General features: G+C 66.0%; 53 protein-coding genes (2 of these 53 running past the window's edge). 26 read left to right on the plus strand and 27 right to left on the minus strand.

The features are described from left to right. From NATOC_RS14060 to NATOC_RS14075, 4 genes are all read right to left on the minus strand, one after another. Window positions 1–27 carry the start of a hypothetical protein gene (locus tag NATOC_RS14060; RefSeq protein WP_015322121.1) on the minus strand. The gene continues 1,293 nt to the left of window position 1, outside the view, so 27 of the gene's 1,320 nt are visible here — the first part of the coding sequence; it begins with the start codon at window positions 25–27; its stop codon lies beyond the left edge, outside the window. Then, window positions 24–1,064 carry a 4-hydroxythreonine-4-phosphate dehydrogenase PdxA gene (pdxA, locus tag NATOC_RS14065; RefSeq protein ID WP_015322122.1) on the minus strand — a complete coding sequence of 347 codons (1,041 nt, stop codon included), beginning with the start codon at window positions 1,062–1,064 and terminating at the stop codon, window positions 24–26. Before pdxA ends, NATOC_RS14060 begins: the two co-directional genes overlap by 4 nt. Next, window positions 1,051–2,304: a four-carbon acid sugar kinase family protein gene (locus NATOC_RS14070; protein WP_015322123.1), complete on the minus strand. Its 1,254-nt coding sequence runs from the start codon at window positions 2,302–2,304 to the stop codon at window positions 1,051–1,053. The genes pdxA and NATOC_RS14070 overlap by 14 nt, the downstream gene beginning before the upstream one ends. Window positions 2,305–2,786: 482 nt before the next feature. Then, window positions 2,787–4,502 carry an aldehyde ferredoxin oxidoreductase C-terminal domain-containing protein gene (locus NATOC_RS14075; RefSeq protein ID WP_015322124.1) on the minus strand — a complete coding sequence of 572 codons (1,716 nt, stop codon included), beginning with the start codon at window positions 4,500–4,502 and terminating at the stop codon, window positions 2,787–2,789. 113 nt (window positions 4,503–4,615) lie between these two features. On the opposite strand from NATOC_RS14075, the gene NATOC_RS14080 reads away from it, so the two are divergent. From NATOC_RS14080 to NATOC_RS21950, 3 genes are all read left to right on the plus strand, one after another. Continuing rightward, a complete protein-coding gene (locus NATOC_RS14080) occupies window positions 4,616–5,848 on the plus strand; it encodes an outer membrane protein assembly factor BamB family protein (RefSeq protein ID WP_049888935.1) in 1,233 nt (410 codons plus the stop codon). Window positions 5,849–6,034: 186 nt separating this feature from the next. Beyond that, window positions 6,035–7,372: a polysaccharide deacetylase family protein gene (locus tag NATOC_RS14085; RefSeq protein ID WP_049888779.1), complete on the plus strand. Its 1,338-nt coding sequence runs from the start codon at window positions 6,035–6,037 to the stop codon at window positions 7,370–7,372. A 204-nt stretch (window positions 7,373–7,576) separates the two neighbouring features. After that, window positions 7,577–7,726, plus strand: a complete 150-nt coding sequence (locus tag NATOC_RS21950) for a hypothetical protein (RefSeq protein ID WP_015322127.1) — start codon at window positions 7,577–7,579, stop codon at window positions 7,724–7,726. A 120-nt stretch (window positions 7,727–7,846) separates the two neighbouring features. On the opposite strand, the gene NATOC_RS14090 is transcribed toward NATOC_RS21950, so the two are convergent. After that, the gene (locus tag NATOC_RS14090) at window positions 7,847–9,220 is read right to left on the minus strand and encodes an LVIVD repeat-containing protein (protein WP_015322128.1); all 1,374 of its coding nucleotides are present in this window, start codon (window positions 9,218–9,220) and stop codon (window positions 7,847–7,849) included. 221 nt (window positions 9,221–9,441) lie between these two features. Here NATOC_RS14090 and NATOC_RS14095 point away from each other — a divergent pair, with 221 nt between their 5' ends. The 3 genes from NATOC_RS14095 to NATOC_RS14105 all read left to right on the plus strand — a co-directional run bounded on the left by NATOC_RS14095 (window position 9,442) and on the right by NATOC_RS14105 (window position 12,896). Beyond that, on the plus strand, window positions 9,442–10,914 hold the full coding sequence (locus tag NATOC_RS14095; protein WP_015322129.1) for a hypothetical protein: 1,473 nt from the start codon (window positions 9,442–9,444) through the stop codon (window positions 10,912–10,914). Between the two features lie 212 nt (window positions 10,915–11,126). Further along, window positions 11,127–12,470: a ribonuclease J gene (locus tag NATOC_RS14100; protein ID WP_015322130.1), complete on the plus strand. Its 1,344-nt coding sequence runs from the start codon at window positions 11,127–11,129 to the stop codon at window positions 12,468–12,470. 87 nt (window positions 12,471–12,557) lie between these two features. Continuing rightward, window positions 12,558–12,896, plus strand: coding sequence for a hypothetical protein (locus NATOC_RS14105; protein ID WP_245549644.1), 339 nt, complete (start codon window positions 12,558–12,560; stop codon window positions 12,894–12,896). Window positions 12,897–12,900: 4 nt separating this feature from the next. On the opposite strand, the gene NATOC_RS14110 is transcribed toward NATOC_RS14105, so the two are convergent. The 4 genes from NATOC_RS14110 to NATOC_RS14125 form a co-directional block, all read right to left on the minus strand. Further along, complete coding sequence (locus tag NATOC_RS14110) at window positions 12,901–14,145, minus strand: hypothetical protein (RefSeq protein WP_015322132.1); 1,245 nt, start codon at window positions 14,143–14,145, stop codon at window positions 12,901–12,903. A 62-nt stretch (window positions 14,146–14,207) separates the two neighbouring features. Further along, entirely contained in the window at window positions 14,208–14,762 is a 555-nt protein-coding gene (locus NATOC_RS21160; RefSeq protein ID WP_083866643.1) for a rhodanese-like domain-containing protein, read from the minus strand. A 124-nt stretch (window positions 14,763–14,886) separates the two neighbouring features. Next, window positions 14,887–16,659 (minus strand): gamma-glutamyltransferase, encoded by a 1,773-nt coding sequence (gene ggt / locus NATOC_RS14120; protein ID WP_015322133.1) that lies wholly within the window; start codon window positions 16,657–16,659, stop codon window positions 14,887–14,889. 198 nt (window positions 16,660–16,857) lie between these two features. Then, window positions 16,858–17,163 carry a DUF7577 domain-containing protein gene (locus NATOC_RS14125; RefSeq protein ID WP_015322134.1) on the minus strand — a complete coding sequence of 102 codons (306 nt, stop codon included), beginning with the start codon at window positions 17,161–17,163 and terminating at the stop codon, window positions 16,858–16,860. 145 nt (window positions 17,164–17,308) lie between these two features. Between NATOC_RS14125 and NATOC_RS14130 the strand changes: the two genes are divergently transcribed. Next, a complete protein-coding gene (locus tag NATOC_RS14130) occupies window positions 17,309–17,743 on the plus strand; it encodes a universal stress protein (protein WP_015322135.1) in 435 nt (144 codons plus the stop codon). Window positions 17,744–17,846: 103 nt separating this feature from the next. After that, complete coding sequence (locus tag NATOC_RS14135) at window positions 17,847–19,385, plus strand: outer membrane protein assembly factor BamB family protein (RefSeq protein ID WP_015322136.1); 1,539 nt, start codon at window positions 17,847–17,849, stop codon at window positions 19,383–19,385. 817 nt (window positions 19,386–20,202) lie between these two features. Here NATOC_RS14135 and NATOC_RS14140 read toward each other — a convergent pair. The 7 genes from NATOC_RS14140 to NATOC_RS14165 all read right to left on the minus strand — a co-directional run bounded on the left by NATOC_RS14140 (window position 20,203) and on the right by NATOC_RS14165 (window position 29,132). Next, a complete protein-coding gene (locus tag NATOC_RS14140) occupies window positions 20,203–21,201 on the minus strand; it encodes a hypothetical protein (protein WP_015322137.1) in 999 nt (332 codons plus the stop codon). A gap of 176 nt (window positions 21,202–21,377) precedes the next feature. After that, window positions 21,378–23,003, minus strand: coding sequence for an outer membrane protein assembly factor BamB family protein (locus tag NATOC_RS14145; RefSeq protein WP_015322138.1), 1,626 nt, complete (start codon window positions 23,001–23,003; stop codon window positions 21,378–21,380). Between the two features lie 141 nt (window positions 23,004–23,144). Continuing rightward, complete coding sequence (locus NATOC_RS14150; RefSeq protein WP_015322139.1) at window positions 23,145–24,368, minus strand: outer membrane protein assembly factor BamB family protein; 1,224 nt, start codon at window positions 24,366–24,368, stop codon at window positions 23,145–23,147. A gap of 181 nt (window positions 24,369–24,549) precedes the next feature. After that, on the minus strand, window positions 24,550–26,346 hold the full coding sequence (locus NATOC_RS14155; protein ID WP_015322140.1) for an outer membrane protein assembly factor BamB family protein: 1,797 nt from the start codon (window positions 26,344–26,346) through the stop codon (window positions 24,550–24,552). Window positions 26,347–26,517: 171 nt separating this feature from the next. After that, window positions 26,518–27,069 carry a hypothetical protein gene (locus tag NATOC_RS22875; protein ID WP_015322141.1) on the minus strand — a complete coding sequence of 184 codons (552 nt, stop codon included), beginning with the start codon at window positions 27,067–27,069 and terminating at the stop codon, window positions 26,518–26,520. 33 nt (window positions 27,070–27,102) lie between these two features. After that, on the minus strand, window positions 27,103–28,017 hold the full coding sequence (locus NATOC_RS22880) for an outer membrane protein assembly factor BamB family protein (protein ID WP_015322142.1): 915 nt from the start codon (window positions 28,015–28,017) through the stop codon (window positions 27,103–27,105). 353 nt (window positions 28,018–28,370) lie between these two features. Further along, window positions 28,371–29,132, minus strand: a complete 762-nt coding sequence (locus NATOC_RS14165) for a CPBP family intramembrane glutamic endopeptidase (protein ID WP_015322143.1) — start codon at window positions 29,130–29,132, stop codon at window positions 28,371–28,373. Between the two features lie 110 nt (window positions 29,133–29,242). Here NATOC_RS14165 and NATOC_RS14170 point away from each other — a divergent pair, with 110 nt between their 5' ends. After that, complete coding sequence (locus NATOC_RS14170) at window positions 29,243–29,611, plus strand: MarR family transcriptional regulator (RefSeq protein WP_015322144.1); 369 nt, start codon at window positions 29,243–29,245, stop codon at window positions 29,609–29,611. Next, window positions 29,608–29,949: an mRNA interferase PemK gene (locus NATOC_RS14175; RefSeq protein WP_015322145.1), complete on the plus strand. Its 342-nt coding sequence runs from the start codon at window positions 29,608–29,610 to the stop codon at window positions 29,947–29,949. Before NATOC_RS14170 ends, NATOC_RS14175 begins: the two co-directional genes overlap by 4 nt. Before the next feature lie 43 nt (window positions 29,950–29,992). Here the strand turns inward: NATOC_RS14175 and NATOC_RS14180 are convergent, their stop codons facing one another. After that, entirely contained in the window at window positions 29,993–30,925 is a 933-nt protein-coding gene (locus NATOC_RS14180; protein ID WP_015322146.1) for an alpha/beta hydrolase, read from the minus strand. Between the two features lie 234 nt (window positions 30,926–31,159). Between NATOC_RS14180 and NATOC_RS14185 the strand changes: the two genes are divergently transcribed. Continuing rightward, window positions 31,160–31,777 carry a cupredoxin domain-containing protein gene (locus NATOC_RS14185; RefSeq protein WP_015322147.1) on the plus strand — a complete coding sequence of 206 codons (618 nt, stop codon included), beginning with the start codon at window positions 31,160–31,162 and terminating at the stop codon, window positions 31,775–31,777. Here NATOC_RS14185 and NATOC_RS14190 read toward each other — a convergent pair. Next, on the minus strand, window positions 31,774–32,682 hold the full coding sequence (locus NATOC_RS14190) for a winged helix-turn-helix domain-containing protein (protein WP_015322148.1): 909 nt from the start codon (window positions 32,680–32,682) through the stop codon (window positions 31,774–31,776). The genes NATOC_RS14185 and NATOC_RS14190 overlap by 4 nt on opposite strands. Before the next feature lie 183 nt (window positions 32,683–32,865). Here NATOC_RS14190 and NATOC_RS14195 point away from each other — a divergent pair, with 183 nt between their 5' ends. Next, entirely contained in the window at window positions 32,866–34,641 is a 1,776-nt protein-coding gene (locus NATOC_RS14195) for a PAS domain-containing protein (protein WP_015322149.1), read from the plus strand. 134 nt (window positions 34,642–34,775) lie between these two features. Here the strand turns inward: NATOC_RS14195 and NATOC_RS14200 are convergent, their stop codons facing one another. Continuing rightward, window positions 34,776–36,101 (minus strand): CitMHS family transporter, encoded by a 1,326-nt coding sequence (locus NATOC_RS14200; protein WP_157224628.1) that lies wholly within the window; start codon window positions 36,099–36,101, stop codon window positions 34,776–34,778. 476 nt (window positions 36,102–36,577) lie between these two features. Here NATOC_RS14200 and NATOC_RS14205 point away from each other — a divergent pair, with 476 nt between their 5' ends. From NATOC_RS14205 to NATOC_RS14215, 3 genes are all read left to right on the plus strand, one after another. Continuing rightward, complete coding sequence (locus NATOC_RS14205) at window positions 36,578–37,264, plus strand: class I SAM-dependent methyltransferase (protein WP_015322151.1); 687 nt, start codon at window positions 36,578–36,580, stop codon at window positions 37,262–37,264. Next, window positions 37,261–37,911 (plus strand): hypothetical protein, encoded by a 651-nt coding sequence (locus NATOC_RS14210; RefSeq protein ID WP_015322152.1) that lies wholly within the window; start codon window positions 37,261–37,263, stop codon window positions 37,909–37,911. Before NATOC_RS14205 ends, NATOC_RS14210 begins: the two co-directional genes overlap by 4 nt. A 353-nt stretch (window positions 37,912–38,264) precedes the next feature. Then, window positions 38,265–38,789, plus strand: coding sequence for a hypothetical protein (locus NATOC_RS14215; protein ID WP_015322153.1), 525 nt, complete (start codon window positions 38,265–38,267; stop codon window positions 38,787–38,789). A 153-nt stretch (window positions 38,790–38,942) separates the two neighbouring features. Here NATOC_RS14215 and NATOC_RS14220 read toward each other — a convergent pair whose 3' ends face one another. Further along, window positions 38,943–39,380 (minus strand): DUF7575 domain-containing protein, encoded by a 438-nt coding sequence (locus NATOC_RS14220; protein WP_015322154.1) that lies wholly within the window; start codon window positions 39,378–39,380, stop codon window positions 38,943–38,945. 282 nt (window positions 39,381–39,662) lie between these two features. Here NATOC_RS14220 and NATOC_RS14225 point away from each other — a divergent pair, with 282 nt between their 5' ends. Beyond that, window positions 39,663–40,148, plus strand: a complete 486-nt coding sequence (locus tag NATOC_RS14225; protein WP_015322155.1) for a polymer-forming cytoskeletal protein — start codon at window positions 39,663–39,665, stop codon at window positions 40,146–40,148. Between the two features lie 119 nt (window positions 40,149–40,267). Here the strand turns inward: NATOC_RS14225 and NATOC_RS14230 are convergent, their stop codons facing one another. Further along, on the minus strand, window positions 40,268–40,741 hold the full coding sequence (locus NATOC_RS14230) for a hypothetical protein (protein ID WP_015322156.1): 474 nt from the start codon (window positions 40,739–40,741) through the stop codon (window positions 40,268–40,270). Window positions 40,742–40,842: 101 nt separating this feature from the next. Between NATOC_RS14230 and NATOC_RS14235 the strand changes: the two genes are divergently transcribed. Then, the gene (locus tag NATOC_RS14235; protein ID WP_015322157.1) at window positions 40,843–41,589 is read left to right on the plus strand and encodes a hypothetical protein; all 747 of its coding nucleotides are present in this window, start codon (window positions 40,843–40,845) and stop codon (window positions 41,587–41,589) included. 89 nt (window positions 41,590–41,678) lie between these two features. Here NATOC_RS14235 and NATOC_RS14240 read toward each other — a convergent pair whose 3' ends face one another. Then, window positions 41,679–44,552, minus strand: a complete 2,874-nt coding sequence (locus NATOC_RS14240) for a M14 family zinc carboxypeptidase (protein ID WP_015322158.1) — start codon at window positions 44,550–44,552, stop codon at window positions 41,679–41,681. Between the two features lie 298 nt (window positions 44,553–44,850). On the opposite strand from NATOC_RS14240, the gene NATOC_RS14245 reads away from it, so the two are divergent. Further along, window positions 44,851–45,687: a succinylglutamate desuccinylase/aspartoacylase family protein gene (locus NATOC_RS14245; RefSeq protein ID WP_015322159.1), complete on the plus strand. Its 837-nt coding sequence runs from the start codon at window positions 44,851–44,853 to the stop codon at window positions 45,685–45,687. Window positions 45,688–45,803: 116 nt separating this feature from the next. Then, on the plus strand, window positions 45,804–46,952 hold the full coding sequence (locus tag NATOC_RS14250; RefSeq protein ID WP_015322160.1) for a DUF7344 domain-containing protein: 1,149 nt from the start codon (window positions 45,804–45,806) through the stop codon (window positions 46,950–46,952). Window positions 46,953–47,129: 177 nt separating this feature from the next. Here NATOC_RS14250 and NATOC_RS14255 read toward each other — a convergent pair whose 3' ends face one another. Beyond that, a complete protein-coding gene (locus tag NATOC_RS14255) occupies window positions 47,130–47,525 on the minus strand; it encodes a hypothetical protein (protein WP_015322161.1) in 396 nt (131 codons plus the stop codon). A 66-nt stretch (window positions 47,526–47,591) separates the two neighbouring features. After that, entirely contained in the window at window positions 47,592–47,768 is a 177-nt protein-coding gene (locus NATOC_RS22415) for a hypothetical protein (RefSeq protein ID WP_015322162.1), read from the minus strand. Window positions 47,769–47,919: 151 nt separating this feature from the next. Here NATOC_RS22415 and NATOC_RS14260 point away from each other — a divergent pair, with 151 nt between their 5' ends. The 7 genes from NATOC_RS14260 (at window position 47,920) to NATOC_RS14285 (ending at window position 54,401) form a co-directional block, all read left to right on the plus strand. Continuing rightward, window positions 47,920–48,153 (plus strand): hypothetical protein, encoded by a 234-nt coding sequence (locus NATOC_RS14260; RefSeq protein WP_015322163.1) that lies wholly within the window; start codon window positions 47,920–47,922, stop codon window positions 48,151–48,153. Window positions 48,154–48,709: 556 nt separating this feature from the next. Next, the gene (locus tag NATOC_RS14265) at window positions 48,710–49,816 is read left to right on the plus strand and encodes a glycosyltransferase family protein (protein WP_015322164.1); all 1,107 of its coding nucleotides are present in this window, start codon (window positions 48,710–48,712) and stop codon (window positions 49,814–49,816) included. A gap of 313 nt (window positions 49,817–50,129) precedes the next feature. Continuing rightward, window positions 50,130–51,440 (plus strand): nucleotide sugar dehydrogenase, encoded by a 1,311-nt coding sequence (locus tag NATOC_RS14270; protein ID WP_015322165.1) that lies wholly within the window; start codon window positions 50,130–50,132, stop codon window positions 51,438–51,440. Window position 51,441: 1 nt separating this feature from the next. Further along, window positions 51,442–52,518: a glycosyltransferase family 2 protein gene (locus tag NATOC_RS14275; RefSeq protein WP_015322166.1), complete on the plus strand. Its 1,077-nt coding sequence runs from the start codon at window positions 51,442–51,444 to the stop codon at window positions 52,516–52,518. 212 nt (window positions 52,519–52,730) lie between these two features. Continuing rightward, entirely contained in the window at window positions 52,731–52,868 is a 138-nt protein-coding gene (locus NATOC_RS22420; protein ID WP_015322167.1) for a hypothetical protein, read from the plus strand. A 350-nt stretch (window positions 52,869–53,218) separates the two neighbouring features. Beyond that, entirely contained in the window at window positions 53,219–53,584 is a 366-nt protein-coding gene (locus tag NATOC_RS14280; protein ID WP_049888782.1) for a DUF7344 domain-containing protein, read from the plus strand. Window positions 53,585–53,843: 259 nt separating this feature from the next. Next, on the plus strand, window positions 53,844–54,401 hold the full coding sequence (locus tag NATOC_RS14285) for a nuclear transport factor 2 family protein (protein ID WP_015322169.1): 558 nt from the start codon (window positions 53,844–53,846) through the stop codon (window positions 54,399–54,401). A gap of 201 nt (window positions 54,402–54,602) precedes the next feature. Here the strand turns inward: NATOC_RS14285 and NATOC_RS14290 are convergent, their stop codons facing one another. The 3 genes from NATOC_RS14290 to NATOC_RS14300 form a co-directional block, all read right to left on the minus strand. After that, window positions 54,603–55,223 (minus strand): MaoC family dehydratase, encoded by a 621-nt coding sequence (locus tag NATOC_RS14290; protein ID WP_449289547.1) that lies wholly within the window; start codon window positions 55,221–55,223, stop codon window positions 54,603–54,605. After that, window positions 55,223–55,402 (minus strand): DUF7563 family protein, encoded by a 180-nt coding sequence (locus NATOC_RS14295; RefSeq protein WP_015322171.1) that lies wholly within the window; start codon window positions 55,400–55,402, stop codon window positions 55,223–55,225. Before NATOC_RS14295 ends, NATOC_RS14290 begins: the two co-directional genes overlap by 1 nt. 223 nt (window positions 55,403–55,625) lie before the next feature. Further along, window positions 55,626–56,043 carry the 3' portion of a hypothetical protein gene (locus tag NATOC_RS14300; protein ID WP_015322172.1) on the minus strand. 128 nt of this gene lie beyond the right edge of the window, so the window shows 418 of its 546 coding nt (coding positions 129–546); its start codon lies beyond the right edge, outside the window; its stop codon occupies window positions 55,626–55,628.

The following is a 56,043-nucleotide window of genomic DNA, read 5'->3' on the forward strand; positions in this document are numbered from 1 at the left end:
GTCGGCGTCGGGGAACTCGAGGTTCATCCCGCATCCCCCGACGGAGCTCCGGCTCGCTCGCGCCGTCGCTCGGCCATCTCGGCGGCGACCTCGACCGCGTCGATCAGGCTCGCCTCGCTGGCGATCCCCTCGCCCGCGATGTCGAAGGCGGTGCCGTGGTCGACGCTCGTGCGGACGATCGGCAGCCCGATCGTGACGTTGACCCCGGAGACGGCGTCGCTGCTCGAGAACCCCAGCGTCTTGATGGGGATGTGGCCCTGGTCGTGGTACATCGAGACGACGCAGTCGTACTCCCCGCGGGCCGCCTGGACGTAGACGGTGTCGGGCGATTCGGGACCGTGAACGTCGATCCCCTCCTCGGCGGCGTGCTCGACGGCGGGGCGGATCTCGGCGTCGTCCTCTTCGCCCAGCAGGCCGCCGTCGCTGGCGTGGGGGTTGAGCCCGGCGACGGCGATCGTCGGCTCTGCGATCCCCAGGTCGCGCAGTCCCTCGTCGGTAACCCGGATCGTCTCGAGGACGTTCTCGGTCGTCACCAGCTCGCAGGCCTCCCGCAGCGGAACGTGCGTGCTGACGTGGGTGACGACGAGGTCGTCCTCGACGAGCATCATCGAGTAGTTCTCGGTATCGGTGTAGTCGGCGAGCATCCCGGTGTGGCCGGCGTACTCGCTGCCGGCCAGGCGCGTGGCCTGCTTGTTGATCGGCGCGGTCGCGATCGCGTCGATCGTGCCCTCGACGGCGAGCTCGATCGCGCGCTCGACGTACGCCAGGCTCGCCGCGCCGTACTCCTCGCGGACGACGCCGTACTCGAGCTCGTCGACGGCGTCGAGATCGAGGACGGGGATCGCGTCCGCGGCGAACGTCGCGTCCGCGACGGTGTCGACGGGTTCGATCTCCAGGTCGGCGCCCGAGACGTCGACGCCGGCGCGCATCACGCTGGCGTCGCCGACGACGATCGGGTCCGCGCGCTCGCACAGCGCCGGGTAGGCGGCAGCGACGATCTCGCTCCCGATACCGGCGGGGTCGCCCATCGTTACAGCGACGACTGGTCGCTCACTCTGGCTCATTGTTCGGAGCAAGGAAGCTCAGACAGTTAACGATACTCCTCCGGTCGCCGAACCCGCCCGCCTTCGTCACGATCGGCGTTCCCGCCGCCTGACCGTCCGCGAGGACGCCCTCGGGGATCCCGTCGACGACCGACTCGCCCGTGAGCTCGATCGTGCTCGCGGAGAGTTCCTCGAGGACGGCCCGCGCGATCGCACCGCCCGTCAGGAGCAGGCCCGCGGGCGGGGCGTCCTCGGTCGCCGCCGCGGCCGCGACGCCCAGCGCCCGCGCGACCCGCGGGCCGGGATCGACGCCCCGATCGGCCGCGGCCGTCCTCGCGCGCTCGACGTCCGCTCGCGACGTCGCACCCGTGAGGACGACCCGATCGCGGGTTCGACGCGCCTCCGCGAGCGCCGTCGCCGCCTCCCGTCCCGCGGCGTCGGGGTCGGCGACGGCCGCGGCGGGATCGAGTTCGACGAGGCGATCGTCGGGAACGGCCGCGAGCTGCTCGAGCGTGCGCTCGTTGACGCTGCCGACGATCCCGAGCGCGTCCGACCCCTCGTGGGTCGCTTTCGGGGGAGACCGCGACGAGTTCGGCACCGACACCGCGCTCGCCAGCCCGCCGCTGCCGACGTAGAGGACGTCGCGCTCGCAACGCCGAGCCCCGGCCGCGATCGCGTCCAGGTGGCGGTCGTGGATCGCGTCGCAGACGACGATCCCCGGGTCGTGGTCCGCGAGCGCCGACGCGACCGCGTCGGCCCCCTCGAGGACGGTCTCCAAAGACAGAGTGGCAACGGCGTGCTCGGACGCGTCGAACAGCCCGCGGAGATCGGAGTCGGTTCCGTAGTCGGCGTCCTCGAGTGGCTGCCCGTCGACGAGGTGGCGGCCACCGACCGTCACGCGACCGGTTCCGGGGAAGGCGGGTGCGACGACCGCCAGCTCCCGTCCGGTTGCCGCGAGCGCGGCGTCGACCTCCGCAGCGACGTTCCCTCGCAGCGTCGAATCGATCTTGTTGTAGACGATCTCGGGAACGGGATCGCGCTCGAGAACCGAGGAGACGGCCGCGGACGCGGCAGCGGGGTCGAGATCGCGACTGTCGAGATCGACCGCGAGGACGTCAGTGTCGGTCGCTGCGGATCGGTCGGCGGGCTCGGCGTCGGGATCTTCGACGACGACCCGGACCGCGTTTCCGCGGGCGGCGAACCCGTGGCCGGTATCCATCGCACCCGTAAAGTCGTCGGCGAGGACGAGTACGCTGCTCATGGCGACGTCTCTCGACTGCGTGTACAAAACGGTTCACCTCGTGTGCCACGGGAGTTCGGCGGACCGGAAGTGATATGAAGGTTTCTATACTATTTCCAGGTGGCTATTCCTAATAATGGAGTTATAGAACAATATTATCAAAACAAATCTGTTCTCGCCCGATGACGGCATTTCCGTCCTCTGACCGGAGCAGGACGCTGCAGATCGTCAGTAGAGAACAGGACGGGCAAGGAAATATAGTCGGTCTCGATGACCCACAACTCACCCATCCCGAACTCTCGAAACGACAGATACCGCCGCAACTGCCTAGAGCCGATCGGGCGGCGAGTGACTCGGTCACCCCCTTTACTGGGACAGACGAGATAGTGTTCTTACTAATCCACAATAGAAACCGATAGAAAAGTTCAACTTATATTATATCACCGCGGGCCGAACCTGGACCGTCACGCCGGTGAGACCACGAGGCGTCACGACAGACGCTCTCAGTCGTCCGCCGTCGCCAGCGGCTCGATCGCCGAGGACGGGACCGTTCCGTCGTCGTTCCACCCGCGAGCCTCGTAGTACTCCGAAACGGCCGCCTCGATGTCGGGGAGATCGTAGGGCAGCCGGTCGTCGCCCCGGTCGAAGCCCCGGCTGTTGTTGAAGTGGCGCTCGAGTTCGACCGTTCGCGCGCCGATCTCGAGCAGCTCCTCGTGGTCGGCGTCGAACAGCGCCTCGAGGCGGTCGTCGGTGACGTAGTCGCTACCGAACGCACAGACGATCCCCGTATCCCGGAACGCGGCTTCGTTCTCGCCCTCGACGAGCGCCTCGGCCTTGCCGAGCGTCCCCTCGGGATCGATGCGGCCGCCGTACTCTGCGGACATTACACGGGACTCGTACATGTGGTCGCCGCCGCGGTTCGCGACGGCATACGAGAGCCCCTGCCCGTTGAGAACGCGTCCGTCGTGTGCGGCTAGTTCCATCCCTTTGACGGCGTAGCTGTCGACGCCCAGCTCGTCGTGACAGCGCTCGACGCCCTCGGCGAGCAGGTCGCCGATCCCCTCCCGGTAGGCGATCCGCTCGGTCACGTCGTGAGCGAGCTCGGCGTTGCCGAACTCGTCCTCGCTCGCGAGGTAGGCCGCGACGGTGACGCCCGCGGAGATGGTGTCCATCCCGAGGGTGTCACAGAGATCGTTGCTCTTCATGACGTCGACGATGTCGCCGACGCCCTGCAGGGAGCCAAACGAGTAGACCGTCTCGAACTCCGGCCCCTCCGTCTCGAGGCCGGTTTCCTCGTCTCGGGTCGGCAGCTTGCAGGCGTACGCGCAGGCCGAACAGGCTCCTTTCTCGTACTTTTTCTCCTCGACGGCGTCGCCGCCGATCGCGTCGGCGTGTTCGAACTCGTACTCCTCGAAGTACCGCGTCGGCAGCGAGAAGACCTCGTTGATCATCTCGGTGTTGCCGGTCGTCCCCTGTCGGCGCATCAGGTCCTCGGACTCGGCCGCCTCGCGGTGGATATCCATCTCCGGCGGGTTCGGAATTTCGATCGACGGGGCCGCGTCACCGTCGAACGTAATGCACTTGACGTTCTTCGCGCCCAGCACCGCGCCTAGCCCGCCGCGGCCGAACGCCCGGTGATCGTACGTCATCACCGAGGCGAACCGAACCTGATTCTCACCGGCGGGTCCGATGGCGACGCAGTGTTCGGGACCGAGGCCGTGGCGCTCTTCGACGTAGTCGGAGGTCTCCGGGACCGTCGCGTCCTCGAGTTCCGGAACCGCCTCGAACTCGACGCGCAGGCGAGACGCCGTCTCGCTACCCGACGGGTCACACTCGTCGCCCCCGTCGGTCACGTGGACGGCCAGCAGCTCGTCGCTCTCGCCGACGAGTTCGAGGACGCTGATCCCCGTGTCGACGAAGTTCCGGGAGAGGTAGCCGCCAGCGTTCGTCGAGACGAGGCCGTCGGTAAGCGGCGACAGCCCCGTCATGTTCATCCGACCGGTGAACGACATCCGTGACTGCTGTAAGGGCCCGGTCGAGAGGTAGAGCCGGTTCTCCGGTCCGAACGGATCCGCTTCGAACGGAATGCGGTCGTGAGCCAGCGCCGTCGCGACGGCCCGACCGCCGACGAGGTCCTCGAGATGGTCGTCGATACTCGTCTCGGTCGCGGTTCGCTCGCCGACGTCGATGGTCAGCAGTGGCCCTTTCGCACGAAGCATAGGTGAGTAATCACGAATGAGGGGCTTAAGGATTCGCCGGCGTTCCATGCTGGAACGGTCTTCCTTATATACGTCCTCAGAAGACTTTCATGGTGGTGGAGGGCTCTGAGAGTATGGAGTCGCTCAGCAGACGACAACTGCTCGGCGTGCTGGGCGCCAGCGCCGCGGGACTCGCCGGGGGTGGCTACTGGTACGTCCGTGGCTCCGACGCAGTGGACTGTCCGGAGTTCCTCGAGCCGGACCGGGAGTTCCGGGAATCGACGTCCGAGGCCTGGTCGGAGCCGATCGTCGACGACGGGACGGTCTTCGTCGGCGGCGGAGCGGGGATCGTACGGATGAGCTCCGGATCTCGAATGTTCCGGCTGCTCGCGCTCGAGCCCAGCGGGGAGCCGAAGTGGGTCGCCAGGCGCGAACTCGCGGGCGGGATCGGACGTCCTCGACCGACCGACGACCGCGTGTTCGTATCGACCGGCGCGAACACGCTGCTCGCGTTCGATCGCGAGACCGGAGGACTCGAGTGGGAGTTCGACGCGGGCGGCAACGTCGAGGGACACATGGGTGTCGTGACGCTCGTCCACGACGACACCGTCGTCGCTTCGGTCAACGATCCGAATCACGACGAGCTCGAGGGATCGAACGCCGTCGTCGGCGTCTCGACGAACGAGGGCGAACTCCAGTGGACGACCGAACTCGACGCGTCGGTCTCGAACGGACTCGCGTTGTTCGAAGGAACGGTCGTCGTTGCCACGCGGGCGGGAACGCTGGTGGGTGTCGACCCTGAGACGGGTGATCGACGGTGGGAGGGAGACCTCGAGGGTGGCGTCGACTGGACCGGCAGCCCGGTCTCGTTCGCCGGGAGCGGGTGGATCCCCCGGGAGGACGGAACGGTAGTCGGGTTCGATCCGGAGTCGGGAACGATCCGCGATCGCCTCGCCAGCGACCGGGGTGACGACGAACGCGAGAACGAGACCGACGGGTTCGTCCGGGCGATGCAGGGCTCCGACGACGCGTTGTACGTCGGCAACCTGGACGGCCGCGTGACCGCGTACGACGCCGACGGATCCGAACGCTGGCTGTACGAGGGTCTCGAGCGTATCGCCGCAATGAAAACGGACGGCGACGCCGTCAGCGTACTCGACCAGCGCGGCGTCTACACTGAACTCGAGCCGGAAACTGGGGACGTGTCTCGAGCGTTCTTGCTCGTCGATGTCCGAGACGACGACCGGTGTGGCCACTTCCCCTCGGAGAGACGTTTCGGCGGGTTCGCAACGATACGGCACACGCTCGTGGTCACGGGCCGGGTTGCGTTCGGAGCGAAGACGTATCGACTCCCACCACCCGGATGACCCCCTGGGACGCTGATATAGAAAGAGTTGAAATAGCTTATCTAAAGACAGTTAACTCAGGCTTACTTTCCGAACATTAGCTCTAGAGACATCAGAGGGCTGTTTTCGGACGGGGTGATAGTGCATGTCGATCGTCGGCTAATTACTATATAATAACAGTACTGTCTTCCATACTGACTGGTATCGATGACCGAGAGATCCAACGGCCGACGACGGTTTCTCGCTGCCTCCAGTGCAACGGCGCTTGCGGCCATCGCTGGGTGTATGGACCAGATGAACGCCGCGCTTCCGAACCGCGGAGACGGCAACGGTGACGACGGCAACGGCGACGACCCGACCGGTACCGGAACGGACACCGAGGACGGCGTCGAACCGCCCGAGCTCGCGGTCGAGACGGAGTACGACAGCCGCGAGGAGTACGGACAGCCCGGCGAGGGGCTCGAGGACTTCGAGGATATCGACGACTGGGATGTCGTCGACGGGTCGGCCGAACCCGACGAGGACGTGTACTTCGACGGCTCCCAGAGCCTCCGGCTAACGGCCGAGGACGGAGGAAACGCCGTCGTCGAAACGGAGCTCGAGACGACGGATATGAGCGAGCTCGATCTCTCGATGGCCGTCCGGACGTCGACGCCCGGCAACGTCGCGATCGAGATCCAGCTCCAGGACATCTACGGCGGGTACGCCAGCCACCAGCTCCGGTCGGTCACGTACCGGACGTCCGACGTCGGGTGGTTCCGGACCTGCCCCGGCTTCTTCGAGCAGAGCTCGACGCCGCTCGAGCGCGACGCTATCGACACCGTCCAGATCATCGTCCACAACACCGGGGACGCGGAGGTCTGGGTCGACGACCTTCGCACCCACGAGAAACCCGATTCGGGATACGTGTTGCTCTGTTGGGACGACGGGTTCGACGATTTCTACGACGTTGCGAGCCCACTGCACGACGAGTACGGCGTCAACGCGGTTCAGGCCGCCGTTCGACAGTGGACCAGAGACCAGCGAGAGGGGATCATGACGATCGACCAGCTCAAGGAGCGTCAGGAGGCGGGCGACCAGATCGTCGCCCACGGAACCCACACCGAGTTCACGGATCTCAGCGACGAGGACCTCGAGGACGCCCTGACTACGGACAAAAACTGGGCCGTCCAGGAGGGACTCGAGGGCGGGCACTACCTCGTCTTCCCGCACAACGATTTCGACGATCGAGTGCTCGATATCGTTTCGGACTACTACTACGCGGGTGGATTCAACCAGGCCGGCGACGCCAACCTCACCGGCGTCACCGGCTTCGATCCGCTGGCGATGCCCCGGACGATCGGCCACGATCTCGACATTGCAAAGCGGTGTGTCGACCTCGCCGCGGCCCACCGCCAGTGTACGATCCTGAACTTCCACGCCTTCGACCAGGACAACACGGTGTCCGAAGCGGAGTACGAGAAACTCCTCGAGCACATCGACGACTCCGACGTGGAAGTAATCGATTTCGACGATCTCTGGACGATGCGCCGAGAGGGACACTGAGTGGCCGGCTCTCGGTGAGTGGCCGGCTCGATTCCCGCTGCCCGCTTTGCCGTCTGGCTCCCTCGTGGTCGGTGTGCAAACCGTTTCAGTTGTTACTATAGCTGCCGGGGGTGTGTTGATAGTTCTCAAAACACGGCTTCGCAAATGACTATTGGTGACGCAACTCAAAACAACACTTTATGCCTGCACCACCTTTATCTATCTATGAGGACAGGTCCATATCTTCCTGGCACTCCCGACGTAGAGTCGTACGAACCGCTGTTGCGGCGCCAGACCGCGCTGCTCGCTTTCGTCATCGCGTTTACCCTTCTCGTCTCGACGGGTCTCGCGCTCGATGTCTACTTCGGCTACTAACGTTTGCGATCGACGACGCCGTCGCCCTGACGGCGGCGGACAACTCTCTCCCGCCCTTCTCTTTTGCCGAATTCGGCCTCGCTCTCCGGACCGACTGTCGCTCCCGTAGCGACGCCGTCGTCACTCCTCGTCGTCGAGGATCGCCCCGAGATCGAAGTGGCCGTCGGGGCCGCCACAGTCCTCGCCGCGGGCCGGCTTCGCGGAGACGTCAAACGTGTACGCGCCCGTCCCGGAGTCGGCCGCGAAGGCGAACCCGCGGGCCTCGTTGTAGTAGGCCGACCAGCAGTATGGATCGACGTCCTCGACCCCGTCGTTCGTGGCGTAGCGCTCGGTCGGGGTTGGGTTACAGGGATCGGTGATGTTGGCGACCCATGTCCCCTGGGTGTAGCCGCCGTCGACCAGCAGGACCTCGCCGCGGTCGTAGATCACGTCGTGGAAGTGGGTCGTCCAGACGCCCTGACCCTCACCCTGTTCGCGGGCGTCCGGTGAGCCCATGAACGCGATCGGCTTCGGGTCCTCGAGGCTTCCCTCGCCCCAGCCGATGTCGAAGACGTGTTTCCCGCCCGGGATCGTGTCGAACACCTCGTCGCCCATGATCGCGAGGTCGCGTTTCGGTTCGGGATGGATCTGGTGTGCCAGCTCGAATCCGGGCTCGCCGACGGCCTCGTAGTCGGGCTGGTCGTCGTAGTCGAAAAAGCCCAGCTGGGTCGGGTTCAGCGGATCCGAGATGTCGAACGTGGCGTAGCCGACGTTGTCTCCGAAGATGTACGCGGCGTGGAGGGCGTCGCGAGCGGTGTCGACCTCCATGTCGTGACAGTAGCCGTCCGGGCCGAACTGGGCCTCGACGGTCGGATTCCGGTGATCGCTGAAATCGACCCCGATGATCCCCGGGCCGTCCGGTCGTTTGTCGACCAGGTACAGCACCGTCTCCTCGGGATGGTCGGTGAGCTTGTGGACGCCCGTGTACGGCGTCTCGAGGGTGGCGACGACCTCGGGTTCGGTCGGCGTCCCCTCCTCGCAGCCGAAGTCGACGACCTCGATCCCCTCGAGCCCGTCCGTGTCGGCGACGGGATCCTCGAGTGGCCCCTCGTCGTCGGCCTCGAGCGACCGGACATAAATCCCCTCACGGTGGGGATCGAACTTCACGTCGTTCGAGCGGGTCAGGTCGTTCGGCGGGCCGAGTTCGTGGACGAGCTCCGGGTTCTCGAGGTTGGAGAGATCGTACAGCGAACTCATCACCTCCCCGTCCTCGGGGAAGCTACTGATCGCGCCCCACTTCCCGTCCGGACTGACGTGGCCGAACGTGTAGGTGACATGGTCCGGATTCCCTCCCGGCGGGAGCGCCTGTCCGAGCTTCTCGAGTCGGCCGCGCGTTCGATCGCCGTCCCGGTTCTCCGTCCGATCGTCTGCCGACGCGCCCTGGGCGAACGCCGTCGTTGCGATGCCGGCGGCACCGAGACGGCGTACGAACGTTCGTCGTGGTGTGTCAACCATTGGTCCGGTTCGTTGAACCGGACGGGAAGCTAGTAAATCGCGGCGTCTGATTTCATCTTGTGAAGGAAGCCAGAACAGTGATTGGGTAGTTGTAGTTAACTCATAGCGAACCGGGAACTATTGAAACGGCAGCTCTCGTCGAACGGATCCGGTCGCTCGTCAGCGGCGTATGACACGGACGGAGTGGATTCATATGTTAACACAACCCATATAGAGAGGGGATGAATCCCGGAGAGTTCGTCCGCGCAACGCAGCAGGACCGCACCCACGCCGAGTTCGCCCGCCGGGTGAACGAGCAGGCCAACGCGCTTCGCGAGGCGTTCGCTGCGGGCGCGTTCGAAGGCGAGTTCCGTCTCGGCCTCGAGCTCGAGGGGTACGCCGTCGATTCCGAAGGGCGGCTCGCAGCCGTTCCCGAGCCGGTGTTCGACGACGTTTGCGAGCGCGAGCTCGGCCGACACAACGCGGAGGTGAACACGCCCGCTTCGCGGTTCGATTCGACGGGACTCGACGCACAGGCGCAGGAACTCGCCGACCGCGTCGACGCGGTGGAGCGAGCGTGCAAACGCGAGGACGTGCGGTTCGTCGCCGACGGGATGTGGACGATCCCGCCGTCGGAGGGCACTCGAGCCTACCTGGCCGCGGTCGATCGCGACGAGGACGGAGGCCGCGTTCCGACCAACCTCGCACCCAAGCCGCGCTACTACGCGCTCGACGCCGACATTACCGCCCACGGCCCGATCGAACTCGACGTCGCGGGCTGTCGACGGTCGTTCCCGACGATCCTCGTCGAGTCGCTCGCCACGTCGATGCAGGTCCACCTCCAGGTTCCGACGCCGCGCTTTCCGGACTGCTTTAACGTCGCGTTGCGCACGGCCGGCCCCGTCCTCGCCCTGGCGGCGAACGCACCGTTCCTGCCGCCGGGGCTGTACGACGACTCCGAAGTCGCCCTCGAGGGACCGGTCGAGCTCCGCGTCCCGGTGTTCGAGACGATGAACGTCAACGATCCGGGCAAGGTCCGTTTCCCCCGTGACCTCGAAACGCCCGCCGACGCGATCGATCGGATCGTCGCGGACCGCCAGTGTATCCCCGTCCTGCGGGAGTGGGGCCACGAGGAGCCCCGCGAGGGGTTCGCCGACGACTACTGGGAGCTGTTGCACAAGCAGGGCACCTGCTGGCGCTGGATTCGTCCGATCCTCGGTCCCGACGGCCTCCGGCTCGAGTACCGCCCGCTCGCGGCCCAGCCTACTGTCGCGGACGTGGTCGGCTTCCAGGCGCTGGTCGTCGGGCTCGTCCACGGCGCCGTCGCGACCGACCACCCCCTGGCGACGCTGCCCTGGCGGGCCGCCCGCGAGTCGTTCTACGCCGCCGTCGAGGACGGCCTTGAGGCCGACCTCGAGTGGGTTACCCGCGACGGCGCCCGGACCGACCACTCGGCCGAGATCTACGCGGATCTGTTCGAACTGGCTCGACGCGGACTCGCCGATCGCGGCTTCGATCCCGCTCGCAGTGCCGCGTTGCTCGAGCCGATCGAAGCGCGCTGGGAGGCTCGAACGTCCCCGAGCACGTGGAAACGCCGCGAGGTTCGACGACGGCTCGAAGACGGGGCGGCCTTCGAGAGCGCAGTAGCGGGGATGCAGCGGGCGTACATCGGGCGGGTGACGGCCGACGAACCGTTTGCCGACTGGCTCGAGTGAGCGATCGTCCGCGGTTTCGCGACGGGAACCCGGAGTACTTACGTCTGGGGCGTTACTGTCCGGGTAACCGAAAGAGGCGCTGTCCTTGGCACAGTCGGGACCAGTGTAACGCCAAGGACGTGAATTTTCACGTCACCGGCCGTTTCGCTCCCCAACCGCAGCCGTCCGGGCTTCGGGACTGTTCGACGGGACTGCTATGATCGGGTCTACCAATGGAAATCGAAATTGCAACGATTGGCGGATACGAGGAAGTCGGCCGACAGATGACCGCCGTTCGCGCCGGCGACGATATCGTGATCTTCGACATGGGACTGAACCTGTCGAAGGTCCTTATTCACGACAACCTCCGGACCGAGGGGATGCACAGTCTGGATCTGATCGACATGGGTGCGATCCCGGACGATCGGGTCATGAGCGACCTCGAGGGCGACGTTCAGGCGATCGTCCCGAGCCACGGCCACCTGGACCACATCGGCGCCATCTCGAAGCTGGCCCACCGGTACGACGCGCCGGTCGTCGCCACGCCGTTTACGTGTGAGCTGGTCCGGGAGGAGATCGAGGACGAACAGAAGTTCGGCTTCGACAACGATATCGTCGAGATGGAGGCCGGCGGGACGATGTCGATCGGCGATCACGGCTGCGAGCTCGAGTTCGTCAACGTCACCCACTCGATCGTCCAGGCGATCAACCCCGTGCTTCACACGCCCGAGGGGGCGATCGTCTACGGGCTGGACAAGCGCATGGACCACACGCCGGTCATCGGCGATCCGATCGACATGGAGCGGTTCCGCGAGATCGGTCGCGAGGGCAACGGCGTACTCTGTTACATCGAAGACTGCACCAACGCGAACAAGAAGGGCCGCACTCCTAGCGAAAGCGTCGCCCGCGAACACCTCCGGGACGTCCTCTACAGCATGGAGGAGTACGACGGCGGGATCATCGCCTCGACGTTCTCGAGTCACATCGCGCGGGTCAAATCCATCATCGAGTTCGCGCGGGAGATCGGCCGACAGCCGATCCTGCTCGGGCGCTCGATGGAACAGTACTCCGGGACCGCAAAGCAGGTTGGCATCGACTTCCCGTCGGACGTCGAGATGGTCGGCTATCGGCAGTCGATCGACCAGACGCTGGAGCGGATCATGAACGACGGGAAGGGGAACTTCCTGCCGGTCGTCACCGGCCACCAGGGCGAGCCCCGCGCGCTGCTTACCCGGATGGCTCGCGGCGAGACCCCCTACGACCTCGAGGACGGTGACAAGGTCGTCTTCTCGGCCCGGATCATCCCGGAGCCGACCAACGAGGGCCAGCGTTACCAGGCCGAGAAGCTACTGGGCATGCAGGGCGCCCGCGTCTACGACGACGTTCACGTCTCGGGACACCTCCGCCAGGAGGGTCACTACGAGATGCTCGATGCTCTCCAGCCCCAGCACATCATCCCGGCCCACCAGGATCTGAGCGGGTTCTCGGGCTACGTCGACCTCTGTGAGAGCGAGGGCTACCAGATGGGGCGGGACCTGCACGTGACCCGCAACGGGAACATCATCCAACTGGTGTAAATCGCTCCATTGCGTCGTGCAACTGCGGCCACCGGTTCGATCGGCGAACGCGATACCGGGTTCCTAACGGATCCTGGCGCCTGAACCGTGCGCTCGCCGGAGGGCGACGTCCTCGAGGACGATAACAAACGAGAAGTGCGTCCGACCGAGTCGGTGGGTATGGATCGCTCCGATCGCCGGGAGTCGTTCGAGAACCAGCCGCTGCTCGAGTCGAGACGCGAGCGGCTGGCTGCGTACCTCCGATTCAACCGCGATTCGATTCTCGTCGACGTCCTGCTGATAAGCGCCTGGATCCTGCTTGCATCGGGCGTCGCCCAGTGGTTCGGGCTGCCGCGGTGGTTCTTCTACACCGTCGTCTTCGTCGGAATCGTCGTCTACACTCAGACGACGTCGCCGTGGTCGCGGCCGTACCGAAGCCCGGACTGAGTAGTCAGACGAACTGGAGCAGGGGGAGCAACAGGACGACGACCCAGAGAACGACGCCGGTTCTGACGTAGCCGTGTCTTGCCGAATCGAACCGCTCGGCGTGAGAGGCACCGACGGCAAGGAACCCGAGCGCAACCGCCGCCGAGAACCGGTGGACGAGGACGTCGACCGGCAGTCGCGTCACGCCGAGCAGCGTGTAATCGAGCAGGATCGCGACCGCAAACCCGATCGAGGCGGCCGAGAACGCCGTCGGGCGGTCGAGCCGCCGCGCGAAGAGGTACGTACAGACCGGGAGCCCGACGAGCAGCAGCGGGTAGAAGCCGGCCGCGACGATCCGCGGGTCGAACGACGAGAACACGCCCTCGAGAGCGATCGCGCCGAACCTGACGAAGAGATAGACCGCGATCAGCGAGACGGGCAGGGCGATCCCGTTGCGGACGCGCGGGGCCTGCCAGTACCGGACGACGCTCGCATGGTCGACCCGTCGCAACACCGACGCTCCCAGCAGGCCGACGATCGAGGCGGTGATCACCGCCGGATGGTCGGCGAGTTCGACGGCGGTAACCCAGCCGTCTGCGTCGGAGCTGCGGTCGTTGCCCATGTGAACGCGGGTGACGTCGTCGACGAACCAGCGGTCCATGAACTCCGCCTCGACGTACTGCTGGGACTGCTCGATGCTGTCGACGGTGTGTCTGAGGTGGAACCAGTCCCAGTGTTCCTGGTGGGCCTGGATCGCTGTCCAGTCCTCGCCGGCCGGCGACTCGTAGGCGCGGATGTGGTGGCGCGTGCCGAGGTAGGTACCGTCGTGGAGCTCGTAGCTCTCGTCGAGCCAGACGCCGTCGTCGGGGCTGGGTGTCGGCGAGACGTAGGTGTACCGAGTCGAGCCGTCAGCGTCACCCCAGGCGGTTACGGTTCCGAAGACGGCTTCGTCGTCCTCGGCGACGCCGACGTCTTCCTCCTCGTCGTCGGTTTCGTTCCAGTCACCCTCGCTTTGTTCGGTCAGGTGGAGCCGCGTCGCCTCGGTGTCGCCGTAGACGATCAGGTTGAGCGCGAGCGTCCGCTCCTCGAAGGCCGTCGCGCGGCTGGTGTAGGGCCACAGCGTTGCGGACTCGCCGTCGAGGGAAACGAAGGCTTCGGTCGGCTCGGGGTCGTCGCTCGCGGAGTCGAAGGCGACCGAACCGAGCCCCAGCGTCGCGAGAACGAGGACGAGAACGACAAGCGCCATCAACGGGCGACTGATCGCGGACATTCGTTTTCGTACCAACCCGAGCGGGTACCTATCGGTATTTCGGTTCGTGGCGTGGACGCCGATCAGTCGGCGAACGTGTCGATCACCGTTCCCGAGTCCGCACAGGCGCTGTCGTAGTAGCCGTCGTCCTCCGAGAGCGTTCCCCAGTCGAGCCAGCTGCCCTCGTAGTTCCGACACTCCCCCCAGCCGAGCTGTTCAATGACGAACCAGCCGACCGACCCCCGGACGGCGGTCGTACAGTAGCTGATCGTCTCCTCGCTGGGGTCGAGACCGGCGTCCTCGAGCCACAGGCGCTCGAGCTCCGCGGGCGAGCGCAGCCGCGCGCCGTCGTCGACGAGGTTCTGCGTGAAGTCGACGTTGATCGCACCGGTGATGTGACCGTGGCGAGTGACACGATCGTCGTCGTCGTCCTTCCCGCGGTACTCCTCGGGAGTTCTGTTGTCGACGAGCTGGACGTCGGCGTCGTCCTCGTGGACTCGCTCCGCGACCCGTGCGCGCGTCGCGAGGACGTCCGTGTAACGAAGAAGAGTAGGGAAGAATCTGCGCGGTCGTGCGCGAACCGTCCCTAACCGAGAAACTGTTATTACAGAGATACAGGAGAAAGCCCACGACTTCAGTCGTGGGAGTAGTCACTATTCGATCATTAACTGGTCTGCTCGAGAGCCCAACGGGAGTAAAGGGGGCACTCACGAGTCCCTCGAAAGAGGGGTGCCACGACACCGGTTCGCCGGGCGCCCGCTGTCAGAACCCGATTGCCTGCCCGTCTCGACGGGGTTCGGAGCCGCCGATCAGAACGCCGTCGTCAGTACGATAGATCAGCTGGGCGCCGCCGTAGTGGTTCGCGTCGGGTTCGAAGTACTCGTCCTCGGTGATCACGTCGTGGCCCCGCTCGCGCAGGTCATCGACGGTCGCCTGGGGGAGCCGCGAGGTCTCGAGGGTGACCTCGTGGTCCTCGAGGAACCGGAACCGCGGCGCGTCGATCGCCGCCTGGGGGTTGAGCCCGGAGTCGACGAGGTTCGTCACCACCTGGACGTGGCCCTGGGGCTGGGTGTCTCCGCCCATCACACCGAAGGACGCGCGGAACTCGCCGTCCTCGGCGAGCATGGCTGGGACCAGGGTGTGGAACGGACGCTTCTCCGGTTCGAGCGCGTTCGGATCATCCGGATCCAGACTGAACGAGGAGCCGCGGTTCTGCAGCGGGAAGCCGCCGACGACGATCCCGCTCGCGAACGGCCAGAAGCCGCTGTTGATCAGCGAGACGGCGTTGCCGTCGCCGTCGACGACAGTCAGATAGACGGTGTCGCTGTGTCGATCCGCGCGGGGTTCGTACGTGCCGACGTTCGGGCCGATCTCGGCCGCGCGCTGGCGGCCGTACTCCGGCGAGAGCATCGTCTCGAGGGGAATATCGTACGCCTCGGGATCGGTGACGAACTCCTCGGTGTCGGCGAAGGCGATCTTCAGCGCCTCGATCTGACGGTGGAGCCGCTCGGGATCGGTCGGATCGGCCGCGAGGTCGAACTCCTCGAGGACGTTCAGCGCCTGCAGGGCAGCGACGCCCTGGGTGTTCGGCGGATGCTCGAGGACCTCCATCCCGCGGTACTCGGCGCTGATGGGCTCGTCCCACGTGCTCTCGTGGTTCTCGAGGTCCGACAGCTCGAGGACGCCGCCGTGTTCCTGAACGGCGTCGACGATCTCGGCGCCGAACTCGCCGCCGTAGACTGTCTCGATCCCCTCGTCGGCGATGCGCTCGAGCGAGTCCGCGAAGTCGGGGTTGGTGAACAGCTGCTCCGGGCTCGGCGGCTCGCCGTCGATCAGGAACGTCTCGCGGAAGCTCTCGAACCCCTCGACGCGGGGTGCCGCGACCTCCCACTGGGCGGCGACGTACTCCGTGACCGGAACGCCGTCACGGGCGTAGCCAATGGCGGGCTCGAGCAGGTCCTCGAACGGGAGCTTCCCGTAGCGCTCGGAGAGCTCGTAGAAGCCGTCGAGCGCGCCGGGAACGGTCACTGGGAGTCCGCCCTCCGTCGGGACGACGGGCTCGCCGTCCTCGGTCGCGTCGGTGCGGTCGCAGTAGGTGTCGATGTCGGCCGCCGCGGGCGCGCGACCGCTGCCGTTGAGCGCCCGGTACTCGCCGTCGAAGTGGGTGAGCGCGAACATATCGCCCAGGACGCTGGTCATGTGCGGTTCGACGAGGTTCAGCGTCACCGCCGTCGCGACCGCGGCGTCGGCGGCGTTGCCGCCCCTCTGGAGCGTTTGCGTCCCGACCTGGGCCGCGATCGGGTGGCTCGTCGCGACCATCCCGTTGGTCGCCATCGTGGCCGACCGACGGCCGATGAACTGCCAGGGGTAGTCGAACTCGGTTTCGGCACCGGCGCCGGCATCGCCGCCGACCGCCTCGGGATCAGTCGCCGTCTCGTGCCCGTCCGTCCTCGCGCCGACCCGTCCGGTAGCGATCGCACCCGTCGCTGCGGCCGTCAGTCCCACTCGCTTCATGAACGTGCGCCTGTCTGCCATGGCGACGGCTATTCGCGACGCAATACTGAAAATAAAGCATGAATTATCTACATTATTATTACTGTGTGGCGGAATATAGGTCAGGGAAGCGAGGGCGAAAGACGAATCGGTGGGGTGGGATCGTGGAGTATCGCGAACGTCCGGTGTCGATCGAAGGAGAGGCGGGCGGATCGCCCGCGGCCGCGACCATGCGGGCGATCAGGCCGGCGTGAGCCGACCGGTGCAGTTCCGACAGTACGTGTAGAAGGGATCGTTTTCGGTCTCACAGGTCGGACAGACGCCCGGCGCCGGCGGTTCGTAGTCGGGCGGTCCGTCGTGGGTCCGGCTCCAGTACTCCGCGCCGGTGGGGTGGTAGGCCCCGGCGGTGAATCCGTCGAGCGACTCGCTGCCGTCGTCGGCGTCCCGATCGCCGTCGTCGCTCTCGGTGTCGTGTTGACGGAACAGCAGCATGGCCCACCACGCCCCGAGCAGGAGGGCCGCCACTGCGATGATAATGGTGTCCATGGTATGTTTGGGCGTACCATTCGAGAGCACTTAGCCTATTTTGCTCGGAATGTGACGGAACTTCCGCTGGCGAGACGGCGATTTCGACGCAGCTCGACAAAACAACGGGGGCAAGACTTTATCGAACGCCGACCGATCGGGAGATATGGCGACCCACGTCCTGATTCCCGTCGACGACTCCGATCGATCGACGGCAGCGCTCGAGTTCGCGCTCGAGGAGTACCCGTCGGCACGACTGACCGCGTTGCACGTGCTCGATCCCGGCGATATCTACACCGCGACGGGGATCGAGACCGGACGGCTCTCGAACTACGAGCGGATCCGCGAGGAACACGAGAACCGGGCGGAGAACCTGCTCGAAACCGTACGGAGACGGGCGTCCGAAGCGGGCGTCGACCTTGAGACCGATTCCGTCACCGGCGACGTCTCCGAGACGATCGTCGACTACGCCGAGAACAACGCCGTCGATCACGTCGTGATCGGCAGCCACGGACGGACCGGGGCGAGCCGGATTCTACTGGGCAGCGTGGCAGAGACCGTCGCCCGTCGGTCACCGGTCCCGGTCACGATCGTTCGGTGAGCGATCGGTTGGGATCGCGAGCACTGTTCTCCGCACACCGTTGTCGACACGAAAAACTCTATCCGGCGGATAATAACGGCCGACAGAGCCGAACGCTCCTCGTATGCCCCCACTGACGCGTCGACGACTGCTCGCCGCAACCGGTGGAACGCTCGCGATCGGCGGCGTCCTCGGCTCGTCCGGGTCGGTCGCGGCCGATAGAAGCGAATCGAGCGCCGAGCCCGGAGACGACTGGTCCTCGAGGCGAGGATCGCCCGGAAACAACGCCTACTTCCCGAACCGATCCGGTCCCGAAACACCCGTTGCCGTCGCCTGGGAGTACGACGCCGGCGGTCCGATCGCGGTCCAGGAGGGAGCCGTCTACCTGACGACCGACGGGGCGATCCACGCGCTCGACGCGACCGACGGCTCGGTGGGCTGGCGGAGCGAGGACGTCGGTGCAAGCGGAACCCCCGCGGTCGCCGACGGCAGCGTCTACGTCGGTGGTGACGCGCTGGTCGCGCTCGACGCCGAGGACGGGACGGTCCGCTGGGAGCGCGAACTCGACGGCGACGACGTCGCGCCGCCGAACGTCGCGTCGGGGACGATCGTGACCTGCGTCGGTGCGACGGTGTCCGCGTTCGACACCGACGGCGAGGAGCAGTGGGCGTTCGAAGCCGAGGAGGAGCTGCTCCGAGCCAGCGAGACGGCCGTCGCCGACGGCGCCGTGTTCGCCTGCAGCGCCTCGCACGTGTTCGCCCGCGAGCTCGAGGACGGCAGCGAGCGCTGGACGAACGAGCGACCCGAGGACGCAGAGCGGTTCGTCCTCCACGATCCGATCGTCGCCGTCGATGGGTTCGTCGCTGTCGCCTTCGATGACGGCGAGGGGCCGTACGCCGACGACGTCGTCCTGTACGATACCACGACCGGTGAGGAAGGTGAGCGCTACGGCGGCGCCACGCCGGCCACGATCGGCGAGGACCGCGTCTACACGAACCCGACGTACGACGCCGCGGGGTACGACCGGGAGACGGGCGAGACGGTGTGGGAGCCCGACCAGGACATCAAACACGCCCAGCAGCCGGTCGTCGGTGCCGACAGGGTGTACGCGGGGATCAACGCCCTCGAAGAGATGTCGGGCGGCGACGGGGAGCACGGCCTCTACGCGTTCGATTCCGCCGGCGACGTGGCGTGGTCGGTGACGCCGGACGACGTCCTCGAGCTGAACGCGACGCTTGTCGAGGGGACCGTGTACGGGTGGGATACCGACCGTCTGCTCGCGGTTCGTTCGGAGGCGGATCTCGGGGAGCGCGAGGACGACGAGGACGACGAGACGGGTGAGGCTGACGACGAGGACGACGAGACGAGCGGAGACGGCGAGGCTGATGACGAAGAGGAGAACACCGAGACCGAAAGCGAGGAAACGGACGGAGACGAGCCGACGTCGACGGACGACGACGCGGAAGACGGCGGTGACGAGGAGCAAGACGACGGCGAAACCGGAGCCGACGACACGGCCGAGGGCGCGAACGGAGCCGACGGTGACGACGAGGCGGTGCCCGGGTTTACGACGGGAGCCGGAGTCGCCGGCGGCGTCCTCGGGCTCGAGTGGTTGCGTCGCCGTGCGAACGGCGACGGGGAGACGTTCGCCGATCCCGACTGAAACCCACTACCCGGTGTGACCACTGTGGCACGCAGAGTTCGAGGAGGACGCCGTCACTCCTCACCCACAGAAAGTATTTATTGTCTGCTGATTCACAGTGAATCGGCAGACGGGTGTCACTGGTAGGGTGCCCGAACGCTGTGGCTGCAGGCTCGAGGGTCGTGGTGGGCTCGATCGAGTACGGGTTCCGACGGTGGCCGACGGGAATCTCCCGCGGCCGCTGCAGTCGGAACGCGGTTCCAGTTTCCGAAACCAGTTCGAACTAGCGGTGTATCAGCACAGGGACCGTTCCGATTCGACGCCGGTGGGTTACCGAACCTGTGTTCGTTCTTGATGGTATCCATCAGAAAACATTTATGGGAACGGTCCGCAGTCACGACCGGCCGACGGACACACACGACAGCCATAGTGCGCAATCTCCGGCTCGGCCACACCCTTTTCAGCGACGCCAGTCCGCCACAGCGGAGACGCTAGCGATTCGGTATCCGCTCCGTGCGGTCTCGTCCAGTCCGGACGGTTAGGGCCGGAACACACAGTTAGCCAGAAAGTATTTGTTGCAGTACGCTTTAGTCTGAATCAGCCGGAGGGTCCCGTCGCTGACGCTTGCTCGTTCGCATGCAAACTCCGGCTACTCCCCCCCACTCCCCCAACCCGCTTTCGGGTTTTCCGATTCGATACGTCGCCCAGTACGACGGCCGTCGGATCGCCGTTCGATCGGCGAACGCACCGCTCGACCGGGCGCGCTCCGAAACCACTCGCTTCTCGCCGACGGTCCGGCGTTGCCAAAAAATGCGCTGGAAACGACCCTTCGAGGACGCTACTGCTCGAGGACGTCGCCCCGGATCGAGTACGTCCGGACGTTGCCACAGTCCTGTGCACCGAACGTGAGCGTCTCGGTAGCGCCACCCTCGAGGTCGATCTCGGTGCTTTCCTCCTGCTCGTCGCGGTCGCCCCGAATGCCGACCCAGACGAAGCCCGTGATCTCGTCGGGCGTCTCGTTGTACACCTCGAGTTCGACCTGACAGTTCTGGCCGTCGAAGGCGTGTGACTGGACCGAGAACACGTTGTCGGTGCCACCCTCCATGCTGACGTAGCCGTCGATCTCGTCGCCGTCGACGCGCTCGATGGGTTCGTAGCCGTGGAGTTCGAACCCGAAGTGGGTTGCCTCGGAACAGTCCGAGAGCACGGCGGTGAGCTCGTGGCTCGCGTCGTCGCCGTCGAGCTCGTAGTCGTTGTTCCGCGACTCCGCGAGGACGTCGTCGCCGTAGTAGACCACGAAGTCGTACTGGAGCTGGGCCGTCTCGCCGTCGGGCCGCGTGACCCTCGCGGTCAGCTCACAGCCGTCGCCGACCTCGAAGTCGGCGACCTCGAGCGGGCTGTCGTTGACGATCTCGTTCTCGTAGTCGTCCGGATCGAGTTCGTCCTCGCCGTCGTCCGCGTCGTCGTCCTCGTCCTCCGCTTCGTCCTCGTCGTCCGCATCGCTATCGTCGTCCTCGTCGTCGCTTTCGTCGTCAGCCTCCTCACCGTCGAACTCGTCCTCGTCGGCCTCCTCGCCGTCGAACTCGTCGTCCTCGTCGTCGGTCTCGTTGCCGGCGTCGTCATCGCTTTCGTTGCCGGCCTCGTCGTCGGTCTCGTTGCCGGTGTCCGTATCGTCGTCCCCGTCGTCGGCCCCCGTCTCGTCGTCGGTTTCGTTTCCGTTCTCGTCAGCCGTTCCGTCGTCGGACGCGGTACCGTCGTCGTCTCCGTTCTCGTCGCTGCAGCCGGCCACCACGGCTGCTGCACCCGTCGCACCAATTAGGAACTTTCTCCTGTCCATGAAAACAACATATTCTAATGAATAAAAAATATAACGGTAACTAGCTCAAAAAAGCGAATCGGCGCTCGCTCGGCACGATTTCGCGAGTGCTTCCGGTTGCTCTGGACGGGCGCTTGCGACGGTGTCGCGAACGACTCGCTTTCGCAACTGCGACGATCGCGTCGTTCGTCGCTCGATCAGTCCTGCGATTCGGCGTCGACGCCGGCTCGACGGCGCAGCCACTCGAGCCCGAGGACGCCGCCCGCGATCCCGGCACCGGCCGTGAAGCCGGGCATCTCGTCGTCGGTCTCGTCACCGTCGCCCGTTCCGTCGGTGGCGGTGTCTGACTCGTCGGTTCCGTTCGCTGGTTCGGCGTCTCCGTCTGCGGGAGGATCCTCCCCGTCGCTTTCGCCGCCCGTCTCGTTTTCCGTCGTTTCGTCGTCGCCCGCGGTCTCGTTGACCTCCTCGCCGTCGAACTCGTCGTCGGTCTCGTTGCCGACGTCGTCGTCGCTTTCGTTGCCGTCGTCCGTGTTCTCGCCGCTTTCGTTGTCGTCGCCGGTCTCCCTCTCGTCGTCCCTGTCCTCGTCGCTTTCGTCGTCGTCAGCCTCACCGCCATCGCTCTCCGCCCGGAGCGCAACGAGCCCGTTCTCGCCGTTCGTGTAGAGCGTCTCCGCGGTGACGGCGAACCAGTCGGCCAGCGCGTCGCCGTCGACGATCGGGTGGGTAAGCTCCCACCGTTCGGCGCCGTCCTCGAGTTCGAGCCCGAGTAGCGCTCGCTCGTTGTAGCCCGGGTAGTAGGGCATCAGAACCGTTTCCCCGACGATCGCGGGATCGCGCCACCCGCTCGTCCCGCCGATCTGCTCCCACCCTTCGTCGGTCTCGTAATCGGTAACTCGAAGCGCGTCGGGACTGGCCGCGATCCGAACCGACTCGGTCGCCGCCGTGGGGAGCACGCTCGGAGCCGTCCCGAGACGGTCGCCGGTCGCCGCGTCGAGGATCGGAAACTCGTCCTCCGGACTCCCGCTGACGAACACTCGCTGGGCGGTCGCCGCGACGCCGGCGAACGACAGCCCCTCGTACTCGCGTCGCCAGTGGGTCCAGGCGGTAGTCCCGTCTTCGGCGTCAAGCGCCGCGATTCCCGCACCGTCCGCGATCGCGTACACGAGCCCGTTCGCGACGGCAACCGGTACCGATCCGAACGCGGCGTCCTCCGTGCCGGGCTCGGTCACGTCGTCGGCCGCCTCGAACTCGACCGATTCGAGCCCCCAGACCACCGTCCCGTCGTCGACGTCGTAGGCCAGCAGCTCCCCCGCGGCGACGACGTAGGCCGTCCCGTCGACGACGGTCGGGCTCGTGACGGTCTGTTCGTGCTCTCCCTCGTCGAACGGCTCGCTCCAGCGCACCTCGCCGGTGTCGGCCTCGAGGACGGACAGGCTCTCGCCACCGACGACCACCGCGTCGTCGGCAACCGCGGGCGTCCCGTCGGCGCCGACGTCCTCGCGTTCCCAGCGCGCCGAGCCGTCGGTCGCGTCGAGCGCGTGGACCCCACCGTCCGTCCGGAGGTAGACCGTTCCGTCGACGATGGCGGCTCGCCCGCCTCGATCGTACTCCCAGGCGACCGTCTCCGGCACGGGAAACGAGCCGTCGGCCGGAACGGACGCCGTGTTCCCCGGGGTCCCCCGGTACGAGGACCAGCCCGACTCTGCGGGTGCCACGTCCTCGTCGCCGGGTTCCGCGGCGCCGCGCTCGCTCGTTGCGAGGACGCTCCCGATCGACGTCGCTGCCCCTGTCGCCAGTACCGATCGCCGGCTCCAGCCCGACATCTCTGTCCCTGCTGTTCTCGGACACGTATATAGATCCCCTGTATACGGCTCCCACGAAGTCGATCCGAGCGCGAGAAGGCCGTGAGCGGGGATCGGAGAACGTCGTGTCGGTCGAGGACTCGGAACGACCTCCGGCCCGGCTCAGTCCTCGAGCTCCCGGAGCGCGACGAGCTGCCCCTCGTAGTCGACGTACATCGTCTCGTCGCTGATCGCGCGGATCTCGCCGACCGGTGCGGTGTTTCGCGAGAGGGTCCAGTTCTCGGTACCGTCGTGTTTGTCGAAGGCGACGAGCTCCTTGTGGTGTGGGACCTCGTTCGGGTCGCCGTTCGACCGCAGGTAGACGTAGACGGTGTCGCCACAGATGACGCCCTGGCCGTAGGTGAGCCGTCCGGAAACCTGCCAGCGTTCACCGCCGCCGTCGATCGAGCCGGCGGCGAACGCCTGTCCCGAGTCGGCGAGGTGGACGTCCGTGCCAACGGCCGGTTCGGCCGGCGACTCCATCGGTGCTGGGCCACGATATTCGCCGGTTTCCGGATCGTGAATCCCGCAGTCGACGGTCGTGTACCCCTCGACGAGGACGGCCTCGCTCGTCGCGAAGATCTCGTTGTCCCGTCGGCCCATGTACTGTCGCTGCTCGCGCCAGACCTCGTCGCCGGTTTCGGGGTCGAACGCGAGGAGGCCGCCCCGCGTTCCGGCGTAGACGACGCCGTTGGCCGCGGCCGTGCCCGTGGTGAACGCGTAGTCTTTCGGCCTGTTGGCGCCGAAGGAGGGGACGAACGCGGCCCCGTCCCGGCGCCACCTGACCGAGCCGTCCTCGATATCGAGAGCGTACAGGGAGCCGTCCGCGACGACGTAGACGCCGTCGTGGGCGACCGTATGGCTGCTCGTCCACTCTGTGGGCTCGAGGCTGCTCTCCCAGCGGACGTTCCCGTCCGAGCGATCCAGCGCCACGACCTCCTCGCCACAGAGGTAGACGCCGTCGCCGGCGACCGCGGGATCGCTCGCCGCGACCGCGTCGGTCTCCCAGACGGGCTCGCCGTCGGCCGCGTCGAGGGCGACGACGCCGTCCTCGGTCGTCGCGTACACGACCCCGTCGGCGACGGCGACGCTCCCGTCGTGGTCGGCCGCCCAGGCGGTCTCGAGCGAGCCGGGATCGAACTCGGGGCCGTCCTCGAGGTACCGCGCGTGGCCCGCGCCGCCGCGGTAGGAGGGCCAGTCGGCCTCGCGATCAGGGTCGAGATCGGGATCGGGACGCTCCGTCTCCTCCCCCGCAGCCGAGTCGGCCGCGCCCGAGGACGCGAGCATTCCGCCGGCCGAAATCGCTGCACCCGCTGCCAGCACCGATCGACGGTTCCAGGTCGACATATTCACAGGATTTCATGATATAATGTATAGCGGTTAGGCTTGCAATTGAATCTCTGGCGCCGGATACTCGGCCTGACGGCGGGAGACACCGTCTCGGAACCGACCTCATCGGATCGGTCGTGAGGTTCAGGTGGCCCGAGAGGCGGACGTCGCCACAGCTCGGATCGACGAGGACGTCGTCTCAGGGATCGTCCGCCTCACTCGCACGGCGGCGGAGCCACTCGAGGCCGAGCGCACCGCCCGCGATGCCGGCACCGGCCGTGAATCCCGGCATTCCATCGGACTCGTCGGCCGCGTCGTCGGCGTCGCCATCCGTGCCGTCGGACCCGGAGTGGGTTGTGTCGTCCGGGTCGTCATCCGCGGACTCGCGGACGTCGTCGGTGGTGTCCTCGGAGTCGTCGGTCGACTCGGGTTCGGCCTCGCTCCCCTCGTCGTCGCTCTCGGTGGTACCGTCGTCGACGGTTTCGTCGTCTCCCGATCGCTCGTCGTCCGCGTCTGTCGTTCCGGAATCGGTTTCGTCGCTACCCGTCTCGTCCCCGTCCTCGCCGTTCGTCTCCTCGTTCTTGCTCTCGTCTTCACTGCCGTCGTTCCGGTCGTTCCCGTCGTCCTCGCTCCCGTCTTCACCGCCATCGTCCCGGTTGCTCTCGTCGTCCTCGCTCTCGTCGTCCTCACTACTGCCCTCGTCACCGGTTCGGTTGGCTCCGTCGTTCTCGCTCCCGTCGTCCTCACTACTGCCCTCGTCACCGGTTCGATCGGACCCGTCGCCTTCGCTACTGCTGTCGTCCTCGCTACCGCTGTCGTCCCCGCTATCGCTCCCGTCATCGTCACCGTCGTCCGCCTCGGACCGGTCCCGAAGCGCGACGAGGACACCGTCGCTGGCGACGTAGATCGCGTCCTCGGTGATCGCCCGGATCGGTCCGAGCGGAACCTCGCCCCCGTCGACCGACCACCGTTCGCTGCCGTCGCGTTCGTCCAGCGCGACGAGCCGCCGCCCGTCGTCGCCGACGACGGCGTAGACGGTCTCACCGGCGACGGCGGCCCGTCCGTGGGTAGTCGCCGCTTCGAGGACCCACTCGGTCTCGCCGTCCTCGAGCGAGCGGCCGCGGTAGGCATCGTCCGTCCGGGTAACGGCCACCGACTCGCCCATCGCGACCTCGACAGACGATCCGGACGCCGTTCCGAGGACGGCGCCCGTCTGGGCGTCGTAGCGCCGTCGATCCCCGTCCGGACCGCCCGCGGCGACGACGGCGGTCGCGTTCGCGTGGATCGCCGGTCCGCGGACGGGGTCGTCGTCGCTGCGCCAGACCTCCTCGCCGGTGTCGGGATCGTACGCGAGCATCGCCTCGTCGGTCGCAGCGTACACAACCCCGTTGGCCGCCGCGGTTCCGGCGACGAACGCGTCCTCGGGTCCCGGGGCGACGTCCCACCGGACCGTTCCGTCCGCGGGGTCGAGCGCGTACAGCACTCCGTTGATGACGACGTAGACGCCGCCGTACGCGACCGTCTGCCAGGCCGCGTCCTCGCTCGTGCCGAAGTCGGTCCGCCAGCGCACGCGGCCGTCCGAACGGTCTAGCGCGACGACCTCCGTCCCGGTGAGAAAGACGCGCTCGCCGTCGACCGAGGGCGCGGTCGCCGCGACGTCGGGGTTCTCCCAGACCAGCGCGCCGTCGGCCGCGTCGAGGGCGACGACGCCGTTATCGATCGACGCGTACACGACCCCGTCGGCGACGGCGATCTCGTCGTGGTGGTCGACCGCCCAGTCCGCCTCGAGTTCGGCGGCGTCGATAGCGGGCTCGTTCGCGACGTCCCGAGCCTGTCCGGCGCCGCCGCGGTGGGACGGCCAGGCCGCGTTCGACTTCGGGTTCGGCTCGATCGCGGGATCCGGAAGCGACTCGCCCGCGGTTTCCGCCGACGCGAGCGCCGCCGTCGAGAGCGCCCCGACCGTCGTCAGTACCGATCGCCGGCTCCAATCGCTCATGTGTCCTCATATTATGTAAAACACAAATACTTTCAGTGTATTTTACCAGCTGTATCGTCCTCGTTCGCAGACGGAGGTGTCGGAGACCGAGCCCGAACAGCGTCGGGGCCCGGGAGCGGTCAGAACGGAGGGGACGGATGCCGAAGCCGCTGTGTCAGTCGACAGCCCGTGCTACTCCTCGAGATCGGCCTCGTCGTCCGCGCGACGGCGGAGCCACTCGAGGCCGAGCGCACCGCCCGCGATCCCGGCACCGGCGGTAAAGCCGGGCATGCCGTCGGCGTCGTCGGTGTCGTCATCGGCCCCATCGTCTCCGCCGTTGGCCTCGTCACCGTTCCCGCTACCGGTCTCGTCGTCGGCGTCCGTCTCGTCGTCCGAGTCGCCGTCGGCGTCATCGCTCGCTTCCCCGTCGTCCTCGCCGGGTTCGTAGCCGTCCTCGGAGTCGTCGTTGCCGCTCTCGCCATCGGTGTCGTCCTCGTTTTCGGAACCGCTCTCCTCCCAGCCGTCCGGACGGAGCGCGACGAGGTCGTCGCCCCGCTGGGTGTAGATCGTGTCGTCCTCGACGACGAGAAAGCCCGCGTCGGCACCGTCCGACCAGCTCTCGTCGTCCTCGAACTCGAAGCGCCACCGTTCGGTACCGTCCCGGAGATCGAAGCCGACGACGCTGTCGCCCCCCTCCGGTCCGGGGGTCGAGTACGTGACGACGACGGTGTCGTCGGCGATCACGGGGTTTCCGTGGGCGTACGAGCCGTCGTGGCTCTACCCGTCGGTCGCGTCGGCGTCCTCGAGCGGGGTCGTTTCGAGCTGATACCGACCCTGCGTGACCGCGACGCCGGTGTCGGCGGCGGTGACGTACGCGTCGTTGATCTTGTGCTCGGTCGATTTCGTCTCCGCGTCGAAGGTGTAGACGGCCTCGAGGCTGTTGTTCTCGACGAGCAGCGTCCCGTCGGTCGCGGCGAGCCCGCCCGTGCCGGCGTCGACGTACCCGCTCCACCGCGTCTCGCCGGTTTCGGGGTCGAGTTCGGCGAGCCCGTCCGAACCGCTCCCGTCGAGGACGGCCCAGATCGAGCCGTTCGCCGCGACGAGCTGAGAGGGTGAGGACTGGAGCGACATGGCCTGCCCGTTGACGGTAACGGTGTCGCGCTCCCAGCGATGCGTGCCGTCGCTCGCGTCGAAGGCGTACAGCGAGCCCCCGTCGAGGACGTAGGCGGTTCCGGACGCGACCACGGGCGGGGAAACGTCGCCGTCGCTTCCGACCCCACTCGACCACTCCGCGTCGCCGGTTGTGGCGTCGAGCGCGACGAGTTCGGCACCACCGGCGTAGACGGTCCCATCGACGACGGTCAGACCGAGGGTCCGCCCGTCGAGGTCGGTCTCCCACGCGAGCGAGCCGTCCGCGGTGTCGAGCGCTCGAACCGACTCGCCGCCGAGGTAGGCGGTGCCGTCGACGACGACGGGTTCGTTGCCGTCCGTCCGCCAGGCGACGGTCGCCGGCGGTTCGATCGCGGACGCGCGTCGAGCGCGCTGTGCCCCCCCGTCGATCGACGACCAGCCGTCGGCCTCGACGAACGGCGTCGAGCCGTCGGTGCGTTTGGTCTTGCCGGCTGCCACCCCAGTTCCGAGCGTAAGAACCGCGCCAGTCGCGAGCACGGAACGACGATTCCAGTGTTCCATACCCGTTCGAACGGGCAACCGACGCATTACTATCGACCGGATATGTCAACAGTACGTATTCTGAAACAGTTCTGAAAGAGTCTGTTTTCGACACGAGCGCGGTCGACGTGCCGTGCCGTCGGCGTTCGACCGCGGCGATCGGGGAGAGCTGTCCGGGCAGCCACGAGTCGAGTCCGGGTGAACGACGGCGCCCGCTGTGGATCTAGGGGGTAGCCAAGGAAACCTAGACGGTGGCCAACACGTGGATGTGCGGTACCTAGCCGGTGGTTAAGACAGTGTGGCCCGTGTCTGTGGCTCGAAAACTCGGCCCGGCGAGCGGATTCGTTCGACCACCGGAGACGGACGTCCGTCGGCTACCAGAGGGCTGGCAGGAGCCCGACCGTGAGCATCACACCCCAGGCGTTGATGAGGACGTGCATCAGCCACGGGCCGACGAGGCTGTCGTACCGGAGCCGCAGCCCGGTGAGGACGGTGCCGAGCGCACCGGTGATGAGGATACTGACGGGGCCAGCCATGAAGGCGTGGATCAGCGCGAACAGCGCGATCGACAGGGCGCTCGCGGCGAGGACGCTGTAGCCGCGAGCGAGGAGGTGGCCGAGTACCAGTCCGCGAAACAGGACTTCTTCGGCGATCGGTGCGATCACGACCGTGGCGACCAGCAGCGCCGCGATCCCGCGGGCGTCGGTCACCGGCGCGCGGGCGTGAGGATCGAGGTCGACACTCGTCGCGATGGCGTTGCCGGCGACGACGATCCCGATCCCGACAGCCGTCGCGACGAGCGCGCTCGCCAGCTCCCGCCCGGAGGGGCGGCGGACGACCGCGGCCGCTCGCCAGGTGGCCCGGTCCCACCGCCAGTACAGCCAGGCGAGGACGGCGACGTAGGCGCCGCCGAGCGGAAGCAGGAGCGCCCAGTCGGGCCAGCCCGGATCGGCACCCCGGTGGAGCGTGAAGCCAGCGGTCATCACGAGCGCGGTGGCCGCGATCGGAACCAGCGGGAGGGTCAGACTCCACAGCAGCGAGCAGTCGGCCAGCGGTTCGACCGTGTTTTCGAGGCGACGGGCCACGTCCTCGCGGGACACTCCCCGGTCCGTCCTCGAGCGCGTCCCGGTTCCCATATGCTGTGGAATGATATCGAATAGCAAAATAGCTACACTACGATGGCAGGTTGATGCCCAACAGAGCTAATACAGCAGAGATAGTATCGAATACAGAGCGAGTATATCGGATGCCAGTACGCTTCGACGAATACGACCCGAACGAACACCGGCTCGATCTGAGCGAGGGGACCAACGCGAATCGAATCCTCTCCTTTCTGGTCGAAAACCCCGAATACGGGTTCACACCGAAAGAGATCCACGAGGCGACGGGAGTCGCTCGAGGGAGCGTCAGCCCGACGCTACTTCGGCTCCAGGATCACGGACTGGTACGACACAAAGGCGACCGATGGGCGGCGGCCTCGGAGGAGAAGATCGCTGCCTATCAGAGTATGTACGTGAGCCTGGAAGCGATATCCGATCGTTATTCGGACGATTGGTACGCGAACACTCCCGACTGGGACGAGGAGATCGAGGATCTTCGGGAACGGAACGAATGAACGAGCCATTCCCGCGCGGTGCAGTCGTTGTAAGCGGCGATCTGGTCGGTTCTCGGAGCAAACGGCCGTTCGTACTGATTTCGACCGAAGCGCATCCGTTCTACGGTGAGGAGTACACTGCAATCCCGCTGACGACGACGTCGCGGTCGGCAGCTTTCGAACTTACCGAAACGCGTTTTCGCGAGGGCGGACTCCCACGCCGGTCGTATGCGCTCCCGTGGAACATTGCGACGCTGAAACACGAAGGGGTATCGACCCACGCCGGAACGCTTACCCAGGAAGCGACCGAGACGCTCGTCGAGCAGGCCATCGGATACCTTCGCGAAGATCCGCCCTGAGAACCGCGGCTTTCGACGGAACCGTCGGCGGACCAGGCCGCGATCAGTCAGCCAGCGCGTCGGCGAGGTCGTCGCCGAGGGTCGCGATCGCCTCGTGGGCGCGGTCGACCTCCTGCATCGTCATGAAGCCGTGAACCTGGTCCTCGTAGTTGCGGTAGCGCGTGGGGACGCCGTCGCCGACGAGCTGTTCGGCGTAGGCCTTCCCGCCGTCCCGCAGCGGATCGAAGCCGGCGGTGACGACCGTCGCGGGAGCGACCCCGGAGACGTCCCCGGCGTTCGTCGGGTCGGCGTAGGGATTTCGCTTGTGGACGTCGCTCTCGTAGTAGCAGTCCCGGAACCACTCCATGTCGTCGGCGTCGAGGACGACCCCGGCGTGCTCTCGAACCGAGGACTGGTCCTCGTCGATCCCGACGCTGGGGTAGAGCAGCGCCTGGTAGTCGATTTCGGGGCCGTCGCGCTCGGCGGCCATGAGCGCGGCGACGGCCGCGAGGGAACCTCCGGCGGAGTCGCCCGCGACCGCGAGCCGACCGTCGCCGCCGACCGCGTCGGGGTGGGCGGCCGCCCACTCGACCGCGGCGACGGCGTCCTCGACCGCCGCGGGGAAGGGGTGTTCTGGGGCGAGACGATACGCTACCGAGAGGACGGCACACCCGCTCTCCCGGGTGAGCTGGCGACACAGCCAGTCATGGGTGGCGATGCTCCCCAGCACGTAGCCGCCGCCGTGGAAGAACACGACTGTCGGGAACGGCCCCTCGGCGTCCGGGAGGTAGAGCCGAGCGTCGAGCTCGCCCGCGGGACCGGGGATCGTGCCATCGAACGTCGCCCCGACGCTCGGAGGATTTCTGTTCTGGACCCACATCGTCGCCCGGGAGAGCTGCCGGAAGAGCTTCAGCCCGTAGCGGCTGTGTGGCACCGAGAGCCGCTCCTGGCGCTCGAGTGCGGCCTTCGCCTGCGGATCGATCCGATCGGCCTCCATACCAGACAGTCCGTCGAGCCGGAAGTAGACCTTCCGGTTCGGACGGTCGGTTCGTCGTCAGTCGGTTCGTCGTCGCGGCCGGCGATCGGATCGCGTCGCGGAATTTCGGTCTCCGTCCGATCGAAGACAGCTCCGCTCGGGAACCGGTCCGATCGCGTACTAGTCCGATTGGGAACCTGTTAACGGCGTGTTATCTACGCCTTATCTATAGTAGGTGAGCGTGAAACTCAGATTATGCAACACCAAGGACGCTGCTCCCGACGCCGGGCGCTGGGGCTCGCCGGCGGAGCGACGACGACCGTCCTCGCCGCCGGCTGTCTGGGCGGTGCCGAAACGGACGACGGAGACCACCCAGCCGACGAGGACTCGGACGAGACCGACGGAGGGGAGAACGCGACAGGAGCCGAGGACGACGGAACGGACGGTTCGATGGCGGGTCCCGACGACGATCCCGGTTCCGATGGCGACGACGGGACGGAAGATACGGACGCGACCGAGGACGTCGACACCCGCCCCGAGGCCTGGGCGGACGTCGAGGAGATCGTCGTGAGCGCCACCACCGCCGGCTGGGAAGGGGTCGAACCGGAGCCGATCGCGGGCGAGGAGAACCCCCCGATCGTGCTGACGGCGGGTCGGGAGTACGTCCTCAGCTGGAAAAACGAGGACGGACGGCCCCACAATATCGAGCTCTGGAACGAGGACGGCAAGGTCGTCGACGACTACGGAACCGAGCTGATGGAAGAGCGGGACGCGACCCAGTCGCTCGAGTTCGAGGCCAGCGAGGAGATGGCCGAGTACGTCTGTGAGATCCACGCCGGATGGCAAAAGCGCGGACGGATCGAGATCGTCTAGCGGTCGCGCGAGGGAGCCGTTCGAACGCGGGCGATACTCGAAACCGCAAGCGTCTCGTCGACGGTGAGCCGGAGCCGGGCGTCCTCGAGGCGGTAGGTGACGCGGAACTCCTCGGGGGCGACGCGGGTGGTGTTCCAGTCGCACGCCGTGACACGCTCCGTGAGGGCGGCGAAGCCGAACGAGCGGACGTCGATCCCCCGATCCCAGTGGAACGCGATCGACGCGGGGTGGGTGACGAGCCAGATCGACGGCGGGCCGTGAATCGATCGCCGACACTGCAGACAGCGCCCGACGGCGGTCCACTCGAGGGTGTCGACGGACGCGGCCGACTCCTGGAGGTCGATCGTGACGGCGCCACCGCAGTCGGGACAGGCGTCCTCGCGGAAGCGCCAGTACCGCGTGAGCATCCGCGTGGTCACACTCGCGAGGACGGCGTCGGCGTCGCGGTCCCGAACCTGGGCGGGCGTAACCGGGAGCCCGCCCATCCGCCGCCCGCAGTCCTCACACTCCCGGAAGAGCAGGCGGTCCTCGACGGCCACGCACAGTTGCCCGGCGCCACAGATCGGACACGGGGTGTCGACCGGGACCGGGTCGAAGGCGACGTCGCCGCCATAGGCGCCCGACAGGACGAGCCGGACGACGGACTCGCCGGCGAACGTGAACGTCCAGCCGTCGTCGGTGCGCCGGAGGTAGGTGCCGTCGAGCTGCTCGAGGTGATACGACAGCTGCGACGTCGAGTCCACGTCGACACGGTCGTACACCTCCGAGAACGGGAGCGCGGGGAACGGGTCGCTCGAGTCGACGTCGCCTCCCTCGAGCGCCCGCGCGAACGCCCGCAGGATCGCGATCCGCGTCGGGTCGGACAGGATGCCGAACGCTGCGGCGGCGTCCTCGTTTACTGTCATGGGTGTATGTCACACACCATCGATCTTAGCGGTGGGTGGTAGCGGACGGCTCCCGGAGCCGTCGGCCGCGATCGGCCGAGCGTCTCCGTCCTCGACGACGGCGCGTGTCGCGCTGCGATTCGTGACCGGAAGGGAGAAGCACTTATAGCCACGCTCTAAATCGGCAAAAGAAGAGGGACAGCGATGAGAACGGCTCCAGGGACGATCGACGTGCTCCATGTCGACGACGCGCCGAACGTTGCGGAAACCACCGCGACCGTTCTCGAGAGCGAGGACGAGCGGCTCGCGGTCGAGACGGCGACGAGCGCCGAGGCGGGACTGGAACGGCTGTCGACCGGGACGATCGACTGTGTCGTCTCGGGCTACGAGATGCCCGGTCGGAACGGAATCGAGTTTCTGAACGCCGTCCGCGACGAGTATCCGGAGCTGCCGTTCATACTCTTTACCGGCAAGGGCAGCGAGGAGATCGCCAGCGAAGCGATCTCGGCCGGCGTCACCGACTACCTCCAGAACGACCGCGGAACGAGCCAGTACGCGATCCTGGCGAATCGGATCACGAACGCGGTCGCGGAGTACGACGCGCGACGGCTCGAACGGCTCACGAGCCACGATCAGATGGCGATCCTCGATCGGATCGACGACGGCGTCTTCGCGCTCGACGACGACTGGCGGGTCGTGTACGTCAACGAGCGGGCGACGACCCTCTTCGGAGCCCCGGCGGACGAGCTGCGCGGGAGCCCGCTGTGGGAAGTCTTCTCCGAAGCGGCGGATACCCCGTTCTACGACCACTACCGGGAGGCAAAGGAGACAAACGAGCCAAAGACGATCGAGGAGTACTTCGAACCGTGGGACCGCTGGTACCGGGAGCACATCTACCCGTCCGAGAACGGACTTACGATTCTTTTCCACGACATCACGGACCAGAAGCAACGGAAACGGCGGTACCGTGCGGTTTTCGAGAACACCTACCAGTTTACGGGGCTACTAGATCCCGACGGAACGCTCGTCGAGGCGAACGAGACCGCCCTCGAGTTCGGCGGGCTAGAGCGCGAGAGCATCGTCGGCAAAAAGCTGTGGGAGGTGGCGTGGTTCCAACACTCCAAAGACACCCGCGAGCGAGTGCAGGAGGCCGTCGAACGGGCGGCAAACGGCGAGTTCGTGCGGAACAGACTCCCAATTCAGGGCGCTGATCGCGAGGCAATCATCGACTTCTCCGTGCGACCGCTGACCGACGAACGCGGGACCGTGACGCTTCTCATCCCGGAGGGGCGTGACATCACCGAGCTAGTAGAACGGGAGCGAGCGCTACAGCGAGAGCGGGACCGCCTCGACGAGTTCGCCAGCGTCGTGAGCCACGACCTCCGGAACCCGCTGAACGTCGCGACGGGACGGCTCGAACTCGCCCGCGCGGAGGACGACAACGAGCATCTCGACGAGATCGAGACCGCCCTCGATCGGATCGATCGGATCACCGAGGACGTCCTCTGGCTGGCGCGCGAGGGTCGCGATATCGGGTCCCGGGACGCCGTTCGGCTCGGCGACGCCGTCGACGCCGCCTGGAAACTCGTCGCCGACGGGAACGCCCGGGCGGAGCTCCGGTACGGCGAGGAGATCGCGTCGGCGACGGTCGAGGCCGACGACGATCGGTTCCAGCAGCTTCTCGAGAACCTGTTTCGGAACGCCATCGAGCACGGCGGCGAGGACGTCACCGTCACCGTCGGGAGCACCGATCGCGGGTTCTACGTCGAGGACGACGGTCCCGGGGTTCCAGAGCACCACCGCGAGAACGTGTTCGACGGCGGCTACTCGACGAGCGAAGGGGGAACCGGGTTCGGGCTGCGGATCGTCGACCGGGTCGCCGACGCCCACGGCTGGGAGGTGCGGCTCGCCGACGGTACTAACGGTGCCCGGTTCGAGATCATGTGTGAGCTCGACAGCGTCCGTCCCGTCCGGAGCTGACTCGAGAGCGCTCCGTCGCGTCCTCGCGCGTTCGAAAACGGTATACGGCGACGATTGACCTCCTCCCGCGCCTGAAGACGCGGGAATCCCGCCACGGGATTTCAGGTCGAATCACCGCCGAAGTTCGACGCCTGCTACAGCGGAATCGCACCCGTGAGCAACGCGACGACGAGGATCAGCGTGCAGGGAATGACCATCAGCGGGAGCGTGAACTTGATGTGCTCGCCGAGTTCGACCCCCGCAAGCCCGATCAGGAGGTAGGTCGCTCCGGTGAACGGCGAGACGGGGAAGCCGACCGTCTGGCCGACCAGTGAGGCGCGAACGACCGCGACCGGATCGTGACCGTAGGCGGCACTCGTCTCCGCGAGCACCGGGAGGACGCCGAAGTAGAAGGCGTCGGGACTGAACAGCAGGCGCGCGGGAAGCGACAGGGCCGCGACGATGACCGGCAGCTGGGAGCCGAGGGCGTCCGGAATGAGCAACACCATGATGTCGGCCATCCCGGTCACCATCCCGCTTTCCTCGAGGACGCCGATCAGGACGCCCGCAGCGAAGAGGATGCCGACGTAGGTCATCACGTCCGGGGCGTAGGATTCGAGGACGTCCTTCTGTTCCTCGTAGTCGGGGACGTTGACGATCAGCGCGACGACGACGCCGATCATAAAGGAGATCTCCGGCGAGGTGATCCCGGCGATGAGCACGCCAAGCACCGCGATCGTCAGGACGAAATTGAACATCCACTTCCAGTCGAGTTCGATCTCGCGGCCGTCGGTGGCCTCCTCGATGAGCGAGTCCTCGTCGACGCCCTCGAAGGCCGTGACGGTGTCGATATCCTTGCGGATCTGGCGGCCGAAGTAGCCGCTGATCGCGAACACGGACAGCATCCCGGCGGCCTGGGCGGGGATCATCGGGTTGAACACGTTCGAGATCGTCGCGGGGTCGATCGCGGCGACCCCGCGGACGACCTGGCCGCCCCACGGGACCATGTTCATCGTCCCGGCCGTCAGCGCGACGAGCGCGGCGAGGATCTTTCGATCGACGTCGAGGGCGTCGTAGAGCGGGAGCAGCGCCGGAATGGTGATCAGCATCGTCGTCGCGCCCGCACCGTCGAGGTGGGTCACCATCGCGAGCGCGACGGTCCCGACCGTCAACAGCGCGGGTTTGCTGATGATGTTGTCGACGATCCGGGCGACGAACGGATCGAACAGGCCGCTGTCGCGCATGATGCTGAAGTACCAGACGGCGAAGGCGAACATCGCGGTGATGCCGACGATCCCCTGGAGCCCCTCCTCGGCGAACTCCGCGATCTCGTTCGGAGAGAAGCCGGCGACCAGCGCGGCAATGACAGGAACGATAATTAACGTCGGAACGACGTACAATCGCTTCCGAATGACGAGAAACAGTATGAGAAAGATTGCCGCGTATCCAATGAGGCCGAGTGATATGCCCGATTCTATCATACGGGTCGCTCTCCCGTCGGGGTAGATAAAGAGTAGCATATATTCCGATATATTTTGGAATAGTCCTGTGCAAGAATTGTGATCGTCGTCCTCGTCCCGCGTAGTGCCAGAGAACGACGAACGGGACAAAATACCCTCTGGCGGAATCGGGAAGTAATAACGAACTCGTCCGATCGCGAAGGGAGTTTAAAAGCGGGGGGACTCCCCGCTCGTCCTCGGCCAGCCCCGTCAGGGAACCGCTCAACGAGCGCGCGCTCGTCGGCTGGACGTCCGACCTCGAGTCGGGTTTCGAACACAAAATCACTTGAGCGATCGCGGTCGATCGAGGGCGTCACGGTGTCGATCCGACCGTCGTTGACCCGCGAGCGGCCTGGAGCGCTCAAGAATCGTTTTGAAGCGCGTCCGGTATTATATCAAAATCTCGATAATACTTATGGTGGGTCGCGGCGACGGTTCGCGTAGGGGTGAGCGATGTAATGACATCACACGCAGCGAGCGAGGAACCGCGCGGGGTCGACGACGAGTCCTCGGGAATGACGATCGCGGACATCCAGGCGGCGTACGCGGACGCCGCCGACCTGGCCGCCCGGTTCGACCGGGTGAACCGACTACTGACGGGCCGGTACCGCCGGCGCCAGTTCGCAGACGCCGAGGGCCGCGTCCTCGAGGTCGCCTGCGGGACGGGGACGAACCTGCGGTACCTGCCCGATTCGGTCGAGTACGTCGGGATCGACATCAGCGAGGCGATGCTGGCCCGGGCGTGGGAGACCCTCGACCGCGTCGATGTGGACGGCCGGCTCGAGCGGATGGACGCCCAGGAGCTGTCGTTTGCCGACGACAGCTTCGATACCGTGCTCTCGTCGTTCTCGACGTGTACGTTCCCCGACCCCGTTGCGGCGCTCGACGAGATGGCGCGGGTCTGTCGTCCCGACGGACGGGTGTTGCTGATCGAGCACGGGCCCAGCGACGTCGACCTGCTCGCGCGCTACCAGGAGTACCGGGCAGCCGCCCACTACGAGCGCAGCGGCTGTCGGCTAACCCAGGAGCCACTGGACGTCCTCGAACGGTCGACGCTGGTCTTCGAGGAGAGCGACACCGCCCAGCTCGGACGGATCACGACGATCACGGCTCGTCCACCCCGCGACGGGGAGGTGGACCGATGAGCGCTTGGGAGGACGACGGCGCCGCGGCGTCGCTCGCACGAACCGCCGTCCTCGTGGGGACGCCGATCGCGCTGGGTGCGGTGCTGTGGGTCCACCCACACGGCGGGGCCTACGAGACGGTCGCGGCGGTCGCCGACGCGTGGCTGGCAGTCCACCTGCTGCTGTTGCCACTGTTCGCGCTGCTCGGTGCCGCGGTGTACGTCCTGCTGGCGGGGTTTTCGGGGCGGACGGCGACGATCGGACGGCTCGGCGTTGCGGTGTACGTCATCTTCTACATCGGCTTCGAGGCGATCGCCGGGATCGCCACCGGGCTGGTGGTTCGCGGGACGGGATCGCTCTCCGGAGCCGAGCAGGTCGGTGCCGCCGCGGCCTACGACGCGATCGTCACCAGCCCCGTCGTGGGTGTGCTAGCGCTGTTGGGGATCGCCGGAATGATCGTCGCGGTCGTGGCGCTGGCGCTCGAACTCCGGCGGGCCGGCGCGCCGACGGTTCCCATCGTCCTGCTCGCGGGCGTCCCGATCGCGGTCGTCGGCCACGGCGGCGGGTCGATCGACGCGGTCGGGATGGCGCTGTTTCTGGTCGGCGTCGTCTGGCTCGAGTTCGGGTGGCACCGGGAGTCCACACACCACGAGGGGGTACCCGCCTGAGGCGGATCGTCGGCCGGCGTACTCGTTCGGGCTCTCGAACACGAGTCCGGGGTTCGACGCCCGAACGGTACAGCGCTCGAGTCGATCACGAAACTTATACCGCCCGAACGACAACGAGTACCAGGGACCGAAGGTCGGTACGCGGGACCGCGACGGTTTTTGACACACCCCGTCTGTGCTACCGCGTGTCCCTCGGTCCCACCTATTTCAGAAGGAGCGTTGAAAGTATCGTCTGCACTCACGTGGTGAGGTGAGCCTGCAGACTGACGTCCTCGGATGTCGACGAAACGGCAGCCAGTCGACCGAGCACAGCCTACACAAGAGCTTTATTTCATGGTTAAAGAGTGTTGATAATGACTCCCGATCGCTCTCCAACGAGGACGCCGTCACGGACGTCCTCGATGAGTCGCCGCCGCTGTCTCGCAGTCGGAACCGCCGTCGGAACCAGCCTCGTCGCCGGCTGTTCGACCGCCGTCGACTTCCTCGCGGGGATGGTCCTCGAGGACGTCAACGTGTTGAACGGGACGGAGACGGCCCTCGCCGGATCGATCGCGGTGACCGATGCCGAGGGATCGGTCGTCCTCGACGATCGGTTCGACCTCGCCGCGGGCGGTGACGACGCCGACGAGGACGCCCAGGCCACGTACGACGACGCGGTGACCGAGGCGGGCGAGTACACCGTCGCGATCGAACTCGACGACGAGGACGCAGTCGGCGGTGACCACGTCCTCGAGGACACGGTCGAGGTCGCCGATCCGGACGAAGAACACGTGATCGTCTTCTTCGGGTCCGCAGAAACCGACGCCGCGGTCGTGACGACCGTGATCGAGGACCTCAGTGATCTCGAAGCGTACGCCGAGTTCGATGACGAGTTCTGAGCGCCACGTGTCGCTACCGGTCGATCGGTTCGGTGTCGAACGAGTCGCAGGATGAGTCGGGTCGGCGTCGAACGGGTCGTGGGGCGAGTCCGGGTCGCTCTCAGTCGGCGGGCACTCGGCCGTTCCATAGGCTACGTCTGACGAAACAGGTCGTCATCGCTCGGCGTCGGCCGTCGAGTCGGCGTCGGGGTCGGGGTCGTCGATCGGGTTCGTACACCAGTGACAGAAGTCCAGCTCGGGATCGTGTTCCTTCCCGCAGTGGGGACAGGACGGCGCGGCGTCCTCGTCGTCGCCAACGGCCGGCTGGTGGGCGGTGGCGGGCTGGCGGGCGATCAGGTACGCGTCGAGGACGCTGATCGCGACGACCAGGTACATCGGCCAGACGGCGAGGATCGCGTCGGTGTTGACGCTCCCGCCGGCGAGGGACTCGAAGGCCGCCTGATCGACGAGGAAAACCGTGACGAGGATCGAGACGGCGAGCCAGCCGACGGCACGGCGCAACCGTCGGAGATAGAGGTGGCCCAGCCCGGTAATGAGTGCTGCCAGAAGCGCTGCAAGCCACGGTCGTTTCTGCGACGTCGACTGGGACATATCCTGACTAGACGGTCAGTAAGGATAAGTGCTCTCCCTTCGGTTCGAGAGGTCGGACCGAGGACGCAGGTCGAACACGCCACTGGTTCCGATCGAGCGTCGCCAAGAGCGGCGCTGTCCGTTGATCTCGCCTGGGCTCCCGAAATCCTGCTCTCGGCAGCGACCTACTCACTACCCATCTCCGGCGAAATTCGCTCTCCGTACATGATTTAAATTCGGCCCCTGCAGGAAAGCGTCGCTCCTACTCGCGGTTCTTAGTGAGACCGGTGGCGACGGACGGCCATGGAACGACCATCGACCCGACGACGGTACCTGACAGTGCTCGGCAGCGGTCTGGCGATCGGTCTGGCCGGCTGTGCCGACGACGATGACGAAGCGGAAGACGACGCGGCCGAGGACGACGCCGACGCGAACGATGGAGCCGCTGACGACGGCGACGACGAGGACGGCGACGTTGAATCTGACGAGGGTGCCGAAACGGAGTACGACGACGACGAGGACGTCACCCTGTCGGGCGACGAGGAGGAAGAGGACGATATCTCGACCAGCGGGGACGTCACTCTCGAGGGCGACGCGGAGGTCGAAGGCGACGTCGAGTCGGGCGGTGACGTGACGATGAGCGAGGACGCCGAGGTCGACGGCGACGTGACCGCGGAAGGCGAGATCACGCTGAGCGACGACGCCAGCATCGACGGCGACGCGACCGGGGCGGCCGTCGAGCTCAGCGAGGACGCCGAGGTCGACGGCGAGATCGAGGAGACCGACTGACGAGCTCCGGGCGCGAGGACGGCGCCGTCCTCGCGGTCCAGCCGAAGACACGCGAGCGGAGGCGTCCGAGGGTTCTGGAGGGGCCCGTTGGTGAGAGTGCTCGACGCTGCAGCGGGTCGTCAGTCCGCCGTTTCGTCGAGACGGAACGTCTCACGGACCGGTTCCGGAAGGGGAGGTCGGGGGGCCGCTTCGTGTCGCTCGATCCGCTCCGGCGTGCGCGTTCGCTGATGGACGGCTCGCGCCATCGGGACCCCCTTCAGGTAGTTGAAATCGCCGAGGACGTCGGCCCCGAACTCGGTGAACCCGTAGAATTTCCACGGCAGGCCGCGCCGCTCCCCGTTCGGGGGGTACTCGTAGACTGCGAGGACATCCGCGTCGACGAGCACGTCGAGTTGCTCCTCGACGGTCTTTTTCGACTTGCTTGGAACGAAGTGGTTGATCTCGTCGGCTGACGCGAGGAGTTTCGGGTGTCCGAGGAGCGCCTGGACGATGCTGTGGCGGGTTTCCTGAGACAGCAGCTCCATCAGCTCACGCTGTCGCTCGAGGGGGTTTTCATCGGTATCGGATTTGGAACTCGGGGAGATATCGGCCATTGTTATCCGAGTTTACGGGAGCGGGATAGATAAGTATACGGGCTCGACCTCTTTACGTTAGACCAGTATGGTTATTTGGCTATATTCCCATACTAGTTGGTATGGATCGTATTCCGGAGGAGACCAACGAACTGACGAATTTCATTCTGAATGACGTTCTTTACGGCCTCGAGCTTGACCCGAAGGATAGTGAACAGCTCCTCTCGTACATGCGGGAGCGACACGAACACCTGTTCGGTCCACACTCGACGTATTTCGTGTTGGGGAGTTACGAATCGCCGTTCAAGTATCGCCTCGATGCAGCGCTTAATGTATTGAATTACCGCCATGATGCGTACGCGTATCTGCTCGCTACACAGCCCGAACTCGACGTATCGGACGCCGTTCCTGCTCTCAAAGTGAAATTCTTTCTTCATGCCCTCTACGCGGATTCGATTCCGCTGATTCTCGAACACGACACTGGTGGGGCAGTCGCCGAGTTCGGACGCGTCGAGCGCCCGGCGCTGCTCGACCGCACGTTTCTCTTCCCTCGAGCGCGGGATGAACACTACGGCGACGACTCCCTGCTTACGACGCGAGACGCAGTACGTGCCCGGGCCGTCGAGCTGGCGTACCATGCTGACGATCTTTCGGCAGCGCTCGAGACGCTCGCCGAACGGGCTCGCGAAAACGGACTGGAACTCTCGGCCGAGGACCTCGACTCGTATCTCGAATCCGAACTCGGCGGTCGCACGCCGTCGTACAGCGGCGTGATCACCGATTCGCTTCGGCACCTCGAATCCCTGAACCGGTGCTTTTCGTGGACGACAAGGGAGGAACTCGAAGCACAGCTGTCTCACGTTCCGTGATCGGTGTCAAGCCGCGACGTCTCCAACTACTCGGCAATCTGGCCCCGCCGATCAACCGACGAAACCGCCTGAGGACGCGGTCGCTGCCGTTAGCGCAGCTCGCCCCAGGTGCCGACGAGTTCGTCCTCGACGAAGCGCCGCTGCTCGAAGCCGAGGGCGTTACACATCATCGTGTGGCCCATAAAGGACAGCGCGTGGTCGGCCATCCCGAACGGGTGGAGATACTCCTGGTAGGCCGGCGGGAGCGCCGAGCCGATGAGGTTGATCTCGGCGTCGCCCGCCGACAGCGAGCCGGCGGCGACGCCCGCCGCGTCGGTGCCGTCCATCCGGCCCGCGACCTCGCCGCCCGCGGCCTCGAAGGCGTCGTCGTCGATCACGGTGATCGGCTGGTCTGGCTCGTTCGCCGAGTAACCGATCTGCGGGCTCTTCCAGATCTCCTGTTGGATCTCCCGGAGGTCGGTCAGCAGGTGGTGGTCGAAGTTCCGGTCCTCGAGGTTGGCGATCGTGATCGTCGTCGACGCGAGGTCGTCGGCGCTCAGGTCGGCTGCGTCGCCGACCTCGAGGACGTCGAGCAGGTACAGGCCCGTGTCGGTCAACACGAGATCGCCCCCGGCCTCGACGAACGCCTCGACGGCGTCGACGTAGTCGGGGTCGTCGATCCCGTCGTCGTGGGCGATCACGAGCTTGTCGTAGTGGCGCTTGCCGGAGTTGCCCTTGAGCAGGCGCCCGACGCCGACGTGGTGGACGCTGAGGCCTTCGATCGAGCCGTCCTCGAAGAACGGTTCGAGATCCTCGAAGAACTCCAGGGGGTTGGCTTCGTAGGGCTGCTGGCTGTAGCCGAGGACGACCTCGGGATCGGGATGGGCCTCGTCGCTGTCGACGACGACGATCTCGACGGCCAGTTCTCCCTCGCCGTCGTACTCGAGGGTCCACTCGCCCGCCTCGGGGGTGCTGAGGAAGAGACTCGAAGGGTCGGTCATACAGCAGTCGTCGGCGTCGTGCTCCGAGAGGTCGATCTCTCCCGCGGACTCCCCGTCGGGATCGAAGACGCGGACGACGCCGTCCTCGTCGCCGTGGACGAGGAAACAGACCGACACCGTCTGGGTGTTCTCGGCGACGTCGATGGACTTGGGCTCGGCGCCGAGGCGGTCGGTGCGACACCGGACGCTGGTTCCGCCGTCGCCGGACGCGGAGCCGTCGGATCCGTGTTTGCCCTTGCCCGTCCCGGGACCGTGGTCGTCGGGCGTATGCGAGAGGTCGGCCGAGGAGCGGGTGAGCGAATCGGAGTGGACGTAGGCGACGTCCTGGCCGTCGGTGGCGACGGTCGCGTCGGTGTCCGCGGCACACATCTCGGCGAACTCGCGCATCGAGAGGTAGTAGGCCGTCTCGAGGTGGCGCTCGACGTAGGGTCGCCAGTGTGTGAAATCGCGGAGCCCGAGCTCTGGCGCGACGGTGATCGCGCCGAGCCCGCCCTGTTCTTCCTCGATGCCGGCCCAGCCCAGCAGCCCGCCGGTGATGTTGTACCCCAGCGAGTCGTAGATCGAACCGTAGTCCTGCAGCGTCTCCGGGACGTAGTCGTCGATGTCGGCCGTATCCTGGCCGGCCCGGATCGTATCCTCGGCGATCGCCTCGGGCCCGCCCCAGTAGTCGTACATCGCGTCGTTGATCTGGCGGTTGACCTCGTCCAGATTGTGCGTACCGTCGTGTTCGTAGGTGGCGTTCGACTCGAGGTTGAGCACCATCGAGTCCGCCCACCCCATCATGTGGTAATCACAGAGGTACTCGACGTTCTCGTAGCTGCGGAGGTGTTCGACGGTCGCCAGCGAGTCGGGGACCATGTCCTCGTAGCCGACGTCGTAGCCGGGACGGGTTCCGGGGAGGTCGTCGGCGGGTTCGGCGGGCCAGAAGGCGGGATCGACCCACCCGATCGTCGGATACTGGCGGTTCGTGTCCAGCCCCGTCGAGTTCCCGCGCTCGTGGCTGATCGAGGGCTCGTCCGCGCTCGCACCCACGTGGGGTTTCCGGACGAGCCAGCCGTCGGGGTTGATGTACGCGAAGACGATCGCGATGTCGTCCAAAAGCGGGTTGAACTCCTCGGCCTCGCCCTTCGCCGCCTGCTCGAGGATGCGGCTCCCGGCCTCGCGGCCCGCCTGCTCGTTGGCGTGGATCCCGACGATGAAGACGGCCTTTTCCTTCTCGGCGAACGCCTCGCGGTCCTGGACGTCGTTGGTAAGCTCCGCGACGTAGATCTCGCCGGGATCGGGGTCCTCGCCGGTAACGTGGTTCTCGTGGCCGGGGCCGTACCCGATCCGCTCGACGTTGACCATGTCGGGGTACTCCGCCTCGAGGTGGTCGAGGGCCCGCCCGGCCTCGCCGTGGGAGACGAAGTCCCGGGCGCTCTCGACGGACGGGAACACGTCGTGTTCCTCGACGTACTCCGGATAGACGTCGTAGTCGCCGTAGGGCTCCTCGAGCTTCCAGAACGGGTTCGCGCCCGGCGAGAAGTCGACGCGTTCGATCCCATCACCCTCGAGGGCGTCCTCGAGCTCCGCGGCGGTGAGCCTGGCGTGGGCGGCCGGGGTCGGCTCCTCGCGGTAGACGACCGTCGGCGCGCGGTCGTCCTCGTCGATATCCCAGTCGGGTTCGCCAAACTCGTCGTCGAAGGCCTCGAGGGACGATACGTCCGCGAACTCGAGGACGAGAGTCGCCTCGTACTCCTCCTCGGTCGCGTTGACGACGAACTCGGCGACGTCGGTCAGCGCGTCGTCGGTGACGTCGGCCGAAACGGTCGTCGGCAGCGCCAGCGCGGCTCCGGTTGCGGCCGCGACGCTCAGAAAGGTTCGTCGGTCGACGCCGCCGCCGTCGAAGGCGTCGTCCTCGAGGTCGGCGGCCTCCGCGGCGGTGTAGCGGTCGGTCTCGGTCGTTGCTTCCGTCTCGTCGTGGCGTTGATCGTGTGTCGACATCGGTTGATGTATGCCCCCTCAGGACACGATTCAGTTGAACCACGTTTCGATTCAAAACATCGTCCGTACCCTGTGTCACTCACTGGTACACGAACATTTAACATTGAACACACTCACAGTAATCTGGACAAATCGGGTACGAACGCGGCGCACGACGGTTCGATAGGGAAGGAAAACGGCCCGTTCGACCGTCCTCCGGCTCGGACGGGACGGGATCGGGTCGCGGTGAACAGGATTACTTTTAAATTTTAGATTAGCTAATTTTATATGTAGCGGATTTAATTATTTTGGCGTCACAATGACTAATAGATCCTCAGGCGAGCGGGCGACGGCGGGCGGCGTCGTGTCCACACGGCGGTCCCTGCTGCTGGGAGCCGCGACGACGGTCCTCGGCGGCGGAGCCGTAGCGGGGTCGGCGACTGCCACGGAGCAGCCGTCGATCGAGGAGACGACGTGGACGCTGCGTTCGGGGACGAGATACGAGACGCCGGTGTACGTCCGCGAGGCAGCCGAGCCCGGCGAGACGGTCGTCGTCCTCGGCGGGGTCCACGGGAGCGAGCTCGCCGGTATCGAGGCCGCCCACAGCGTCCGCGAGTGGTCTTTCGAGCGCGGCACGGTCGTCGTCGTCCCCGAGGCCAACGCGCCCGCGGTCAGGGAGCAAACCTACAGCGGTCCCGACGGCGACCTCAACCAGCAGTTCCCGCCGGAGGGAGAGCCGACGACGCCGATCGCCGACGCGATCTGGTCGCTGCTGGTCGAGCTGGAGCCGACGGCCGTGATCGACATGCACAGCTCGATGGGCATCTGGGGGTCCTCGCGGGGGCCGAGCGGGTTCGGCCAGGCGATCTTCCCCGGCGTGGCCGCGGACGCCCGATCGATCGCCGCCCGGGCGAACCGCTCGCTCAACGGACGCGAGATCCGACCCTCGGAGTACGGTTCGGCCTACGAGTTCACGCTGGGGAACACGCTCGCGGGCGCCCATCCGCGGCTGATCCACAAGGTCGCGGTCGATCTGGAGTGTGCAGGCTACCTGACCGAGGTCACGCGCCACGACACGACCCTCGAGACCCGAACCGAGTGGTCCGAGGCGGTCGCGGCGACGCTGCTCGAGCGCCACGGGATCGACGTGGTTTGAGTGGTGCGACGGCGACCGGGATTCACCGCCGAACTCGTTAACTTTTAGATATATAACGATCCAGTAGATATTACCGAGTAATTTATCCGCGGCTGTTTCCTCTTCTATCCAAGAAAATGCAAGGTAGACAACTAACCGATATTCTGGTCGCGTTGCGCGACGGTCGTCGCCGCGCCCTCCACCGGCTCCTCCGGAACCGGACCGCACCGATCCCCATCGAGGAGGCAGCCGTCCACCTCGCGGCCCGCGGGGAGACCCGACTCGTGGACGTCACCGAGGCCGAGATGCGGTCGCTCCGCGTCTCGCTCGGAACGGCCCATGTGCCCGTCCTCGTAGCGGCGGGACTCGTCGACCGGGACCGCGAGGACGGAACCCTCGCGGCGTCGGACCACCCGGCGCTCCAGCACCCGAACCTCGAGCGGATCCTCGAGACGGAGACAGTCGACTGGGACCCGATCCTCGACGCGCTCGCCAGCGACCGCCGTCGCACCGCGCTGTCGGTTCTGGCCGACGCCGAGAGCGCGCTGTCGCGGGTCGCACTGGCCCGCGCGGTCGCCGACCGGGAGGCCGACGGCGAGCCGACGCCCGACGCCGTCGACGACTGCCGGATCGAGCTCCACCACGTTCACCTCCCGAAGCTCGCGGCGGCCGGGCTGATCACCTCCGACCGCCGCGGCGACGCCGTCAGCTACCGCGGCCACCCAGCCCTCGAGGACGGACCGTGGTTCGACTTCGGAGCCGCCGAGAGCCGGGGGTTCCACCCTGTTGCCAACCCCTCCCAGGACATCCGCCGCATCGACGGTCGGGAGAACGTGATCGAGCGCTGCCGGGCGCTGTGTGCACACGCCGACGAGGAGCTGTTCCTGATGTACACCGACGAGGACCTCATCGAGGAGGCGTGTCTCCAGTATCTCCAGGACGCCGTCGACCGCGGCGTCGAGGTCTACGTCGGCACCCGCACGCAGGCGATCCGGGATCGCGTCCGCGAGCACGTTCCCGCGGTCACGCTCTGGGAGCCCCAGCGCAACTGGATGAACATGCCCCCCGAGCGCGAGACGGTCGGGCGACTCGTCTTCGCCGACCGGGAGGCGATCATGCTGGGCACGCTCAGCGAGCGCAACGAGCGCGGGATCCAGGACGAGACCGCGATCACCGGCGTCGGCGAGAACAACGCGCTGGTCATGCTGATCCGCGAGCTGCTCGGCTCGCGGCTGGATCATCTCGACGAACAGAGCGAGGACTTCCTCGAGCAGATTCCGTTCTGATTCGCGGCGTCGTCGGTGGCCCAGGCTGCGTTGGAAGTTCCGTTCTGGGCCGCTCGCCGGGACGTGCTCCCGGCGGGATCTCACCCCAGATCTGCCCCGTTCGAGTTTCCTGCGAACCGCGATCGCCGCGTTCTCCACCCCGAGTTTCGCTCCCGCTTCGGCGAAGGTCGTCGCGGATCAGCCGTCCGCGTAGTAGTCCAACAGATCCTCGAGCAGCAGGTACTCGCCGCGTTCGGGCGGATAGTGGGCGTCGATGTGGTCCTCGGCGGCCTCGAGTTCGCCGCGGCGGGCGTGACGACGGATCGTCGTCGCCGAGCGGTAGAACGTGCTGCCGGCGTCGTCGTCGCGCTGGACGCCCGGATCGAGCCCGGGGCCTTCCGTCTGGTTGGTCACCGACTCGAGGAGGCGGTCGTACTTCACCATCTCCGGGTCGTACTCCTCGTCGAGCGCGTTCAACAGCACCTCGGTCGCAAAGCGGTAGAACTCCGATTTGTGTTCGAACTCGCCGTCCTCGACCAGGTCCTCGACCTCGTCGACGATCGACTCCGAGAACCGGATCGTCTCCTGGGTCATTGCCGAGGACGTTCGGAGCGAGCGAGCGTAACTCTACCGGTGGTCGGGATCGCTCCCGCAGGTGGCCTAGCGCAACGGTTCGTCCTCGTCGGCCCACTCGCGTTTGAGCCGCCGGAGCTCGGCGATCTCGGCCGCGTACCCCGGGAGGACGACGCCCCGCTCACACCACAGCCGCCAGGCGACCAACAGCTCCGGATCGTCCGCGTCCGCCAGCCGGTCGGGCAGGTCGGGGTCCGGATTCATACTCGTGTCAGGGGCCCCACGAACGAGTATCCGTCGGCCGTTTCACCGCCTGCGTCGGCGTTCGCCGCTCGCTGGCTCGCCAATGGTAGCTTACCGCGGTTTCGGTCCCGTCGGCCGTAGCTATTATCATCATCAGAACTAATCAGATACTATGAACGAAGGCCTTCGCCTGGTGTTCCTGCTGATCGGGGTCGGGTACGGGCTGGTGTTTTTCATCCTCGCCCGCGAGGTCCTCCGGGCCGTCGTCGACATGTCCGTCCTCGTGCCGCAGGTCTGGTTCATGGGTATCGTCGCGAACGTCGTCGGACTGCTCGTCGTCCTCGCGCTCATCGGCGGGACGAACCGGCTGGTGATCAAGCGCCTCGAGATCGACAAGATGGGGTGACGCGACCGCGTTCCGTCCGTAGGGACGTCACTGTCTCGCTGCGGTAACGTCACTGTCTCGCTGCGGTAACGTCACTGTCTCGCTGCGGTGACGCCACTGCATCGCTGCGGTAACGCCACTGTCTCGCTGCGGTAACGCCACTGTCCCGCTGCGGTAACGCCACTGTCTCGCTGCGGTAACGCTACGCCCTCCCGCGGTCGGCAGAACTCGCTTGCAAGCCGCCCTCTTATCGGGTCGTGCGCCCCTCTATGACCCGTCCGGGCGTCCGAACCAACCGGTCACACAGGCGTCCGGATCACACCCACCACCTACCGTGAGCGGGGCTTTTTCGGCCCCGTTTTCCGACCCCGGCGAGAGCGCCGTTTCTCGCAGGACAGAAAATATTTGTATGAGTGACCTTCTGGTATGTGTATCTGTACGTGCATCCCGGCAGATCGGCGACTCGGTGGCACGACACACCGGTCGACGAGTTCCGGCAAAACGGTGTCGGACGGGCTCGTCGGCCCCCGAGTGGAGTTCGACGGCCGAGCGAGACGGGACACGAGGACGGAACACGATGTACCGAGATCACACGATCGGGGTCGTCATCCCGGCACAGGACGAGGACGGATCGATCGGCGACGCGATTCGGGAGCTGCCCGACTGTATCGACGCGGCGTTCGTCGTCGACGACTGTTCGAGCGACGAGACGTGGGGCGAGATCCTCAACGCGGCGCGACGGGATACCGGGCACAGCGATCGCGAACTCGCCCGAACCGGCCCGATCGACCCGAACGAAGTGAAACCGGACACAGGGGGAGCCAAGGACGAGCAGCCGGAGGAACGAGAGGTGCGAACGGACGGCGGGACGTCGGCGCTCGCCCGTCGGGCCGACGTCCACGACCCGATCGGACGCATGGTGCCGATCGAGCACCGCGAGCGGCGAGGTATCGGAGGGGCGATCACGACGGGGTACCTGGCGTCGCTGGAACGCGACCTCGACGTCACGATCGTTGCGACCGACGGGCTGACCGAGCGGTCACTGACGGAGCGATTGCTGGATCCGCTCGTCGAGGACGCCGCCGACTACGCGACGATCGGTCGCTCGCCCATCGCGTCCTCGGGCGAGGCGTCGCGGCGTCACCGCGTCGGGAGCTGGACACGACGCTTCCTGACGAAGATCGCGTCGGGGTACTGGAAGACGAGGACGCCCCGGAGCGCGACGACGGCGATCTCCCGCGGGGCGCTGGTCGAACTCGACCTGGAGGGGCTCTCCGAGCGTGGCGGTCACCGGTGTGACCTGCTGACGGCGCTCAACGTCGCGGGGCTGCGCGTGGCCGACGTCGTCTCCCGGGACGTCGTCGCGTCGTCTCGGCAGTGGACGTCCTCGGGTGACGCTTCGGCGACCCTGCGGACGGTACTGGGGAACTTCCGCTGGCGACTGCAGGCGCGGCACCTAGTGATGGATTTCCACCCGTTAGCGCTGTTTTACCTCGCGGGAATCGGGACGACCGCGTTCGGATTGCTGATCGGAGCGTGGGCGCTCTACGCGGGGGGTAGTGAGACGGCGTTCGTTCCCGTCGCCATGAGCGCAGTGGTGTTCACGATCGGCGTGCTGTTCGTGCTGTTCGCGATGGTGTTCGACATGCGGGCCAGCGAGCGCCTGGAGCTCCGGAGGTCGTGACGCTTCGGAGCGGTGATCGCCTGCTCGCGGCGGGAGTTGGATGATCGTCCCTGAACGATCGTTTCAATTAGAATAGGTTCCGAGAGTGGACGCAAGCACGCTCACGAGGGCTAACGGGTTCTTTTCTCATACTCTCATGAAACATTAGTTATTTGTGTTTCGCCAGCTATTTACTGTCCGACAGGGAAACTATGTCCGACTTGACTGTCGCCGCCGTCGTATATTAGCTATCCATGAGTCCCCAACCAGTAGCGCGGAGAAACCACGAACCGACCACCGACCGCTCGAGCCAGCGACTGCGGGGGGTCGACGCGTGAGCGAGTACCAGTACGAGGAGCCGATCGGGACGACCGCCAGCGTCTGTGTCGTCGGCCTGGGCTACGTCGGCCTGCCGCTTGCCGCGGCGTTCGACGCGGCCGGCAACGACGTCACCGGGTTCGACGTCGACCCCGACAAGGTCGACACCCTCGAATCGGGCGTCGACCCAACCGGTGACGTCGGTGATTCGGCGATCGCCGAGGGCGATATCGAGTACACCACGGACAGCTCCGCGATCGCGAACGCGGAGTTCGTCATCGTCGCGGTGCCGACCCCCGTTGACGACAACGAGAAGCCCAACCTCGGCATCGTCGAGGGTGCCGCGACCTCCGTCGGCGAGAACATGACCGAGGGGACGACCGTCGTCCTCGAATCGACGGTGTACCCGGGCGCGACCCGGGAAGTGTTCGTCCCCGCACTGGAGGAGGCCTCCGGACTGACCGCGGGCGAGGAGTTCGGCGTCGGCTACTCGCCCGAGCGGATGGTGCCTGGGGACACCGAGCACGGACTCGCGAACGTCGTCAAGATCGTCAGCGCGCTGACCGACGAGACTCGCGACGATCTCGCGGAGCTGTACGGCACCGTCGTCGACGCGGGCCTCCACGAGGCGCCGACGATCGAGACCGCCGAGGCCGCCAAGTGTGTCGAGAACACCCAGCGTGACGTCAACATCGCGCTGATGAACGAGCTGGCGATGGTCTGTGACGAGCTCGGCGTCGACACCGAGGCGGTGCTCGAGGCCGCGGGCACGAAGTGGAACTTCCATGACTACCAGCCAGGGCTGGTCGGCGGTCACTGCATTCCCGTCGATCCCTTCTATCTGCTCTACCAGAGCGAGCGCAAAGGGTACGATCCGGAGCTCATCCGAACGAGCCGCGAGGTCAACGAGTCGGTGCCCGACCATATCGCCGAGATGACGATCCGGGCACTGAACGACAGCGGCAAGGTGCTGAAGGACAGTCGCGTGCTGGTCGCGGGACTGGCGTACAAACCCGACGTCGACGATATCCGGACCTCGAAGATCGACAACGTCATTCAGGAGCTACGCAGCTACGGGATCGAGGTCGTCGGCTTCGACCCCCACGCGGAGCCCGACGCGACCCGAGAGATGTTCGACATCGACATCCAGGACGCGTTCGACGTCACCGACTTCGACGGGATCGTCATCGGGACGCCACACAGCGAGTTCCAGTCGCTGTCGCCCGCGACGCTGGCCGACCAGATGGCCGACGAGCCCGTGATGATCGACGTCGACGGGCTGTTCGAGGACGGAGCGGCCGATCTGTTCACCTACAGGAGATTGTAACATGTATCGCGATCACACGATCGGAGTCGTCATCCCGGCGTACAACGAGGAAGGGTTCATCGGCGACGTGATTCGGGAGATGCCCGACTACGTCGACCGCATGTTCGTCATCGACGACTGCTCGTCCGACGGCACGTGGGACGAGGTGCTGCAGGCGGCCCGCGAGGACGCGGGCGTCAGCGAGTCGTTCGTCGAGGCGGGCGGACAGGAACTCGAGTACGCAAAGGAGGCCCGCACCGACGGCGGGGGGATGCTCGCCGAGCGTGCGCTCGTCCACGACGCCGTCGGGCGCGTCGTCCCGATCGAGCACCGCGAGAACCTGGGTGCGGGCGGGGCGATCAAGACAGGTTACCTGGCCGCCCGCGAGGACGGCGTCGACATCACCGCGACGGTCGACGGCGACGGCCAGATGGACCTCACGCAGATGACGCGACTGCTGGATCCGATCGTGGAGGACGAGGCCGACTACTCGAAGGCCAATCGGCTGCTGTACAAGGAGTTCCGCGAGGACATGCCGCCGTTTCGCTTTTTCGGCAACTCCATCCTGACCTTCCTGACGAAGATCGCGTCAGGGTACTGGAAGACGATGGACCCCCAGAACGGGTATACGGCGATCTCGAACTACGCCCTGGAGAACGTCGGCATCGAGAACCTCTACGAATACTACGGCTACTGTAACGACCTGCTGATCAAACTGAACGCCAAGGGGATGCGCGTGGCCGACGTCGCGATGCCCGCCCGGTACGGGGACGAGGAGTCCTCGATCTCGTATCCGACCTACATCCGAAAGGTCTCGGGGATGCTGTTGCGGGGCTTCCTCTGGCGGCTGAAGACGAAGTACCTCGTGCTGGATTTCCACCCGCTGGCGCTGTTTTACTTCTTCGGTGCCGGAACCGCGGGGCTGGGAATCCTGGCCGGACTGTGGGCGATCTACACGAGTATCGTCTACGACGCGGGGATCTTCATGCGTGGCTCCGCGAGCATGATGCTATTCACGATGGGGAGCATGTTCCTGATGTTCGCCATGCTGTTCGACATGCAGGTCAACAAGGACAGCGAAGTCCAGATTCACGAGTAAGGACCCGGTTCTGTTTTCTGCGATCGTCGTGGCCGGTTGCATCCGACAGCCGCTTGCTTGTGACGGACTCGACGTCGCCGATCGAACTCTCTGGTATCGGTTGCGTTGCTTGGGCCCGTTACCACTCGGGAGTTGGTGATCAATGATTATTCATTTCTGATTCCGAAACGATAGTTGCGAATACGTAAATACTCCCCGCCCCAAACTGCAGTATGGACGAAACCGAACGCAGAGATCCGATCACTAACGTCCCGGTCGAACGCGCCGAACTCGACGTCTACCTCGCGGGGACACCGACGCTTTCCGGTATCGAATTCCTCGAGCGGTGTCTCAGCATGCTGCGCAGATGAGGTATTGACGTCCTGCGCACGGCTAACTCGGCACGCACAGTCGCAGGTCAGCGCAGCGGCTCTCCCGCGGCGTCCCACTCGCGGCTGATCCGGCGATCTCGCCGGGTGCACGCCGAGGGATGGTGTTTCCATATCTCCGCCACCCACAATCGACGACTGACACGTCAGTCAGACATGCGCCCGCTGAGAACGATCGAGTCGTCCGCCGTCCTCGTGAGTAGCTGTCCCCGCGTGCGGCTCCCTCGATGGCTGGAACCGCCGTGGGCCGGGCACACGCCGTGTCGCGGTTTTCCCCGATCGGTACCCTTATAACCGTTTGTGCCACCAGCACTGAATGTGACTGTCTGGCAATGACGGACGCTGATACGGACGCCACCGCGCTGTCTCACCGGCGTCGACGGGCCGTGCTGGGGTGTGTCGAGCAACACAACGTCGTCACGCTCGCCGACCTCGCGGACGAGCTCGCGGTGCAGGAACACGGGACGCCGATCGACGAGATTCCGGCCGACGCGGTCACGGAGCTGTATCTCGAGCTGTACCACAACCACGTGCCCGTCCTCGCCGACGCGGGCCTCGTCGCGTACGACCAGGAAGGGGACCTCGTCGCGATCACCGACACCGGGAAGCGGGCGTCCGCCCGTTTCGAGGAGCGACTGATCGAGTCCGGCAGTGACGACGCCCGGTCGTACAACTGCACGGAAGAAGGCTCGTGCTGACGCCCGCGGAGCCGTGGGGCCATCCAGCGCCACGCCGTCCGGATACCTGCTGCTAGCGAGGGTGTCATAGTAGCGAGGGTGTCATAGAACGGCTCGCATACCCCTCTCGACTACTCGACGAACGGTACGTACAGAATCGAACCTAACGTGACCACTTCCATCAGCTAATAGAGATGTTGAGTGAGCCGTGCTGAATACAGGGCGCGTATCGGTCACCGACTGACCGGATCGGGATTCGGTTCTGATTCAGACTGTGCAGATGCTGCAGCAGGTGAAGGTTCTGCAGGAGATGGATCCATGTGACTGTACCACACAGTGGAATATGTGGTATCCCCCAATGGCCGAAGCAATACCAGCGGAAGTACAGGAGTTACTGGACAAGCAAGCAATCAGCGAACTCATTCACAAATTGTTGTATCTATCCGATGAAAACGATTGGGACGCGGGATTCGAACTCGTCACCGACGACGTGATTGCGGAAACTCCGTACGGTAGTGCAGACGGAAAAGATGACTTTCGGGAACTGTCTGAGGAGATTTTTGCAGAGTTTCAATTCAGCCGGCACATGCTGCACAACGGTCTTATCGAGATCGACGGCGGCAAGGCCACTGGGAAGTGGTATGGTGAGATCCCCATCCTCACGACTGACGGTGAAGCGGAATGGATACTCGGGATATACGAACACGAGTTCCGCCGAGTCGATGGGGAGTGGAAACTCTCGAAATATACGTTCGATCCGACCTATGTGACCCCGTACGACGAGGGATGGGCCGAACAACCCTTCCCTGAGGAGATGCCGGTTGAACCCGATTGGTAACTGATCCAGCCGAATGACGATCTCGACATGACAAAATCGGCGTTGGATTCGCATGAATAGAACGTTTCCACCGTGCTGAATAGTTGCCCTCTACGTAGCGGTTGGTTCTCCGAAATAGGGATGAAAACAACTCCATGAGAATAGTTCTATGACATCCTCGCTGCTACGCGTGGGACGAATCGGGCCGCGACGCCGACCGGCCTACTCGGCGGCGGGCGGCGAGTTGACGGTGACGACGGCCTCGCCGGCGATCGCCGTGGAGCCGTCCTCGTCGGTCACGGTCGTCTCGAGGCGGTACCGGTTCTCGCCGAGCGCCTCGACGATCTCGCAGGTGGCGGTCACCGTCCCCCCGATCTCGATCGGCGCGTGGAACTCGAGGTCCTGGGAGAGGTAGATCACGACGCCGGGGAACCGGGCCAGCGCCGCCGAGATCGTCCCGGCGACCAGCCCGCCGTGGGCGATCCGGCCGTCGAACATCGTTTCCGTGGCGTACCCCGTCTCGAGATGCAGGGGGTTCAAATCGCCGCTCGCGCCGGCGAACGAGGCGACGTCCTCGTCGGTGATCGGTTTGGTGAAGCGAACGACGTCCCCCACTCCGAGATCGTCGTAGCGCTCGACGGATCGGTCAACCCGCCAGTCCTCGGTAGGGCTCTCGGGCGTTATTCCGGCCGTCTCGGCGGTCAGTGAGCGACTCATCTCAGTCACAGTCGGGTCGCACCGTACTTGAGAGCCCGGCCTTCCATGGCCGCAACGAGCGACGGCGAGCGCGCCAGCGTTCGATCGGGTCACACGCGGATCGTCGGACGCCGACTGAGGACGGATCAGGTCGACCGGTCCGGTTTCGCCGTCCAGGTGGAGTCGGTTGCGTCCTCGACACCACCACCCTCCTGAAGCTCGCGGTAGGTCGTACAGTCGGGACAGCCGGCTACCGTCCCGTCGATACCGAACACCCGGACGAAATCTCGGGTAACGTATCCCCCACAGTCCTGACAGCGTGGCATGCGAGGACCGATACTGGCTCACTACTAATAACCGTGGTGACAGAAGCAACGTTTCGATCGCGAACGACGGGCTCGCCGACGATGGGGTCGAGACACACCGCGATCGCGGGCTGGCGCGCGAGTAGAGCCGCTCGTCCAGCTGTAACTCGTTCAGGGAGCGCCGATCAGCTCGCCGGCTGTCCGACCGAAGCGGTACGACGCTACCGACAGCTGCCTCGAGCGATTACAGCAGTTCGATCCGATGACTAGATTCCGCGATCAGCTCGTCTTCGGTCAGCTCGCCGTCCGCGTACTTGCGCAGCGTGTCGCCGTCGAGCCGGGCGGTCGCGAGTTCAGGTCCGGACGTGTGTGCGAGCGTGGTCTTGACCGTCTCGATCTGGTTGAAGAATCCCTCGGCGTCCTCGATCCCGTCCTCGAGGGTGGCCGGGAGCTCGTCGAGATCGTTGCGGAGCTTCGCCAGGTCCCTCGTCGTCGCGGCGAGCTCGACGACGAGCGTTCGACCGCGGCGCTGGAACTCCTCGATGTGGACGTCCGCGTTGTCGAGTTCGACCTTCTCGGGGACGAATCCGGGGACGCCGTTCGGGCCGTCAGGACCCGCTCCGGGATTTGCGTTGCCACTGTTTCCGGGATTTGCGTTGCCG

Source organism: Natronococcus occultus SP4 (assembly GCF_000328685.1).
Classification (GTDB): domain Archaea; phylum Halobacteriota; class Halobacteria; order Halobacteriales; family Natrialbaceae; genus Natronococcus; species Natronococcus occultus.

Bases quoted from the DNA above. Each gene is read 5' to 3' on its own strand.
- NATOC_RS14295 (WP_015322171.1), bottom strand. From the start codon at position 55,402: ATGCCACGCTGTCAGGACTGTGGGGGATACGTTACCCGAGATTTCGTC.
- NATOC_RS14255 (WP_015322161.1), bottom strand. From the start codon at position 47,525: ATGACCCAGGAGACGATCCGGTTCTCGGAGTCGATCGTCGACGAGGTC.
- NATOC_RS14125 (WP_015322134.1), bottom strand. From the start codon at position 17,163: ATGGACACCATTATCATCGCAGTGGCGGCCCTCCTGCTCGGGGCGTGG.
- NATOC_RS14230 (WP_015322156.1), bottom strand. From the start codon at position 40,741: ATGGCCGATATCTCCCCGAGTTCCAAATCCGATACCGATGAAAACCCC.
- NATOC_RS14210 (WP_015322152.1), top strand. From the start codon at position 37,261: ATGAGCGCTTGGGAGGACGACGGCGCCGCGGCGTCGCTCGCACGAACC.
- NATOC_RS14285 (WP_015322169.1), top strand. From the start codon at position 53,844: ATGCTGCAGCAGGTGAAGGTTCTGCAGGAGATGGATCCATGTGACTGT.
- NATOC_RS14080 (WP_049888935.1), top strand. From the start codon at position 4,616: ATGGAGTCGCTCAGCAGACGACAACTGCTCGGCGTGCTGGGCGCCAGC.
- NATOC_RS14185 (WP_015322147.1), top strand. From the start codon at position 31,160: ATGCAACACCAAGGACGCTGCTCCCGACGCCGGGCGCTGGGGCTCGCC.
- NATOC_RS14240 (WP_015322158.1), bottom strand. From the start codon at position 44,552: ATGTCGACACACGATCAACGCCACGACGAGACGGAAGCAACGACCGAG.
- NATOC_RS22420 (WP_015322167.1), top strand. From the start codon at position 52,731: ATGGACGAAACCGAACGCAGAGATCCGATCACTAACGTCCCGGTCGAA.
- NATOC_RS14110 (WP_015322132.1), bottom strand. From the start codon at position 14,145: ATGTCCGCGATCAGTCGCCCGTTGATGGCGCTTGTCGTTCTCGTCCTC.
- NATOC_RS14220 (WP_015322154.1), bottom strand. From the start codon at position 39,380: ATGTCCCAGTCGACGTCGCAGAAACGACCGTGGCTTGCAGCGCTTCTG.
- NATOC_RS14095 (WP_015322129.1), top strand. From the start codon at position 9,442: ATGAATCCCGGAGAGTTCGTCCGCGCAACGCAGCAGGACCGCACCCAC.
- NATOC_RS14205 (WP_015322151.1), top strand. From the start codon at position 36,578: ATGACATCACACGCAGCGAGCGAGGAACCGCGCGGGGTCGACGACGAG.
- NATOC_RS14140 (WP_015322137.1), bottom strand. From the start codon at position 21,201: ATGGACAGGAGAAAGTTCCTAATTGGTGCGACGGGTGCAGCAGCCGTG.
- NATOC_RS14260 (WP_015322163.1), top strand. From the start codon at position 47,920: ATGAACGAAGGCCTTCGCCTGGTGTTCCTGCTGATCGGGGTCGGGTAC.
- NATOC_RS22415 (WP_015322162.1), bottom strand. From the start codon at position 47,768: ATGAATCCGGACCCCGACCTGCCCGACCGGCTGGCGGACGCGGACGAT.
- NATOC_RS14150 (WP_015322139.1), bottom strand. From the start codon at position 24,368: ATGTCGACCTGGAACCGTCGATCGGTGCTGGCAGCGGGTGCAGCGATT.
- ggt (WP_015322133.1), bottom strand. From the start codon at position 16,659: ATGGCAGACAGGCGCACGTTCATGAAGCGAGTGGGACTGACGGCCGCA.
- NATOC_RS14190 (WP_015322148.1), bottom strand. From the start codon at position 32,682: ATGACAGTAAACGAGGACGCCGCCGCAGCGTTCGGCATCCTGTCCGAC.
- NATOC_RS14180 (WP_015322146.1), bottom strand. From the start codon at position 30,925: ATGGAGGCCGATCGGATCGATCCGCAGGCGAAGGCCGCACTCGAGCGC.
- NATOC_RS14235 (WP_015322157.1), top strand. From the start codon at position 40,843: ATGGATCGTATTCCGGAGGAGACCAACGAACTGACGAATTTCATTCTG.
- NATOC_RS14195 (WP_015322149.1), top strand. From the start codon at position 32,866: ATGAGAACGGCTCCAGGGACGATCGACGTGCTCCATGTCGACGACGCG.
- NATOC_RS14135 (WP_015322136.1), top strand. From the start codon at position 17,847: ATGCCCCCACTGACGCGTCGACGACTGCTCGCCGCAACCGGTGGAACG.
- NATOC_RS22880 (WP_015322142.1), bottom strand. From the start codon at position 28,017: ATGGAACACTGGAATCGTCGTTCCGTGCTCGCGACTGGCGCGGTTCTT.
- NATOC_RS14265 (WP_015322164.1), top strand. From the start codon at position 48,710: ATGTACCGAGATCACACGATCGGGGTCGTCATCCCGGCACAGGACGAG.
- NATOC_RS14175 (WP_015322145.1), top strand. From the start codon at position 29,608: ATGAACGAGCCATTCCCGCGCGGTGCAGTCGTTGTAAGCGGCGATCTG.
- NATOC_RS14075 (WP_015322124.1), bottom strand. From the start codon at position 4,502: ATGCTTCGTGCGAAAGGGCCACTGCTGACCATCGACGTCGGCGAGCGA.
- NATOC_RS14215 (WP_015322153.1), top strand. From the start codon at position 38,265: ATGACTCCCGATCGCTCTCCAACGAGGACGCCGTCACGGACGTCCTCG.
- NATOC_RS14280 (WP_049888782.1), top strand. From the start codon at position 53,219: ATGACGGACGCTGATACGGACGCCACCGCGCTGTCTCACCGGCGTCGA.
- NATOC_RS14090 (WP_015322128.1), bottom strand. From the start codon at position 9,220: ATGGTTGACACACCACGACGAACGTTCGTACGCCGTCTCGGTGCCGCC.
- NATOC_RS14200 (WP_157224628.1), bottom strand. From the start codon at position 36,101: ATGATAGAATCGGGCATATCACTCGGCCTCATTGGATACGCGGCAATC.
- NATOC_RS14275 (WP_015322166.1), top strand. From the start codon at position 51,442: ATGTATCGCGATCACACGATCGGAGTCGTCATCCCGGCGTACAACGAG.
- NATOC_RS14165 (WP_015322143.1), bottom strand. From the start codon at position 29,132: ATGGGAACCGGGACGCGCTCGAGGACGGACCGGGGAGTGTCCCGCGAG.
- NATOC_RS14225 (WP_015322155.1), top strand. From the start codon at position 39,663: ATGGAACGACCATCGACCCGACGACGGTACCTGACAGTGCTCGGCAGC.
- NATOC_RS14170 (WP_015322144.1), top strand. From the start codon at position 29,243: ATGCCAGTACGCTTCGACGAATACGACCCGAACGAACACCGGCTCGAT.
- pdxA (WP_015322122.1), bottom strand. From the start codon at position 1,064: ATGAGCCAGAGTGAGCGACCAGTCGTCGCTGTAACGATGGGCGACCCC.
- NATOC_RS14130 (WP_015322135.1), top strand. From the start codon at position 17,309: ATGGCGACCCACGTCCTGATTCCCGTCGACGACTCCGATCGATCGACG.
- NATOC_RS14070 (WP_015322123.1), bottom strand. From the start codon at position 2,304: ATGAGCAGCGTACTCGTCCTCGCCGACGACTTTACGGGTGCGATGGAT.
- NATOC_RS14245 (WP_015322159.1), top strand. From the start codon at position 44,851: ATGACTAATAGATCCTCAGGCGAGCGGGCGACGGCGGGCGGCGTCGTG.
- NATOC_RS14155 (WP_015322140.1), bottom strand. From the start codon at position 26,346: ATGAGCGATTGGAGCCGGCGATCGGTACTGACGACGGTCGGGGCGCTC.
- NATOC_RS14250 (WP_015322160.1), top strand. From the start codon at position 45,804: ATGCAAGGTAGACAACTAACCGATATTCTGGTCGCGTTGCGCGACGGT.
- NATOC_RS21950 (WP_015322127.1), top strand. From the start codon at position 7,577: ATGAGGACAGGTCCATATCTTCCTGGCACTCCCGACGTAGAGTCGTAC.
- NATOC_RS14085 (WP_049888779.1), top strand. From the start codon at position 6,035: ATGACCGAGAGATCCAACGGCCGACGACGGTTTCTCGCTGCCTCCAGT.
- NATOC_RS14145 (WP_015322138.1), bottom strand. From the start codon at position 23,003: ATGTCGGGCTGGAGCCGGCGATCGGTACTGGCGACAGGGGCAGCGACG.
- NATOC_RS14100 (WP_015322130.1), top strand. From the start codon at position 11,127: ATGGAAATCGAAATTGCAACGATTGGCGGATACGAGGAAGTCGGCCGA.